We start from the raw sequence: 56982 nt of genomic DNA, 5'->3' as shown, positions 1-56982 counted from the left end.
GTCGGCGTTCGTCGCCTTGCTGTTCACCCCGTTCCTTTCCGTTTCCCTCGCAGACGAACCCACGCCGGTGCCCAGCTCGCCCCAGGCGCAATGGGCGCAGCAATTGTCCGAAGGCACCGGCGCGGCCACCAGCGGCGCCGAGGCGAAGGAATCGAAAAAGAACTGGGCGTCCAGGGACGGCGACGCGCCACAGGATCAGGCGGCGGCCCAGGGCCTGCTGCTGCAGGCGATGGGCCTGATCGGCGTGAAATACAAGTACGGCGGCGCGGACCCGGAATCGGGCCTCGATTGCAGCGGCTTCGTGCGCTACGTGTTCCAGAGCGCGATGAACGTGGCGCTGCCGCACAACGCGCTGGCGATGAGCCGCGTCGGCGCCACCATCGAGCGCGACGCGCTCAAGCCGGGCGACCTGGTGTTCTTCAACACCCTGGGGCGCGCGTTCTCGCACGTGGGCATCTACATGGGCGAAGACCGCTTCATCCACTCGCCGCGCGCCGGCCGCGCGGTGGAGATCGAGAACATCAATCTGCCCTACTGGAAGACCCGCTGGAACGGTGCGCGGCGCATCGACGGCACCAGCATGACCGGGGTGAACGTGGCGGCGCTGCTCGCCACCGCCGGCACCACGCCGGAACAGCAGGCGGTGCGCGAAGGCAAGACCTGCCGCAAGGTCACCAGCGGCAAGGGCAAGAAGAAGCGCGTGACCACGGTGTGCGAGCGCAAATCCTCGCAGGATGCCGGCAGCGGCAAGAAGAAGGCCAAGGCCAAGGCCGCCGACAAGCCGGCCAAGAAGAAGAAACGCTGAGCGGCGCGGCGGCGCCGCGAAAGGATCGTGAACGGGCTCTCAGGCGCCCGCGTGCTCCGGCACCACGATCAGGCCGGCGCGCTGGCCGATCTCCACCTCGGGGTTGGGAAAGACGATGCGCGCGTCGGCCTCGTCCACCCGGCATTCGCCGCCCTCGTCGGCCGCCAGCAGCATGCCCTGCGGCAGCGGTGTGAAGTTGTCGGTCCTGCCGTCGATCTTCAGCTCGAAGGCCGCGCTGCGCTTCATCACCTCGCGCGAGACGCGGTACACCGTCGGCGCCTCGCCCTTGCCGCCTGCGGGAAGGTGCCCCTCGATCAGCTGTTCCAGATAACGCTGCATCGCGCTCAGATCCACGCCCTGGTTCTGGCCGAACGGCCGCGCGCGCCCCAGCTCGATGGTAAACGACACCGCGTCGCAATGCTGGCTGGAGAAATACGAAAAGGTCGGCGCGCGCGCCGATTGCAGCAGCACCGCGCTGACCCCGGCGCGCGCCAGGCGGGCGATCTGCTCGCGGTCGAAGGCCTTGCCTTCCGGCGGCACCGGGTAGATGGCGAACTTCTCGATCAGGCTGCCGTGGATGGCGGTGTGCAGGTCGTAATGCAAGCGCGGCTTGCCGTCCTGCATGGCGCGGGCGAAGAAGCGCGCCAGCTGCATCTCCAGCATGGTGGCGCGCCGTGCCTCGGCGCCATCGTGACTGTCGGGCAGCCGGCAGAACAGGCGGTTCATGTCGCGCTCGACGAAGCGCACGCCGCGCCGCAACGCCTCGATGTTGCCGAACACGCACAACACCCGCGCCCGCACCTTGAGCCTGCCGGACAGCACCTCGCCGATCAGCCGGTCGAGCAGTTCCACCGGCGCGGTCTCGTTGCCGTGCACCCCCGCCGAGATCACCAGGTCCAGCTTGCGGTGGGCGCTGTCGCGCGGCTCGAAGCGGATTACGCCTTCGTCCATCACCTGGACGCGCGTGCCGTTGCGCAAGGTATAGGGCAAGGCGATGGCGGTCTTGCCGGCGAGGGTCTGGGCGAGGAAGGATTCGGGTTTCATGGCGGGCACTTCGATACGGATGGTTTCAAGCTTAGGGCCATCCACGCCGCAAGCGCGAGGACGGCAGCCAGGATGCCGCGCGCGGCGTCACAGGCCGGTGCCGCCGTACTGGAAGGGATAGATGCTCCCCAGCCCCAGCATGCGCGTCAATTCGTCCAGCGCGGTGCGCACCTCGACCAGCAGCTGCGGGTCGGCCAGATCGGCTTCGCTCAGGTGATCGCGGTAATGACGGCCGATCCAGGCATCCAGCTCGGCGTAGCGTTCCTCGCTCAGCCAGATGCGCGGGTTGACCGCGGCGCCCTCGCCCGCCGTCAGCGCCACCCGCAGTCGCAGGCAGGCGGGGCCGCCGCCGTTGCGCATGCTCTGCTTGAGATCGAGCACCAGCAGGTCGTCGATCGGCCCACCGCTCTCGATCAATTGCGTCAGGTATTGCCACACGGCGGGGTTGGCGCGGCATTCCTCGGGCACCACCAGCCGCATCCGGCCGCCGCCCCGGTCGAGCAACTGGCTGTTGAACAGATAGCTGCGCACCGCGTCCTCGACGCCGACCTGCTCGGCCGGCACTTCGACCACGCGCAGCCCGCCGCCCAGGCGCTGGTCCAGCGCGCGGTACAGCGCCTGCTGATCGACGAAGGCGTGGGCGTGGCAGAACAGCACATCCAGGTTGCCCACGGCGATCACGTCGTTGTGGAACACGCCGGCGTCGATCACTTCGGGGCGTTGCTGCGCGAACACCACGTCGGCCGGGTTCAGGCCGTGGCGCCGCGCCACCGCTTCGCTGGCTTCCAGCGTCTGGCGTGCCGGAAAACGGCTCGGCCCGGTGCCGCCGCCCCAATGGCGCCGACCATAGACGAAGCATTCCACGCCGGGCGCGTCGTAGGCCTTGCAGAAGCGGGTGTGGTTGGCCGCGCCTTCGTCGCCGAACGCCGGGTGCATCGGCAAGGCGTCGTGTACGGCGAAGCGCGCTTCGTCCTTGAAGATGGCGCGTAGCGTGCGCGCCGTCTGCTCGGCTTCCAGCGCGCGATGGAACTTGTTCTGGAGGTTGGCCACGCTGAAATGCACCCGGCCGTCGCGGGTGTCGGCGGACGGGCTGACGGTGGCGGCGTTGGCCGTCCACATGGCGGCGGCGGACGACACCGCCGCCAGTAGTTGCGGTTCGCGCGCGGCGGCGGCCAGCACTTCGGGGTCGCTGCCGCCGAAGCCGAGCTGGCGCAGTGTCCACACCGCCGGGCGCTCCTGCGGCGGCAGCACCGCCTGGCGGTAGCCCAGATCGGCCAGCGCCTTCATCTTGGCCAGCCCCTGGCGCGCGGCGGCGCGCGGATCGGCCACCTGCCCCGCGCTGCCGGTGGAGGCGACGTTGCCGAAGGAGTGGCCGCCGTAATGGTGGGTGGGGCCGACCAGGCCGTCGAAATTGGCTTCGAATGCGCTCATCGTTTGCTCTGCATCGGTCGCCGGCCGGGCCGGCGCGTGGATCGGAATCGGCTCAGCGCGCCGGGCCCAGGTGCATGCCCGGCGGCAATTGCGCCGGCAGCACCAGGCTCTCGGCCTCCAACGAGGCCACCGGGAAGGCGCAGTAGTCGGCGGCGTAGTAGGCGCTGGGCCGATGGTTGCCCGAGGCGCCCACCCCGCCGAACGGCGCGGCGCTGGAAGCACCGGTGAGCGGCTTGTTCCAGTTGACGATGCCGGCGCGCGTGGCACGCCAGAAACGGCGGTAATGTTCGGCGGAATCGGAGATCAGCCCGGCGGCCAGGCCGAAGCGGGTGGCATTGGCCAGCGCCAGGGCATGATCGAGATCACGGTAGCGCTGCACCTGCAACAGCGGGCCGAAGTATTCCTCGTCGGGCAGTTCGGCGACGCCGCTGACGTCGAGCAGGCCGGGCGACAGCAACGCGGTGTCGTCGCGCAGGCGCCGCATCGTCAGCAACGGCGTCGCGCCCAGTTCGAGCAGGCGTTGCTGCGCCGCGAGCAGCGCCTCGGCGGCGGCCAGCGAGATCACCGCGCCCATGAAGGGCTGCGGCTCGGCATCCCAGGCATCGACGGTCAGCGCGGCGGCGGCGGCGGTCAGGCGCGCCAGGAAGGCATCGCCCCACTCGCCCTCGGGAACCAGCAGCCGGCGCGAGCAGGTGCAGCGCTGGCCGGCGGAGATATAGCTCGATTGCAGCACGTGGTGCAGCGCGGCCGGGATGTCGGCCACCGGCTCGACGATCAGCGGGTTGTTGCCGCCCATCTCCAGCGCCAGGATCTTCTCCGGCTGGCCGGCGAACTGCGCGTGCAGGCGGTAGCCGGTGGCGGCGCTGCCGGTGAAGAACAGGCCGTCGATGCCGGGGTGCGCGGCCAGCGCCTGCCCGGTGTCGCGCGCGCCCTGCACCAGGTTGAGCACCCCCGGCGGCAGGCCGGCGGCGGCCCAGACTTCGGCAGTCTGCTGCGCCACCATCGGCGTCAGTTCGGACGGCTTGAACAGCACGGTATTGCCCGCCAGCAGCGCCGGAACGATATGGCCGTTGGGCAGGTGGCCGGGAAAGTTGTACGGGCCGAACACGGCGACCACGCCGTGCGGGCGGTGGCGCAGCACGGCATTGGCGTCGCCCTGCTGCGCTTCGCGGTGGCCGGTACGCTCCTCGAACGCGCGCACCGAGATGTCCACCTTGTTGATCATGGTGGTCACTTCGGTCAGCGCCTCCCAGCGCGGCTTGCCGGTCTCGCGACCGATGGTCGCGGCCAGGCTCGCCTGGTTCTCGCGCAGCAGGTCGGCGAAGCAGCGGCAGACGGCGATGCGCTCCGCCACATCCTGCTCCTGCCAGCCGGCGAAGGCGCGCCGCGCCGCCGTCACCGCGCCGTCGATGTCGGACGCATCCGCCGCGTGGCCCCGCCACACGGGTTCCTGCGTCACCGGGTTGACCGATTGAAACGCCACACCGCTTCCCTGGCGCCAGGCGCCGTCGATCCACAACATGGGGTTACTCCTTGATCGAACCGGACAGCGGCACCGCGCGCACGCTGTCGCCGTCTTGCAGATGCAGTTGCGCCAGGACCGCCGGGGTCAGCGGCAGGGTGTGTTCCAGCGGCCGGGTCACCGCCAGCGTGGCGCGGAAATCGTCCCGCCGGCGATTGCTGACCAGCCACGGTACGCCGCCCTTGGACTCGGTAGTGACAGGCAGGACTTCGTACAGCGCCGACTTGCGTACCGCGCGCACGTCCTCCAGCGAGCATTCCAGGCTGGGGCCGGCGTCGAAGATGTCGATGTAACCCTGGTAGCGGAACCCTTCGGCCTCCAGCAGCCGGCGCGCCGGCCGCGTGGCGGGGTGCACTTCGGCGATCGCCGCCTGCGCCTCGTCGGACAGCAGGCAGGTATAGATCGGGTACTTGGGCATCAATTCGGCGATGAACGACTTGCTGCCGACATAGGACAGAAAGTCGGCGCGGGCGAAATCCATCTTGAAGAAGTGACGGCCCAGGCTCTCCCAGAACGGCGAACGGCCGGTGTCGTCGGAGACGCCGCGCATCTCAGCGATCACGCGCGGCGAGAAGCGCTCGGGGAATTCCGCCATGAACAGGAAGCGCGCCTTCGACAGCAAGGCGCCGTTGCCGGCGCGGCGGGCGTCGGCTTGCAGGAACAACGAACACAGCTCCGACGAGCCGGTGAGATCCGAAGTGAGGAACAGCGTCGGCAGTTGCTTGTAGATGCCCAGCTCGCGCGAGGCATGTACCGACAGGCCGACGCGATAGTTGTACCAGGTGTCGTGCATGCCGACGGCGGCCTCGATCGCCGAGCTGCCGACGATGCGTCCGCTGGCCGGGTCCTCCAGCACGAACACGTAGCTGGCTTCGGCCAGCTCCACATTGCCTTCCACCGAGCCGACGCTGGCGGCGATGCGCGCGGCCAGCCGTTCGGCATTGGGCGACAGCGTGGTGACGCCCACGCCCGCTTCGCGGGCCAGCGCCAGCAGGGCGTGCAGATCGTGGTGGGCAATGGTTCTGAACAGCATCGGACGCTCCGCACGGGGAAAGTCACTCTAGCAGTCACCCCCCAATGCGCCCATGGGGAGATTCCCCATCGCCATCTCCTACCCAGGGGTCATGGTGTTTGCTTCGTTTGCCCCAATCAAACATGCGGTGCTGTCTTCTTTTTTGGGTGTCTATAAAGATGAGGCAGCCCACGGGGGCCCGAATCAGACCCTCCAGGCACTTCAGTGATTTTTGGAGACCTACAAATGTTCAAACGCACACTGCTGGCCAGCATGGTGACGCTGATCGCGGCACCGGCGTTCGCCGAAGTTTCCATCGGCGGCTCCGCCGAAATGGATTTCTTCTATCGCACCAACAACGGCAACAGCTTTGCCGACACCGATACCAGCGGCAAGCTGATGGAAGAGATCGACCTGATCGTCAACATCGACGGCAAGGACAAGCTGGACAACGGCAGTACGCTGAGCTGGCGCCTGGCGCAAAAGGTGGCGACCGATTACCGCTACGACAGCTGGGGGCAACGCGAGGCGTGGATCGGTTACGACACGCCGTACGGCACCTTCCGCTTCGGCAACCAGTTCTCCACGCTGTACCTGACCATGCTCGACTGGCCCTACGGCGCCAATGGCGTGACCAACCTGACCGGCGACTTCGGTGCCCACGAAGTGGATTACCCCCGTGCCATCACCTATCTGTCGCCCAAGATGAGCGGCTTCAGCTTCGGCGCCCAGTATGACCTCGGCTCGGGCGACGGCGATGCCTACGCCTATGAAGTGACCGCGGCCTACGCCGCCGATGCGTTCAACATCGACGCCGGCTTCTATCAGGGCAAGGACAGCGCGAGCATGGATTCGGAATCCGCCTCCTTCGGCGGCAGCGGCTGGGGTAGCGGCGGCAACTACAACGTCGACAACAAAGCCCGCGAATACTTCGTCGGCGGGCGCTTCCGCTTCGGCGGTGGCTTCGAGGTGGGCGGCGCCTACATGCGGCACGAATGGTACGGCGACGTGCCGAACGTGCACGCGGCCGGCTCGGACAAGACCACGGTCGACCAGTACCTGCTGCGCGGTGGCTACACCACCGGCAAGCACAACTTCATCCTGGCCTACTCGTTCATCGACGACAGCGAAACCGATGGCGTGACCCGCGACGACGGCATCCAGGCGATCAACTTCCAGTACACCTATACGCTCTCCAAACAGACCGTCGGCTTCATCCAGCTGCGTCACCACATGCTGGACACCGCCGGCCAGCCGAGCGTGATGCACGCAAGTTATCAACTGGACGGTATCGGCAACGAGGACAACGTGACTCGTTTCCTGGTGGGGACGTGGACCGGCTTCTGAAGCCCTCTTTCGCGACACTCAACCGGACGCCCGCCACAAGCGGGCGTTTTTCATGGTGCGGCACGCGGCGAAACGGGTGGATGAGCACCACCGGCATGCGCCAGCGAACCACTTCAAGGCGAATCGGCCTTCGACGGTGGGCCCGACAACGCAAAAACGCCGCCAGGATCTGGCGGCGTTTTTTCCTTTCGCATGCGGTGCCGGGTGCTATCGCCCGGCTGGGACCATTACAACACGACGTCTCGCGACACACCATAACGGCGCAGGATGCGGCGCAGTTGTTCCAGCGCCTCGATCTGGATCTGCCGCACCCGCTCGCGGGTGAGGTTCAGGCTGGCGGCAAGATCCTCCAGCGTGCAGATCTCATAGCCGTTGAGGCCATAGCGGCGCTCGATGACCATACGCTGCTTGTCGTTCAGCTGCTTCAGCCATTCCTTGACGTAACGCTCAACCTCGGCATTCTGCAGGATGGCCTCGGGGCCGTCGTGCTGATCGTCGGGGATCGATTCGCCGATGGTGAGCATGGGATCGATGTCGAGCGGAGCATCCAGCGACGCCACGCGTTCATTCAACCCCATCACCCGGCGCACGTCCTCGACATCCTTGCCCACCAGGTGGGCGATGTCCTCCAGGCCGGGCTCGTGTCCCAGGCTGGCTTCCAGGTGACGCTGGGCGCGCAGGTAGACGTTCAGTTCCTTGATCACGTGCACCGGCAGCCGGATGGTGCGGCTCTGGTTCATGATGGCCCGCTCGATCGACTGGCGGATCCACCAGGTGGCATAGGTGGAGAAACGGAATCCGCGCTCCGGATCGAACTTCTCCAGCGCATGCATCAGGCCGATGTTGCCCTCCTCGATCAGGTCGAGCAGGGTCATGCCGCGGTTGATGTAGTGCTTGGCGATGTTCACCACCAGCCGAAGATTGTGTTCGATCATCTTCTGCCGGGCTTCGAAGTCGCCCTGCACGACGCGCCTGGCCAGCGCCCGTTCCTGGTCGGGGGTCAAGAGTGGGCTGTGACCGATTTCGTTCAGGTAGATCTGCGTGACGTCGCCGGTGCTTTCATAGCTGTAGGTTTCGCGTTCCTCGCCCGCAGCTGTTTCCGCTTCCGATTCGGAGTCTTGCTGATCTTCGTTCAAGTCGAGGTCTTCCTCGCCCTCGACAACGTCTTCTTCTTCAAGAATATCGATTTGATCGTTCATGGCTTTTCCGTCTGGATGTATTTGGCCGGGTCGACCGGTTTGCCAAATCTGCGGATTTCGAAGTGAAGCTTGACCTGATCCGTATCGCTGTCGCCCATTTCCGCGATCTTCTCGCCGCGCTTGACGACATCCCCCTCCTTGACGATCAACTTACTGTTGTGTGCATAGGCCGTCAAATACTCCTTGTTGTGCTTAATGATGATCATCTTGCCGTATCCGCGCAATCCGGCTCCCGCGTAAACCACCTTGCCAGAACCTGACGCAACGATAGGCTGACCCATTTTGCCGAGGATATCAATACCTTTTGAATCAGAAGAGAAACCTTTTGTTACTTGACCAGCGGTCGGCATCAACCACTCGTCGACCATGTTGTCACCTTGCGTGTCCGTAACCTCTGGCTTTGCCTGGGGTTGCGGGGTGGCAGCCGGGGGCGGCACGGGTGTCGGGGCCGGTGTCGGCACGGCTGGCTTCTGTGGCACGGACGCAACCTTCGGCCCCTCTGCCGCCGCGGCCACCTTGGCTTCGGCGCCGCTGGCGTAGGGCAGCTTCACCGCCTTGGGATAACCGTACACGGGCGGGGTGTCAGGCGCCGCGGGGGCCGGCGTCGGGGTTGCCGGCTTGGCCGGCACGCTCGCGATCGGGCCATCCGTCTGTAAGGGTCGAACCTCCACACCACCGGTCTCCCCGCCAGCGCTCAGCCGCAGGGTCTGCCCCACCTTGATGTCGTTGACGTTGGCCAAGCCGTTCCATGCCGCCAGATCCTTGTAATCCAGCCCGTTGTCCAGCGCGATACGGTAAAGCGTGTCCCCCCGCTTGACCATATAACTTCCGGGTGGCACCTCGGTAGGGGCTGGCACTTCCGGGGCCGCGGTGGCGGCGGGGGCAGGAGTGGGTTGGGAGGGGGCGGGCGCGCGCGACATGCCATCGATGACGGGGGCCGGGGTGCGGGGCTCGCTGGCGCAACCGGCCAGCAGCACGACGGCGACGAGAACGATCAGTGGATGCCGACTCACGGGCAGACTCCTTGATGGGTGCAACGCCAAGGCTTGGCGGGAATAAACGGGGCTCAGGCCAGGCCCGGCAACAATGGCACGAAACGCACCTTTTCCAGCCGGGTTTCCTGGTGGCCATCTTCGAGGCGTTCGATCATGCGCAGCTCCTGGTCGGTGGTGCCGACCGGGAACACCAGGCGGCCGCCGATCACCAGCTGCTCGATCAGGAATTCCGGAACGATGGGCGCCGCGGCGGTGATCAGAATGGCGTCGAACGGCGCGGCGTCCGGCTGGCCCTTGCTGCCGTCGCCATGCCGCAAGCGCACATTATGCACCCCCAGTTGCGACAGGCGTTCCCGCGCGGTGCGCGCCAGCGCGCCGATGCGCTCCACCGAGTAGACGGTCTTGAAACACTGAGCCAGCACGGTGGTCTGGTAGCCGCAGCCGGTGCCGATCTCCAGTACCTTGCCACGCCCCGGCGATTCCAGCGCGAGTTCGGTCATGCGGGCGACGATATAGGGCTGGGAGATGGTCTGGCTGTGCCCGATCGGCAGCGAGACATCGTCGTAGGCGCGGTGCGCCAGCGCCTCGTCGACGAAGGCATGGCGCGGCACCTCGCCGATCACGCCGAGTACCTCCTCGCTGCGGATGCCCGATGCGCGCAATCGCTCCACCAGCCGGGCGCGGGTGCGGGCCGAAGTCATGCCACTGTTACCGGGGATATTGAAGTTCATTCGGGCAGCCATGTCGAAATGAAGTCCAGTTGAGCGAAAGCGGTCAGATCGATGGAAAGCGGCGTGACCGAAACATAGCCCTCGGCCACGGCATGGAAATCGGTGCCCTCGCCCGCGTCGGCCACCTCGCCGACGGCGCCCACCCACCAGATGGTCTCGCCGCGCGGGTTGGCACCCTTGATCACCGGGGCGGATTTGTGACGATGCCCCAGGCGGGTGGTCTTGAAGCCCTTGATCTCTTCGTAGGGCAGGTCGGGCACGTTCACGTTGAGCAGCACGGCGCCGCGAAACGGCTGGCGCTGGCAATGCGCCACCAGGTCGCGCGCCACGCGCGCGGCCGCATCGTAATGACGGGGGCTACGCGACGCCAGCGAGATCGCCAGCGCGGGCACGCCCAGCAGATAGCCCTCGGTGGCGGCGGCCACGGTGCCGGAATAGATGGTGTCCTCGCCCAGGTTGGCGCCGTGGTTGATGCCGGAAACCACCAGCTCGGGCGGCTCGGGCAGGAAGCCGGTGACCGCCACGTGCACGCAGTCGGTCGGCGTGCCGTTGGCGTAGAAGAAGCCGGACGGGGCGCGGCGGATGCTCAGCGGGCGATCCAGGGTGAGCGAGTTGCTGGCGGCGCTGCGGTCGCGCTCGGGCGCGCAGACGGTGACCTCGTGTTCGGCCGACAAGGCGGCTGCCAGGGCTTCGATGCCGGGAGAGAAATAGCCGTCGTCGTTGGAAACCAGAATGCGCATCGAGGTCGGATCGCTGATCAAGAAAAGGACGGCGCCAGCGCCGCCCGGCCGGGTTGCATGCCGCGAAAGCGCCCCGTCGCGCCGTGCGGCGATCGCGTCAGCCGGGGCTAGGGCGTGTCATCAATGGTGTCGCGACAGCGTTCGGCGCAGTTCGGGATGCCGCGCCAGGAGTGGGTCGCGCCGCGGTATGGATACCGCAAGCGGCCAGCGACACCGCGTGGCGCCCGAAATGCGCCGAACCCGAAGGGCTGGGCCGAAAAAACACCATCCACTGCGTTGCCCTCCTTGCCAATAACCGGTTATTGGCTGCGTCGCGCGCCTTGTGGCTGGCGCTGCCGCGAAACCATTGATGACACGCCCTAGCGTATCACACGTGCCCGAAGACGCCTTCGCGCACGTGGCGCGGCGTTGCGCCGGATTCAACGCCGGCTCGACGCCGCCGTGGAAAGTATGCCGCAGCCCACGATCAACAACATGCCCGCATAGCTGGAAACCGGCAGCACGTCGCGCCAGATCAACATGCCGAACAGCGTGGAGAACACCACCGTCAGGTAGGCCATGCTGGCGACGATCAGCGATTTGCCCTTGCAATAGGCGCGCGTCATCGACAATTGCGCGCAGGTGGCGGCAACGCCCATTCCCAGCAGGATCCACAGATTGCCGAACGACAGTGGCGTCAGCGCCTGCGGCTGGCACAACATCACCAGCCCGGCGCCCAGCGACGACACCAGCGAGAAGTAATACACCGTGCGCCATTCCGGCTCGCCCAGGCGGCCCAGCTCGTGCACGTTCATGTAGGCGATGCTGGCCAGCAGGCCCGAACTCAGGCCGACCACCCCGGCCAGCCACTGGGTGGCGTCCAGCGTCGGCCGCAGCAGCAGCGCCACCCCGGCGAAGCCGACCACGATGGCGAGCCACTGCCCCGCCTGCGGCGGCTGCTTAAGCCACAGCGCGGTCAGCAGCATCAGGAACAGCGGCGAGGTGTAGTTGAGCGTGACCGCGGTCGGCAACGGCAGGTGGCCGATGGCATAGAAGTACAGCATCAGCGAAACGAAGCCGGAAACGCTGCGCGTGAGGTGGACCCGCATCGCCGGCCACGGCACCCACAGCGGCCGACGCGCCGGCAGCGCCACCGCCAGGATGGCGATCACCCCGGCCAGACAGCGGTAGAACACCAGTTCGGCGGTGGAAAAGCTGCTGCTGCCCAGCTTGACGAACACGCCCATCACGCCGAAGCAAAAGCCGGCCACGATCATCCAGAACGGGCCGGATTCGGCAAGACGACGCCAGAGCGATGAAGACATGGTTGTGCGAGGGCCGAAAAGAAAGGAAGGCAGCCCGGGCTGCCTTCGGTGGATTATCCCCTGGATGCGCCACAGCGGCGATCAGGGCTGGCCCGCATGGTCAGGGCCGGATCGCGTCGCCCAGCTCGCGCCGCAGGAACTGGTGGAAGTGCCGCATGCCGTCCTCCATCGGGCTCTGGTAAGGCCCGACTTCGTTGCGGCCCGCCTTGTACAGCGCCAGCCGGCCGGCTTCCATGCGGTCGATGATCTCCTGGTCCTCCACCGCGGTTTCGGCGTAGGCCGCCTGCTCGGCCGCGAGAAAGTCGGGCTCGAAGTAGGCGATGTCCTCGGGATAGTAGAACTCCACCACGTTCTTGTAGCTGCGCGGCCCGGTGGGCACGATGGTCGAGATCACCAGCGTGTGCGGATACCACTCGATCATCACGTTCGGGTAGTAGGTCAGCCAGATCGCGCCGTAGGGTGGCAGCTTGTCGCCGTAGTAGCGGCGCACCTGCTGGTGCCATTCGGCGTAGACCCGCGATCCGGGCCGGGCCAGCGCGTTCTGCACACCCACCGTCTGCACCGAATACCAATCGCCGAACTGCCACTTCAGGTCGTCGCAACTGACGAACTGACCGAGCCCCGGATGGAAGGGCTCGACGTGGTAGTCCTCCAGATAGACCTCGATGAAGGTCTTCCAGTTACCGACGTACTCGTCCACCTGCACGCGGTGGAACACATAGCTGGAGAAATCCAGGTCGCGGGCGACGCCCAGATCCTTGAGGTGCGCCTCGATATCATGGCCGTTGCGCTCGAACAGCAGGCCGTTCCATTGCACCAGTTCGGTTTCCGGCAGGTGCAGGCAGGGGTTGCCGGGAAAGTGCGGCGCGCCCAGCAGTTGGCCGTGCTGGTCGTAGGTCCAGCGATGCAGCGGGCAGATGGTATGCGTGGCATTGCCGCGTCCGACCAGCATGCTGGCCTGGCGGTGGCGGCAGATATTGGAGAACAGCTTGATGCCGCTATCGGTGCGCTTCAGGTAATGCGCGCCGTCGGTCATTTCCAGGACGTGGTAGTCGCCGGCGTTGGGCACCATCAGCTCGTGGCCGATGTACTTGGGGCCGCGTTCGAACAGGCGTTCGAGCTCCAGCTGGTGGAGTTTCTCGTCGAAGTAGGACGACACCGGCAGTTGGGTCGTCATATCCAGCTGCAAGGCGGCAGCCGTAGCCAGATTGGTCATAATCCCACACCCCCTGGGCTAGAAGGTCTAAGACGTCTTGCCACTTTGCGTTGCGAACGCGGGATGGGTGGGCAAGCCATCGTTGCGAAAACGCCGGATGAGAACTGGAGCGACCTGAAACGCGAAACGTCCTGAAGGACTTCTTTCGGCCGCCCCGAGTGCGTGTAGTACGGCAAGTGAGGCTCGGCACTCGCGCGACTCCGCCAGGAAGGTTTTGTTAGCCGTTCTCAATCCGACCCGTAGAGCCGGGGGATTGTGCCCCAACCCCCTACCCCGGGCAAGGCTGGCGTCACCGGAACTTCATGAAAAATTAGAAGTTTTGTCGCGTTGGCCGCCGCCATCGCCTCCGACGGCGGCCTGTGCGCCTAACCCGCCGACAACATGCCCAGCGCTTCGTCCAGCTGCCGTCGACAGTCCCCCCCGGCGGGCAGCATCGGCAGGCGCAGTTCGTCGGCCAGCCAGCCGGCGTGCGACAACGCGGCCTTCAGCGGCGCGGGGTTCGGCTCGGAGAACAGCGCCGCGATCAATGGTTGCAGCCGGCGTGCCTGTTCGCGCGCCTCGGCCAGCCGCCCTGCCCGCACATCCGCCAGCAATTGCACATAACGCTGCGGGTGCAGGTGCGCGGCGGCGGCGATCGCGCCCTGCGCGCCCAGGCAGAACGCGGGGAACAGCTGCGCGTCCTCGCCGCACAACACCGTCAAGGGCGTATGCGCCAGCAACGCGGCCAGTTGCGCCAGGCTGCCGCCGCCCGATTCCTTGATCGCCACAAACTGCGGATTGCGCGCCAGCGCCCGCACCGTGTCCACCTCGATGTTCACGCCGGTGCGGTAAGGGATGTTGTAGAGCACGATGGGCAGCCGGGTCGCGCCGGCCACCGCTTCGAAATGTGCGCGCACGCCAGCCTGGGAGGGGCGCACGTAGTACGGCGCCGCCACCAGCAGGCCCGCCGCGCCCGCCTCGTCCCAGCTCGCGGCCTGTTCCACCACCGCCGCGGTGGCACTGCCCGACACCCCGACGATCAACGGCAGATCGACCGCCTGGCGCACCGCGTCGAACAAGGCGCGCCGCTCGGTCGCCGACAAGGCCGACGCCTCGCCGGTGGTGCCGCACAACACCAGCCCGGCGATGCCGCTGCCGGCCAGGTGCGACGCCAGCCGCGCCGCGGCCGGCAGATCGAGCGCACCGTCGCGCAACGGCGTCACCATGGGAACCCAGATACCTTCGAACATGAAAACCTCCTGTGGATTGGACAAGTGTCGATCCATCGAGGTCAGGCAGCGGGGAGCAGGAAACAAGCGGAGAGGTGGAGCGCATCCCGTCGGCCGAACACCCGACGGGAACAGACGGCCCGTCAGATGAGCGTCTGTTTTTTCGATTTCGCATCCGCGACACGCGCGCCGGCCACGCCCGCAACGGGCGGCATGGCAACGAGGCATCGGCAGTGGCGCATGGATGGAATACCGGAAAGGGGAAGCGGCTCGACTATAGCATGCCGGCCTCAACAAAAAGACGGCCCGCCGCCGGCGGGCCGTCATGTCACATCAGTCGAAACGATCGGTGCGCCAGGCGCGTTGCAACGCCTGCCGCTGCGCCTGGCGCTTGGCCTTGCCGCTCTTGTCGTGCGCGCCGGCCACCCGTTGCCGCGCGGCGACGGCGAACGGGTTGCGCGGCTTGCCGCTGGGGGGAAGCTTGATCTTCATGCCGCCACCTTTTCCAGTTGCAGCGCATACAGCGGCGCGTTGCGGGCGATCTTCGAGCGCTTGCCGGCCAGGAAGCGCGGCACTTCGCTGCTGGGGCGGAAGCAGAACTGGCGCGGCAGGTCGGTGTAGAGCGAGCGCGGCGGCGCGCGGTCGGGCGAGATGCCCTTGAGCCGCACGTTGGACGCGGGGCTGTGGTAGAACAGCCGCCGCAACCCCAGCTCCTCACGCACGAACCACACCGTGGCGGCCAGCATCGCCTCGGCCCAAACCGCGCGGTAACGCGCCAGCAGCCACGACAGATACGTGCGCACCTGCTCGGTGCCGCCCGCGATGCCATACATCGCCTCGGGGCGGCGCTCGAAGTACGCGGCCTCACGCAGCCAGTCGTTCTGGATCTCCTCGATCAGCACTTCGCCGGCGTCCAGATCGACATCCAGCCGCGCCCACGCCAGCGTATTGCGCCCCGATTCGTTCACCGGATGGCAGCCGTAGACGAAAGGACTGTCGTCGTCGCGGGTCGGCTGGAGCAGTTCCCGGTAACGGCGGTCGTGCCCACGGTCGAAGTTGAGCTGCAACACCAGGTTGGTCGCGCCGCGCGTGGTCTGCTGGCCGTCCCAATGGCCCAGGCTCAGCGTGAAGCACAACGGTTGCGGATCGCCATCGGCGGCCACCACGTCGGCCACGCCGATGCGCTTGCCGCCCAGTTGCGCCAGCCACGCCTTGACGCGCGGCTTTTGCAGCAAGGCGGCGAACGGGCTCTGCTTGAGCGCCGCGACGCTGGCGCCCTCGCCCACCACGTGCCGCAGCAACAGCCAGGCGTAGCGCTCGGGATAATAGTTAAAGCAAGTGCGGCCTTGCGGCAGCATGCCGACGATCTCGTCGGCCAACTGCTTGTCCATATGAAAACTCCATGGCCCGCCTGGGCGGGCGTTCGTATTGGTCAGGATCGGTGTGGAACGAGGCATCGTGGTCGATCATCTCGTTGCTCCTTGAATGGGCCCGGTCGCCCGGGCGTTAACGGAAATAGTCATGGCGCTGGCTGCCGTCGAAAGCGGCCGCTGGCCATGCAACAGTGCTTGAAAGGAACGGGTCGAGCCGCAGGGACACGGATCGTTGCGCCCCAGCTTTTCCAGCAGTTCCTTCTCGCCGCCGCGGATGAAGCGCAGACCGCGCTTCACCCCCGTTTCAGACGGGAACCCCTTGCGGCGCTTGGCGATGGTTTCGAAAGCAGTGGTTGGTTTGCGTTTTCATGGTTTTCTCCTTGCAATCAACGGGCTGGCGAACGCTCAGCCCTTCACGCACAGCACCTGTTTCAGCGTGTGCACCACCTCCACCAGGTCAGACTGTTGCGCCATCACCTGGTCGATATCCTTGTAGGCGCCGGGGATCTCGTCGAGCACCCCGCCGTCCTTGCGACATTCCACGCCTTCGGTCTGCGCCGCCAGGTCGAAGCGGTTGAAACGCCGCTTGGCCTCGCTGCGGCTCATGCGCCGACCGGCGCCATGCGAGCAGGAGCAGAACGACTGCTCGTTGCCCAGCCCGCGCACGATGTAGCTCTTGGCGCCCATCGAGCCGGGGATGATCCCCAGCTGCCCGGCATGCGCCGCGATGGCGCCCTTGCGGGTGATGAACAACCGCTCGCCGCCGTGGGTTTCGCGCGCCACGTAGTTGTGGTGGCAGTTGATCGCCTCGTCGGTCAGCGTGAATGGCGGCAGGTGCGGGCGCAGCGCCTCGACGATCAGCCGCATCATTTCGCGGCGGTTCACCAGCGCGTAGTCCTGCGCCCACTCCAACGCCTCGACGTAGTCGTCGAACAGCGTCGAGCCCTCGCTGAAATACGCCAGGTCGTGGTCGGGCAGGTTCACCTGGTGCCGGCGCATGTCCTTCTTCGCCGCGTCGATGAAATAGCGCCCGATCACGTTGCCGGTGCCGCGGCTGCCCGAGTGCAGCATCAGCCACACCCGGCCGGCTTCGTCCAGGCACAGCTCGATGAAGTGGTTGCCGCCGCCCAGGGTGCCGATCTGGCAGACCCAGGTCCGGGCGAACTGGCGCTGCATCTTCATCAGCCCCGGATGGCGGCCGACGATGCGGTCCAGCCGGTCGTCCAGCGGGCGCGCCGCGCGCTGGTGCGCCGAACCGCGCACCTTGTCCCAGGCATGCTGGGAGAACCCCACCGGCACGGCGGCCTCGATCGCCGAGCGCAGGCGCGCCAGGCTGTCGGGCAGGTCGGCGGCGTTCAGCGAAGTGCGCACCGCGTTCATGCCGCAGCCGATATCCACGCCGACCGCCGCCGGGATGATCGCACCCAGGGTGGGGATCACCGAGCCGACGGTGGCGCCGATGCCCAGGTGCACGTCGGGCATGGCGGCGACGTGGCCGTGGACGATGGGCAGCGCGGCGACGTTCTTGAGTTGTCGAATCGCTTCCGGCTCGACCTGGTCGGTCCAGGCATGGACCGACACCTTGTCGCCGGAAAAAGTCTTGAGAATGGGCATGGCCATTGATTCCAGTGCGTGCCCGCATCGCCGTCGGACTGCGCCGGGGCCGGAAATGCGAGGCACGAAAAAGCCCCGGTCTGGGCCGGGGCTTTTCGGGCGACCGGCGTAGGGGCGAACACCCCCACGCCGATGGCGGAATCGGGGGTCAGGACGCGTGCAGCGGAGAATATTTCTGAAGCATGGCGGTTCTCCTTCTCAAGTGTGCGGTTGACGAAAGTGCGCATTGAACGGCCGCGTGCCCGTCAGCGTCAAGCCCCCTTTGTCGGCGTTGTGGCGTTTTTGCACAGGTTTGCGCGCCATGCGCCATAATCGCGGCTTTGCCGTCCGGCGCGAGGATGAACCGCGAATGATGAACAACGATGTACTGCGCAGCGTGCGCTACATGCTGGACCTGGGCGAACCGCGCGTGGTGGAGATCATCGCGCTCGCCGGGCTCGACGTGCCCAAGGCCGACGTCCACGCCTTCCTGCTCAAGGAGGACGAACCCGGCTACCGCGAATGCGACGGCCGGACGCTGGCGCACTTCCTCGACGGCCTGATCGTATTCCGCCGCGGGCGCGACGAAAGCCGCCCGGCGCCGGAAGTGGTGTGGCCGGTGTCGAACAACACCGTGCTGAAGAAGCTGCGGGTGGCCTTCGAGCTGAAGGAGGAAGACCTGCACGCCATCATGGGCAGCGTCGGCATCGAGGTCTCCAAGCCCGAGCTGTCGGCGTTGTTCCGCAAGGAAGGCCAGAAGAACTACCGACCGTGCGGCGATCAGTTCCTGCGCAATTTCCTCAAGGGGCTGACGCAGCGCGTGCGCAAGTAGCCATTCGGCCAGCCCAACAAAAAGCCCACCTCGCGGTGGGCTTTTTGTTGGGCACAGCCGGCGCCGGGCGCCGGACCGTTGCGTCAGACCGCGGCCTTCTCGGCTTCGGCCTGATAGCTGTCGATCTGGTTGAAGTTGAGGTAGCGATAGACTTCGGCGCCCTTCTCGTTGATCACGCCCATGTCGGTCAGGTACTCGGCCACCGTCGGCAGGCGACCCAGGCGCGAGGCGATGGCGGCCAGCTCGGCGGAGGACAGGAACACGTTGGTGTTCTTGCCCAGGCGGTTCGGGAAGTTGCGGGTCGAGGTCGAGACCACGGTCGCGCCTTCGCGCACCTGCGCCTGGTTGCCCATGCACAGCGAGCAGCCCGGCATCTCGGTGCGCGCACCGGCGGCGCCGAAGGTGCCGTAGTAGCCTTCCTCGGTCAGTTGCTGCGCGTCCATCTTGGTCGGCGGGGCGATCCACAGCTTGACCGGGATGTCGCGCTTGCCTTCCAGCAGCTTGCCGGCGGCGCGGAAGTGCCCGATGTTGGTCATGCACGAGCCGATGAAGGCTTCATCGATCGGCGTGCCGGCCACTTCGGACAGCACCTTGGCGTCGTCCGGGTCGTTCGGGCAGCACAGGATCGGCTCCTTGATGTCGGTCAGATCGATCTCGATCACCGCGGCGTACTCGGCGTCGGCGTCCGGCTCCAGCAGCTGCGGGTTGGCCAGCCACGCTTCCATGCCCTTGATGCGGCGGGCCAGCGTCTTGGCGTCGCCGTAGCCGTTGGCGATCATCGACTTGAGCAGCACGATGTTCGAGTTCAGGTACTCGACGATCGGCGCCTGGTTCAGGCGCACGGTGCAGCCGGCGGCCGAGCGTTCGGCCGAGGCGTCGGACAATTCGAACGCCTGTTCCACCTTCAGGTCGGGCAGACCTTCGATTTCCAGGATGCGGCCGGAGAAGATGTTCTTCTTGCCCTTCTTCTCGACGGTGAGCAGGCCCGCCTTGATCGCGTACAGCGGAATCGCGTGCACCAGATCGCGCAGCGTGATGCCGGGCTGCATCTGGCCCTTGAAGCGCACCAGCACCGATTCGGGCATGTCCAGCGGCATCACGCCGGTGGCGGCGGCGAACGCCACCAGGCCCGAGCCCGCCGGGAACGAGATGCCGATCGGGAAGCGGGTGTGGCTGTCGCCGCCGGTGCCCACGGTATCGGGCAGCAGCATGCGGTTGAGCCAGCTATGGATCACGCCGTCGCCCGGCTTGAGCGACACGCCGCCACGGTTGCGGATGAACTCCGGCAGCTCGTGGTGCATCTTGACGTCCACCGGCTTGGGATAGGCGGCGGTGTGGCAGAACGACTGCATCACCAGATCGGCCGAGAAACCCAGGCACGCCAGATCCTTCAGTTCGTCGCGGGTCATCGGGCCGGTGGTGTCCTGGCTGCCGACCGAGGTCATGCGCGGTTCGCAGTAGGTGCCCGGACGCACGCCCTGGCCTTCCGGCAGACCGCAGGCGCGGCCGACCATCTTCTGTGCCAGCGAGAAGCCCTTGGTGGACGCGGCCGGCGATTGCGGCAGGCGGAATTCGGTGGAGGCGGCCAGGCCCAGCGCTTCGCGCGCCTTGGCGGTCAGGCTGCGGCCGATGATCAGGTTGATGCGGCCGCCGGCGCGCACTTCGTCGAACAGCACGTCGGAGCGCACCGCGAATTCGGCGACCACGGCGCCGGCCTTCTCGATCTTGCCGGCATACGGGTAGATGTCGATCACGTCGCCCATCTCCAGCCTGGAGACGTCGACTTCCAGCGGCAGCGCGCCGGAGTCTTCCTGGGTGTTGAAGAAGATCGGGGCGATCTTGCCGCCCAGGCACACGCCGCCGAACTTCTTGTTCGGCACGAACGGGATGTCCTCGCCGGTCCACCACAGCACCGAGTTGGTGGCGGACTTGCGCGACGAGCCGGTGCCGACCACGTCGCCGACGTAGGCGACCGGATGGCCCTTGGCGGCCAGATCCTGCAGGAACTGGATCGGGCCGCGCTTGCCGTCTTCCTCGGGCTTGAACGCCGCGTCGGGGCGGGTGTTCTTCAGCATCGCCAGCGCGTGCAGCGGGATGTCCGGGCGACTCCAGGCGTCGGGGGCCGGCGACAGGTCGTCGGTGTTGGTCTCGCCCGGCACCTTGAACACGGTGACGGTGATCTTTTCCGGCACGGCCGGACGCGACAGGAACCACTCGGCCTCGGCCCAGCTCTTGATCACGGCCCGGGCATTGGCGTTGCCCTGGTCGGCCAGTTCCTTCACGTCGTGGAAGTAATCGAACATCAGCAGGGTCTTCTTCAGACCCTCGGCGGCGACCGAGCCGACTTCAGCGTCGTTCAGCAGCTCGATCAGCGGCTTGATGTTGAAACCGCCCAGCATGGTGCCGAGCAGCTCGGTGGCCTTGGCGCGGCTGATCAGCGAACAGGCATCCTTGCTCTGCGCCACGGCGGCCAGGAAGGCGGCCTTCACCTTGGCGGCATCGTCCACGCCGGGCGGCACGCGATGGGTGATCAGGTCGACCAGGAAGGCTTCCTCGCCGGCGGGCGGGTTCTTCAGCAGTTGCACCAGATCGGCGGTCTGCTGGGCAGTCAGGGGAAGCGGCGGAATGCCGAGGGCGGCGCGTTCGGCCACGTGCTGGCGATAGGCTTCGAGCATGGGTCAACCTTTGCGATGAAGTTGTGCGCGGGCGCTGGCCCGCGCGGGCATTCGGACGCGCGGGCCGCTTTGCAGAATCTGCACGGCCGCGCTTGGATGCGAAGGTTACGCGCAAGCGCAAGGCGACACAAACGAGTAATCGCCACAGTAAGTGTGAGATATACTCACAGCCGAAACGCTTTGCCGATTTCCAGATGGGACGCCGCCTGTACGGGCATCGCAGCGCTCGCCGCACGTGTCGCGCACGGCCGATACGCCGCCAGCAGGTTCCGTCCAGTCACAACCTCGCCCACCGCCATGTCGCAGACCCTGCCACCCCTCAACGCACTGCGCGCCTTCGAGGCCGCCGCCCGTCTGGAAAGCTTCTCCGCCGCCGCCGCCGAGCTGTTCGTCACCCACGGCGCGATCAGCAAGCAGATCCGCCAGCTGGAGGATTGGCTGGGGGTGAAGCTGTTCGAGCGCAAGGGTGGCCGGGTGCGGCTGACCGACACCGGCTGGCGCTATCTGGTGCAGGTGCAGGACGGCCTGGACCTGATCGCCAACGCCACCGCCCAGTTGCGCCAGCCGTCGCGCCAACGCCGACTGACCATCAATTCCACCCCCACCCTGGCGATGCACTGGCTGCTGCCCCGACTGGCGCAGTTCCAGGCCGCGCATGCCGACGTGGAACTGCGGCTGATGACCTCCGACCGCGACATCGGCCGGCTGGACGCGCCGTTCGACGTGGCGATCCGCCGCGGCCCCGGCGACTGGCCCGGCCACGTCAGCAAGCCGTTCCTCGACGAATGGGAACTGCCGCTGTGCAGCCCGCGCCTGCTGGAGCGGCTGCCGCTGCGCGACGCGGCGGACCTGGCCGCGCACACCCTGCTCCAGGCCGACACCCGCCCTTCAGCGTGGCAACGCTGGCTGACGCTGGCCGGCGTGCCCGAGTTGAAGCCCGCCGCCACGCAGCAGTTCGACCATTTCTACCTGGCGTTGCAGGCCGCGATGGACGGCCTGGGCGTCACCCTGGGGCCGCTGCCGATGATGCAGGCCGAGATCGAGGCCGGACGGCTGGTGGCGCCGCTGCCGGCACCGGTGGCGCCGGTGCGCGGCTACTGCTGGATCGCCGCGCGCGGTGCGATGAACGACCCGGTGGTGGCCGCGTTCTGCCAGTGGCTGGAGGACAGCGCCAGCGCGATGGGTGCGGCCGGCAACGCCTGACATCGCGCCGCCCTGCCACGGGGTGGCAGCCGTCGGGGCGGCAATCCGTCGCTTGCTTTGTGGCGGTTCTCGGCAAAGATGAGGAGGTCTGCGAACGGCCGGCGCCTGGCGCGGTCGCATCGCTACGGCGCTCGCCGCCGTCCATCCCTCCGCCCCGTCGGGGCGCATCCAGAATAGGAGCCGCCGACAAAACCCAGCACAGCGGTCCTGGCAGGAAGCGCGAATCGCAGACAGTACGTGTCGTACGGCAAGCGAGGCTCGGCGCCCCCGCGCGACGCCGCCAGGAGGGTTTTGTCAGTGGCGCCAAGGAGTCCGCCATGCCGCACGATCTGCACCACACCCTCAAGACCCTGGCCCTGCCCTCCGGCAGCACGTTGTCCTACTACAGCCTGCCGGCGCTGGAGGCGGCCGGCATCGGCCCGGTGAGCCGGCTGCCGGTATCGATCCGGCTGGTGCTCGAAGCGGTGCTGCGCCACTGCGACGGCAAGAAGGTGACGGCCGAGCACGTGCGGCAACTGGCCAACTGGCAGGCCGTCGCCGAGCGGGTGGAGGAAATCCCCTTCGTGGTCGCCCGCGTGGTGTTGCAGGATTTCACCGGCGTGCCGCTGCTGGCCGATCTGGCGGCGATGCGCAGCGCCGCCGACGCCCAGGGCAAGGACCCGCGCGTGATCGAGCCGCTGGTGCCGGTGGACCTGGTGGTCGACCACTCGGTGCAGGTGGACGTGTACGGCCGGCCCGACGCGCTGCGCCAGAACATGCTGCTGGAGTTCGCGCGCAACCGCGAGCGCTACCAGTTCATGAAATGGGGCATGCAGGCGTTCGACACCTTCAAGGTGGTGCCGCCCGGCGTCGGCATCGTGCACCAGGTGAACCTGGAATACCTGTTCCGTGGCGTGCAAATCAAGGACGGCATCGCTTACCCGGACACCCTGGTCGGCACCGACAGCCACACCACCATGATCAACGGCGTGGGCGTGGTGGGCTGGGGCGTGGGCGGCATCGAGGCCGAGGCGGCGATGCTCGGCCAGCCGGTGTATTTCCTCACCCCGGACGTGGTCGGCGTGGAACTCAAGGGCGCGCTGCGCGAAGGCGTGACCGCCACCGACCTGGTGCTGAGCGTGACCGAGCTGCTGCGCCGCGAGAAGGTGGTTGGCAAGTTCGTCGAATTCTTCGGCGAGGGCACCGCCAGCCTGGGCGTGACCGACCGCGCCACCATCGCCAACATGGCGCCCGAATACGGCGCCACCATGGGGTTCTTCCCGGTGGACGACAAGACCGTCGCCTACCTGCGCGGCACCGGGCGGCTGGACAGCGAGATCGAGGCGTTCGAAGCCTACTTCAAGGCGCAGAGCCTGTTCGGCGTGCCGCGCACCGGCGAGATCGACTACAGCAAGACGCTCAGCCTGGACCTCGACGGCATCGTCCCCAGCCTGGCCGGCCCCAAGCGCCCGCAGGACCGCATCCCGCTGCCGGAGATGAAAAAGACCTTCGCCGCGCTGTTCTCGGCCGCACCGGCCAGCAACGGTTTCGGCAAGGACGCCGCCTCGCTCGGCCAGCGGGTGGCGGTGGAATTCGCCCCCGAACAGCCCGGCCGCGATCCCGCGCAGGAGGCCCCGGCCGGCGCGCCGCGCCACGAGCGCGAGATGGTGGACAACCGCCCCACTCCGGATCGCATCGACACCGGCCACGATGTCGGCATCGACCTGGGCCACGGCGACGTGCTGATCGCCGCCATCACCAGTTGCACCAATACCTCCAACCCCGGCGTGCTGCTGGCGGCCGGCCTGCTGGCCCGCAAGGCGGTGGAACGCGGGCTGACGGTCAAGCCGCACATCAAGACCAGCCTGGCGCCCGGCTCGCGCGTGGTGACCGAATACCTGGAAAAGACCGGCCTGCTGGCGCCGCTGGCGCAGTTGGGCTTCGCCCTGGCCGGCTACGGTTGTACCACCTGTATCGGCAACGCCGGCGACCTGACGCCCGAGCTGAACCAGGCGATCACCCGGCACGACGTGATCGCCGCCGCTGTGCTCTCTGGCAACCGCAACTTCGAGGCGCGCATCCACCCCAACATCCGCGCCAACTACCTGGCCAGCCCGCCACTGGTGGTGGCCTTCGCCATCGCCGGCACCGTGCACATCGACCTGGCGAGCGAACCGCTCGGCACCGGCAGCGACGGCACGCCGGTCTACCTGCGCGACCTGTGGCCCGGCAGCGACGAAATCAACGCGCTGCTGCCCTACGCGCTGGACCCGGAAGTGTTCCGCCGGCTGTACCAGGACTTCACCAAGGACCTGGACCTGTGGAACGCCATCCCGGCGCCGGCCGGGCAGGTGTACTCGTGGCCCGCATCCACCTATATCGCGCGGCCGCCGTTCTTCGACGGCTTCTCGATGCAGCCCGGCGACATCGGCGACGTGAAAGGCGCCCGCGCGCTGCTGATCCTGGGCGATTCGGTCACCACCGACCACATCAGCCCGGCCGGCTCGTTCGGCGAGGCCACGCCCGCCGGGCAGTACCTGCGCGCGCACGGCGTCGAGCGGGCCGACTTCAACAGCTACGGCAGCCGGCGCGGCAACCACGACATCATGATCCGCGGCACCTTCGCCAACGTGCGGGTGAAGAACCTGATGCTGCCCGCGCGCGACGACGGCAGCCGCGTCGAGGGCGGCTTCACCCTGCTGGACGGCCGGCAGACCAGCGTGTTCGACGCCGCCAGCGCCTACCAGCAGCGCGGCATCCCCACCGTGGTGATCGCGGGCGAGGAATACGGCACCGGCTCCAGCCGCGACTGGGCGGCCAAGGGCACGCAATTATTGGGGGTGAAGGCGGTGGTGGCGCGCAGCTTCGAGCGCATCCACCGCAGCAACCTGGTCGGCATGGGCGTGCTGCCGTTGCAGTTCAAGGGCGACGACAGCGCCGCCAGCCTTGGGCTGCGCGGCGACGAGACCTTCGACGTGCTTGGCGTGGACGATCAACTCAAGCCGCAGCAGGACCTGACGCTGGTAATCCACCACGCCGACGGCACCACCCGGCACGTGCCGGTGCGCTGCCGCATCGACACCCCGATCGAGGTCGATTACTACCGGCACGGCGGCATCCTGCCCTTCGTATTGCGCGACCTGCTGCGGGGCGCGGCATGAGGCGTGCACTGGGCCTGCTGGCCGCGCTGGTCCTGGCACCGCTGTCCATGGCGGGCCTGCCGCCGACCGAATCGGCCGCCTACACCGTCGAAACCATCGCCAGCGGCCTGGAACACCCGTGGTCGCTGGCCTTCCTGCCGGACGGGCGCATGCTGGTGACCGAACGCCCCGGTCGGTTGCGCGTGATCGGGCGCGACGGCAAGCCCGGCGCCCCCGTGACGGGGGTGCCCGAGGTCTACGCCAGCGGCCAGGGCGGGCTGCTCGACGTGGCGCTCGACCCCGGCTTCGCCGGCAACCGCCTGATCTACCTGAGCTACGCCGAAGCCGGCGACAACGGCCTGGCGGGCACGGCCGTGGTACGCGCCAGACTGGTCGAACGCGACGGGAAGGCCAGCCTGCAACAACTGAAGGTGATCTTCCGCCAACAGCCCAAGACCCCCGGCGGCAACCATTTCGGCAGCCGGCTGGCCTTCGCGCCGGACGGCAAGCTGTTCGTCACCCTGGGCGAGCGCCAGCAGCGCGACCACGCGCAGAAGCTGGAGATGACGCTGGGCAAGGTGATCCGCATCGCGCCGGACGGCAGCGTGCCCGCCGACAACCCGTTCCGCACCCGCCAGGGCGCGCTGCCGCAGATCTGGAGCTACGGCCATCGCAACCCGCAGGCCGCGGCGATCAATCCGGCCAGCGGCAAGCTGTGGATCGTGGAGCACGGCGCGCGTGGCGGCGACGAGGTGAACGTGCCGCTGGCCGGCAGGAACTACGGCTGGCCGGTGATCACCTACGGCCGCGACTACACCGGCTTCAAGATCGGCGAAGGCACCGCCAAGCCGGGCATGGAACAGCCGATCTACTACTGGGATCCTTCCATCGCGCCCTCGGGCATGGCGTTCTACACCGGCAACCGCTATCCCGGCTGGCGCGGCAGCCTGCTAGTGGGTGCGCTCAAGGACCAGATGCTAGTGCGGCTGAGCCTGGACGGCGAACGCATCGTCGCCGAGGAGCGCCTGCTTACCGACCTGAAGCAACGCATCCGCGACGTCCGCCAGGGGCCGGATGGCTGGGTCTACCTGCTGACCGACGAAGACGACGGCAAGGTGCTGCGGGTGCGCGGACGCTGAGGTCGTCCGGCTACCCCCGCAGACCCGGAAAGGCCAAGGCAAAATCTGTGGACACGGAGGGCGGGGAGAACACGGAGAGCACAGAGAAAAACACAAGAGAGTTCATGCACACAGCCGGGCGGAGACATGAGCGCGTCAGATCATTTGTCCAATGCCTGACGCCTTTTCCTGGCCTTTCTCCGTGCCCTCTGTGTTCTCCGTGTCCTCTGTGTTTCAAGATTTGGGGTTGCCCGCATTCCCATCCGCCATCCATCAGCCTTCCCCGCAGCCCGTCTGCCTGACGGCGTTGCGCGGGGTTGAATAACTAAGCTGGTAGCCCCCCAATCCGACTGGAGTTTCGTCATGAGCGTCAAAGCCATCCCGGAAGGCTACGAAGGCGTGGTGCCTTATCTGTTCGTCGACGACGGCGTCGCGGCGCTGGAGTTCTACAAGCAAGCGTTCGGCGGCGAGGAGCTGTTCCGCATGATGCACGACGGCAAGCTGGGCCACGGCGAGATCAGGATCGGCGGTCGGGTGGTGATGCTGGCCGCCGAGTATCCCGACATGGACGCGCTCGGCCCGAAGCGTCGTGGCGGCAGCACGGTGGGGCTGATGCTGTACGTGGATGACTGCGATGCGGTCTGTCAGCGCGCCGCCGCCGCCGGCGCCACCGTGCGCACCCCGCCGGAAAACAAGTTCTACGGCGACCGCAGCGCCACGCTGATCGATCCGTTCGGCCATGTGTGGTACGTATCGACCCACGTCGAGGATGTGCCGCAGGATGAGCTGGATCGGCGCATGAAGGCCGAGTGCGGCTGAGCGCCCAGAGCGAATCGCCCTGGCCGCACCAGGCAAAACGCCCGCGATCCGCGGGCGTTCTGTTTTCGGCCGAGCAAGGCGCCGCCGGGCGCCCTGCCTTTAGAGCAGCTAACAAAACCCTCCTGGCGGCGCCCCGCTCACTTGCCGTACGCCTTGTACTGTCTGCGTTTCGCGCTCCTTGCCAGGACCGCTTCGCTGGGTTTTGTCAGCCGCTCTTACTGACAGTTCTTCTTGATCGCCTCTTCGGTCTCGGCCAGCTCGCGCTTGCGCTTCTCCGCATCGACGAACTCGACGTCGCCCTTCTCGTTGATCGCCTTGTAGAGCTTGTTCTCGTTCAGGAAGCTGTTGCGCTTGCGTGCGGCCTCGCAGGCTGCCGCGTCCTTGGGTGCCGCTGCGGTGGCGGGCTTGGCCTCGGCGCCGGGCGCGGGCGTCGGGCCCGGCGTCGGCGCGGCGCCGTCGGTGCGTGCTTCGCCGCGATTGGCCGGCAACGAGCTGACCGGCAGATCCTTGGTGTTGATGACCTGCGCCTTGCTCTTCTGCCCGGTGGGCGGCGTATCCGAGTAATGCACCCGGCCGTCGGCATCCTTCCACTTGTAGATTTCCGCGCTGGCCATGGCGGCCACGCCGCACAGCAATACCAGCATCATGATCTTTTTCATCCGTTGTCCCCTTTTGAGGCGATGGGCCCCGACCCGCGCGCGTTCATCCATACTGCAATCGCTCTAGCGCCGTTCCGCCGGCATTGCAAGCCCATGTAGCACCTACAGACCCTGGGCGCATCGCAGCTTACATTATCCGTACCCGCTTTGCCCGCGCCCGACCGGCGATCCGGCCAAAATGGCCATCCATACGTCCGGGGCGTCCCGTCCGAATAACCGGCGAAAGCCAGGATGCGCGCCAAGGCACGACGCGGCCATCGTCGCCGGCGGATCGACCCGCGCTCGCGTGCATCTCACTGCCGACCCGCCGCCCAGCAACCTTCGAGGACTTCCGATGAACCCGAACTTCCGCCAACGCGAATTCCTGCTCGACCACATCCGCCACACCATGGCGTTCTACGACCCGCGCGCGGTCGATCCGGCCGGCGGCTTCTTCCAGCACTTCCGCGACGACGGCAGCATTTATGACCGCGACACCCGCCACCTGGTGTCGTCCACGCGCTTCGTCTTCAACTACGCCATGGCCTACCGCCAGTTCGGCAATCCCGAATACCAGCAACGGGTACGCCACGGCCTGGCTTTCCTGCGCGAGGCGCACCGCGATCCGGCCAGCGGCGGCTATGCCTGGGTATTGCGTGGCCGCGAGGTGGTCGATGCCACCCGCCACTGCTACGGCATGGCGTTCGTGATGCTGGCCTACGCCTGCGGCATCAAGGCCGGCGTCGAGGAGGCGCGCCCCTGGCTGGCCGAAGCCTTCGATTTGATGGAGCGCCATTTCTGGCTGCCCGAGCACGGTGTCTACGCCAGCGAGGCCACGCCCGACTTCCGGCTTACCGATTACCGCGGCCAGAACGACAACATGCACGCCTGCGAGGCGATGCTGGCGGCCTACGAGGCCACCGGCGAGGCCCGCTATCTGGCGCGCGCGCAACTGCTGGCCGAGAACTTCACCCGCCGCCAGGCCGCGCTCACCGGCGGCCAGATCTGGGAACACTTCAAGCCCGACTGGACGCCCGACCTGGAATACGCCAAGGGCGACAAGACCAACATCTTCCGCCCGTGGGGCTTCCAGACCGGGCACCAGACCGAATGGGCCAAGCTGCTGCTGATCCTGGAGCGCCACGCGCCGGCCGACTGGCTGCTGTCGCGCGCCCGCGAGCTGTTCGACGCGGCGGTGCGCGACGGTTGGGACACCGCCCACGGCGGGCTGATCTACGGTTACGACCTGGAAGGCAGGCCCTACGACGAGGACAAGTATTTCTGGGTGCAGGCCGAATCGCTGGCCGCCGCGGCATTGCTGGCGGCACGGACCGGCGACGAACACTACTGGACGTGGTACGACCGGATCTGGGCCTATGCCTGGACGCATTTCGTCGATCACCAGTACGGCGCGTGGTTCCGCATCCTGACCCCCGACAACCGCAAGGTGGACGACCTGAAATCGCCGGCGGGCAAGACCGACTACCACACCATGGGCGCCTGCTACGAGGTGCTGAACGTGGTTTGAAAGCGTTTGTCACCGCAGCAGGGAAAAACACCGATCAGGGGATGCCCTATCGGTGTTTTTTCTTATGGGAGAAAGACATATTCGCATGCAAAATAAGGACTTGCATACGAATCGCTTTGATGCGAGCCGGCTGCAAGCTTCATCTCTCTCCTCTGATTGGCGCACGCACGGCGTGCGTTTTTTTTGCCATGTGCATCGACATGGACGCTTCATTAATGAAGTTTAACGATGCAGGGGCGGTGAAATCCTTTATAAACCGCCCAGTGGGCTTACTGCCCTTCCCCCCTGCCTATCTCCGCAATGCGCCTTCTGGTCGCCCGCTCGGCGGCCATGTAAGACACGTGATAACCGGCGGTAGAAAAAGTTAGACCGTAAAGGAGCTACCACATGTCCGCACCGCAGCCCATCAGCCTGAAGAGCAACGGCAACGAACCGGCGCAAAGCGCCATCCACCTGCTGCAACGCGACCTGGATTCGGGTCTGTTCAAGGCGCTGTCCGAGCCGACCCGCCAACGCATCGTCTCGGTGCTGCTGCAACACGGCCGCCTGAGCATCATGCAGATCAAGGCGTACTTCCCGCAGGATCGCTCCGTGGTGTCGCGCCATCTCAAGTTCCTGCGCGAATGCGGCCTGGTGGTCTGCACCCAGGAAGGCCGCTACTCCTATTACGAACTGAGCGGCTCGGAGATCATGCGCAAGCTGCAAAGCATCCTGGGCCACATGCAGGTGTTGATGCGCAACTACTACCCCGAGCAGTGGGCATCGTTCGAGAAGCAGCAAAGCGAACAGATCGCCGCCTGAAAAAAAAAACGGGATGGCCCAAGGCCATCCCGGTGAGAAAAGCATGGCGCGAGCCATGCCGGGGGGTGCGCAGCGCCCTGCTACGCCGTGAAATCCGCGTCGTCCTTTCGCCTGGCGATAACGAACGGGCAACGCCAAAGAAAGCATTTGCTTAAACGCAGTGGTCATCTGCATTTCGCATGGTTGACAATGTAGTAGCTTGATTGCTGCATAGCAACATGACGACCGATAGACGCAAGCTTTCGCCAACCGTCCGGTTCGCCGCCCTCCCCACCAGCCCGCCCGGCCCCGCCGCGCGGGCTGTTTCGTTGCCGCGCCACGCCCATGAAAAACGCCGCCCCTTGGGGCGGCGTGGCAGGCGATGCGCGCTGCGCGCTATTCGACGATCGCCTGCGGCTCGGCCAGCGATACGGCCGGCTCGGTCGGCAACTGCGGTACCGCGTCGCCCTCCAGCTTCACCTGCTCGATCTCGGTGAAGCGCCTGGAGATCTTCTCGCTGGTGATGCTGACCTGCTGCACATCGTCGTTGGCCTGGCGGATATGCTGCGCCAGCCGCTTCATGCGGTCGTCGAAGCGGTTGAATTCCTGGCTCAGCCGCCCCAGCGCGTCCTTGATGATGTGCACCTGCTTGCGGGTCTCCACATCCTTGATCACCGCCCGCGCGGTGTTGAGCACCGCCATCAGCGTGGTCGGCGACACGATCCAGATGCGCTTGGCCATGGCGTACTGCACCAGCTCGGGGTGATGGGCGTGGATCTCGGCGAACACCGCTTCGGCCGGGATGAACATCACCGCGCCGTCGGCGGTTTCGCTGGGGATGATGTACTTGGACGCGATGTCGTCCACATGCTTCTTCACGTCGGCCACGAACAGGCGCGCGATCAGGGTGCGGTTGGCGCCGGGCTGGTACATGCGGTGGTAGTTCTCCAGCGGGAACTTGGCATCCACCGCCACCGTGCCGGTCGGCTCGGGCAGGTGCAGGATGCAGTCGGCGCGGGTGCCGTTGGACAGCGTGGCCTGCAACTCGTACACCTGGGCCGGCAGCACATTGCGCACCAGGTGCTCCAGCTGCACTTCGCCGAAGGCGCCGCGGCTGCGCTTGTCGCCCAGCAGTTCCTGCAGGCTGACCACGTTGGTGGTCAGGCCGTCGATCTTCTTCTGCGCCTCGTCGATGGTCGCCAGCCGCGCCATCACGCTGGCGAAGGTTTCGTTGGTCTTCTTGAAGCCTTCGTCCAGCCGCTCGGTCACCTTGCCGGAGATCTCGGCCAGACGCCCGTCGGCGGTCTTGGTCAGTTCGGCCACGGTCTGGGTCAGGCGCTCGGTGTTCTGCGCCAACACCGTCTCGATCTGCGCCATCTCGCGCGCGGACTGCTCGGCCAACATGGTGGAGAGCTTGAGCAGCACGTCCTCGCGCAAGGTGTCCTGCTTGGTCTGGACTTCGGCCGAAATCTCGGCCAGCTGCTTTTGCGACTGCTCGCGCGCTTCGGCCAGGCTGGTGGTGAGCGACAGCCGCATGGTGGCCAGCGAATCGGTCAGTGCGCTCTGCAAGCGACTCTGGGCTTCGCGCGTTTCCTTCATCTCCGCGCCCACCGCGCCACGCAACCGCTCGAAGCTTTCGCCCATGCTGTCGCGCAGGCGGTCGCCCGAGCGGCTCACCACCTCCTGCAACAAGGTGCCGTGCTGGGTCAGGCCGCCCTGGATCAGTTCGGTCTGGCGCGTCAGCCCGGCGTGCAGGTCGGTCAGCATGGCGCGGTGCCGCGCTTCCATGTCCTCCTGCAAGGTGCTCAGCACTTCCTGCTGGGTTCGCGCCAAGTACTGCATCCGCACCACCACCAGGGCGCCGGCCAGCAGCACCATCAGCGTGGTCAATCCAAATAGCATTTCCAGCATGTTCGACTTCCTCGTGCGCCGGCCAATGGCACCGGCGGGGTAAAAGCTTGTTGCATGGCGCCCCCGTGCGCGCATGTTCCCAGGCTGGGCGCGCTGTGGAACGGGCTGACGGCCGGGCGGTGGGTACCGGCTTCCGGACGCACTCGCCGCGAGGGCCGGAGTACGGCCTCATGCCATCGGAATGCGTACGCGGCGCCGGTCCGGCCACGCGCGTCGTGGGGCTGCCGAATTGTAGGCCCTGCGGCGGCGTCGTGTATCATCCCCGCCATGTCTGACGCCGTCGCGCGCTCGTTGCGCCTGATCACTTTCTGCCTGGCCAGTCACCTGGCCCTCGCCGCGCCGCAGGACCTCGCCGCGGTCCAGGATGCCGTCGCCAACTGGCTGGACGCGCAACTGGCACCCACCGCCGGCGCCAGCTACCGCCTGGGCGAGATCGACAACCGCCTGCGGCTGGACGGCTGCCAGCGCATGGACCTGCAACTGCCGCAGGGCTACCGGCTGGTCGGCAAGACCATGATCCGCGTGCGCTGCGTCGAAGGCGCGCGCTGGGCGATCAACTATCCGGTCACCATCTCCATCATGGCCACCTACTACGTGGCCTCCCGCCCGCTCGCCAGCGGGCGCACCCTGCTCGCCACCGACCTGGCGCCGCAGCAAGGCGATCTGGCGCAGTTGCCCGGCAGCGTGGTGCTCGACCCGGCCACCGCCGTCGGCCGGGTGCTCAACTCCGCCGTCAGCCAGGGCGGCCCATTGCGGCTGGAGATGCTGCGCGCCGCCACTTCGGTGCGGCAGAACCAGCGGGTGCGGGTGTTGTTCCAGCTCGACGGGCTGGAGGTCAGCAATGAGGGCGTGGCGCTGAACAACGCCGCCGTGGGCGAGGTGGTGCGGGTGCGGGTGGGCAACAATCAGATCGTATCCGGCATCGCGCTGGACAACGGCATGGTGCAGGCCACGCAGTAAGAGCACGCCTTCCGGCGTCGCCGCGTGCGGCGCCGAGCCTCACTTGCCGTGCGCCTTGCACTGTCTGCGTTTCACGCGCCCTGCCACAACCGTTGTGCCGGGTCTTGTCGGCCGCGTTCAGCCCGCCAGCACGTCGGTGGCCCAGCACAACCGGTCGCGCCCGGCATGCTTGGCGGCATACAGCGCCTGGTCGGCGAATTCGATGAAGACCTCCGGCGGCAGGGCGCCGTCCGGACACCAGGCCAGCCCCACCGACACGGTGATCCGCCCGAGCGGGCTGTCCTGCCAGCTGACCTTCAGCGCCCTCACTTCCTCCATCAGGCGCTCGGCCCAGGCCAGCGCGCCGTCGCGGCTGACGTTGGGCAGCAGGGCGGTGAATTCCTCGCCGCCGAAGCGGCAGACGATGTCCTCGGCGCGCCCCAGCTGCCGCAGGCAACGCGCCAGCGCCACCAGCACGGCGTCGCCGGCCTCGTGACCGTAGCGGTCGTTGTATTGCTTGAAGTGGTCGATATCGATCATCGCCAGCCCCAGCGGATAGCCGCCGCGCCGCGCCCGCGCCAGCTCGCGCTGCATGCATTCGTCGAGATAGCGTCGGTTGTAGAGCCCGGTCAGTGGATCGGAGACCGATTGCAACCGCAGCGTCTCGCGCAGTTGCAGATTGGCCAGCGCCAGCGAGATCTGCTCCACCGCCGACTGCGCCAGCTGCCGCTCCGGCTCCGTCAGCCACTGGCCGCGGTCCGGCTGCGGCGCCCACACGGTCAGCAGCCCCAGGGTGCGGCCCTGGGCGGTCATCGGGACGCACAGCGTTTCGTGGTGGGCGCGCATCGCGTGGTGGCGGCAACGCGCCGGATGGTTGTCGGTGCCGCGCCAGTGCGGCTGGCCCAGCCGCAGCGCCCAGCAGTCGTCGCTCTCGATGTCCTCGCCCTGACCGGCATCGTCGCCCCACCATGCCTCCAGCCCCAGCGTGCCGCCGTTGGCGCGGTTGACGTACAACTGGCCGGCGCCGCCGGGGAACAGTTCGGGCATGTGGTTGGCGATCACGTCCTTGGCTTCGTCGAACGAGCGACAGCAGTCGAGCATGCGTCCCAGGTCGCGCAGCAGCGTCACCTCCACATTGCGCCGCCGCATCGCCTGCATGCCGATCTGCAACGCCGCATTGGCCTGGCGCAGCGCGTCGCTCACCGCTTCGCGCTCCTCGATCTCGCGGGTCAGCCGCTTGCGCTGCTCGCCCAGCACCTGGGCGCCGCGCTGCAAGCGCCACACCGCGCCCAGCACGCCCACGCACAGCAGCACCACCACGGTGAAAAAGGCGCTGCCCAGCCCCAGCAGGATCGCGCCCTCGCGCCGACGCTCCTCCAGGCTGGCGGTCAGCATGGAAAGCTGTCGATCGACCGGCGCCACCACCGGCCCGGCGCGGACCTGCGCGTACAGTTGCTCGACGAGCTGCGCTTCGCGCTCGACGCCGGACATGCTCACCTGGTAGATGGCGTGCAGCAACACGCAACTGCCGCCGACCATGGCCAGCACCAGCACTCCGCCCAGCAACAGCACGTGCCAGCGCCGCAACACCACCATGTGCTCGGCGTCGGCCTTGGGCACGATCACCGAGAACAACGGCGCCAGCAGCGTCAGCCCCAGCAGCAGGAAGGCCAGCAGGCCGGTGGAGATCGCCAGCAGCGTTTCGTCGTCCAGGAAGGAATGAGCGGTACAGATGGCGTCGGGCTGGAAGTGCGCCGCGGCCATCGAGGTGTAGTGCATGCCGCTGATCGCCAGCGCCATCATCGCGGCGCCGCTCAGGCGCCACCACAGGCGGTGCGCGGCGCGCGAGCGCGTCAGCCGCACCCCCAGGCGGATCGCGGCCATCGACGCCAGCGCCGCGACCAGCGTCGACAGGATGACCCACCAGATGTCGTATTCGATGGGCGGCGACATCTTCATCGCCGCCATGCCCACGTAATGCATGGCGCTGATGCCGAGCCCGGACAGCAATCCGCCCAGCGCCGCCTCGCGCCAGCTCACCCGCTGGCGCGCCGCCAGCAGGGCCACCGGCAGCGCCGCGAGCAGGGCGAAGCCCATCGACAGCGCGGTGATCGACAGGTCGTAGGCCACGCGGATCGGCAGGTGGAAGGCGATCATGCCGATGAAGTGCATCGCCCACACGCCGCAGCCCAGCGCCAGCACGCCGCCGGCCACGCACACCACGCGCCGCCAGCCGTCCGCGGGCGAGGCCCGCCCGATCAGGTCGAGCGCGGTATAGGCGGCCAGCAACGCCACAGCGTAGGAAAGCACCACCAGCCACAGATCGTATTGGCCTTCCACGGGGTCCTCCCGGCTTTGCGCACGTTCCAATATTAGGAAGCACCGATGTACGCCACCATGCCGCGACACCGTCCGGGCAAGGCGAACTGACAAGAGGCTGCTTCACCGCTAAAATGCTCGGTTTTGCAAAGGATTACGCGCGAGCGCCATGCGTCTTCTCCGCGGCGCGGCCCAGGCCGCCCTTCCCCCCTGTGCCCTGACCATCGGCAACTTCGATGGCCTGCACCTCGGTCATCGCGCCATGCTCGCCGAACTGCGCGGCGCGGCCGCGTTGCGCGGCCTTCAGACCGCCCTGCTGACGTTCGAGCCGCATCCGCGCGAGCTGTTCACGCCACGCAGCGCCCCCACCCGCCTGACCAGCCTGCGCGAAAAGATCGAGCTGCTGTCCGGCGAAGGCATCGACCACCTGATCATCCAGCGCTTCGACGCCCACTTCGCCGGCATCGAGGCGCTGCATTTCCGCGACCGGGTGCTGGCGCACGATCTCAACGTGCGCTACCTGCTGGTCGGCGACGATTTCCGCTTCGGCGCCAAGCGCGCCGGCGACTTCGCCCTGCTCAAGGCCTCCGCCGCCTTCGAGACCCACAGCCTGGCCACCGTCGCGCTCGACGGCGAACGCATCTCGTCGACCACGGTGCGCGACGCGCTGGCCGACGGCGATCTCGCCCACGCGGCCGACCTGCTGGGGCGGCCGTATTCGATCTCCGGCCGGGTGGTCGGCGGCGACAGGCTGGGCCGCGAGCTGGGCTTTCCCACCGCCAACATCCAGCTGCGCCACAACCGCCCGCCGATGCTGGGCATCTTCGTGGTCAGCGTCGAAGGGCTGGAGCGCGTCTACCAGGGCGTCGCCAGCCTGGGCGTGCGCCCCACGGTGAAGGGCGCCGACGCCGCGCCGGTGCTGGAGGTCTACCTGTTCGACTTCGACCGCCAGATCTACGGCGAGCACCTGCGGGTGAACTTCCTGGCCAAGCTGCGCGACGAAGTGAAGTTTTCCGGCCTGGACGCGCTGACCGCGCAGATCCGCAAGGATTGCGACGACGCCCGCGCCTGGTTCGCGACGAGGGGCCGATGAGCCGGACCCGCCTTCCCTCCGGGATCGGCCGGCATACTGGATAAGCCGCCCACCCGCCCCCACCTCTTACCGATCTTTCGAGTCCACACAACCCATGGCCGACAACAAATACCCCGTCAATCTGCTCGACACGCCGTTCCCGATGCGCGGCGACCTCGCCAAGCGCGAGCCGGGCTTCCTGAAGCAATGGCAGGACATGCAGCTCTACCGCAAGCTGCGCGAGCAGGCCAAGGCGCAGAACCGCCCGCTGTTCATCCTGCATGACGGCCCCCCCTACGCCAACGGCGAAATCCACCTCGGCCACGCGGTGAACAAGATCCTCAAGGACATCATCGTCAAGTCCAAGAGCCTGGCCGGCTTCGACGCGCCGTACGTGCCCGGCTGGGACTGCCACGGCCTGCCGATCGAGCACCAGATCGAGAAGATCTGCAAGGGCGACGCCAAGGCGGTGAAGGCCAACCCGGAAACGCATGCCCGCATCGTCGCCTACCGCAAGGAACACGGGCTGGACGCCAAGTCGCTGGAACTGCCGCCGTCGTTCATCCGCGAGCTGTGTCGCGACTATGCCGCGCGCCAGGTGGATATCCAGCGCCGCGACTTCGTACGCCTGGGCATCGTCGGCGACTGGGACAACCCCTACCGCACCATGGACTTCAAGACCGAAGCCGACATCGTGCGCACGCTGGGCCGCATCCACGCCAACGGCTATGTGACGCGCGGCCAGAAGCCGGTGCACTGGTGCGTCGATTGCGGCTCGGCGCTGGCCGAGGCCGAGGTCGAGTACGAGGACAAGGTCTCCCCGGCCATCGACGTGGCGTTCCGCATCGTCGATGCCGCGGCGCTGTCGCGCGCCTTCGGCGGCGCCAAGGTCGACGGCGACGCCTACGCCGTGATCTGGACCACCACGCCGTGGACGCTGCCGGCCAACCAGGCTGTCACCGTTCATCCCGAGCTGACCTACGACCTGATCGCCACCGCCAAGGGCCTGCTGCTGCTGGCCAGCGATCTGGCCGAGGCCGCGCTCAAGCGCTACGAGCTGGAAGGCACCACCGTCGCCCAGGCCAAGGGCGCCGCGCTGGAGCGGCTGGTGCTGCAACACCCGTTCTACGAGCGCCAGGTGCCGGTCATCCTGGGCGAACACGTCACCACCGAGGCCGGCACCGGCCTGGTGCACACCGCGCCCGCGCACGGCCTGGACGACTACATCGTCGGCCTGAAGTACCAACTGGCTACCGACAACCCGGTGGGCGACGACGGTCGCTTCATCTCCACCACGCCGCTGTTCGCCGGCAGGACCGTGTGGGAAGCCAACCCTCTGGTGCTGGAAACGCTGCAAGCCGGCGGCGCGCTGCTGGCCAACAAGAAGCTGGAGCACAGCTACCCGCATTGCTGGCGTCACAAGACGCCCATCATCTTCCGCGCCACCGCGCAGTGGTTCATCGCCATGGACAAGGAAGTCGCCGGCGACACGTTGCGCAACGTGGCCAACCGCGCGGTGGACGCCACCGAGTTCTTCCCCGCCTGGGGCCGCGCGCGGCTGGAAGCCATGATCGGCAACCGCCCGGACTGGTGCATCAGCCGCCAGCGCAACTGGGGCGTGCCGATGACCTTCTTCGCGCACAAGGAGACGGGTGAGCTGCACCCGCGCTCGGGCGAGCTGCTGGAGCAGGTGGCGCAGCGCATCGAGCGGGAAGGCATCGAAGCCTGGTTCAAGCTGGACGCCGCCGAACTGCTGGGCGACGACGCCGCGCACTACGCCAAGCTGAAGGACACGCTCGACGTGTGGTTCGACTCCGGCTCCACCCACTACGCCGTGCTGCGCCAGCGCGGCGAGCTGCGCTGGCCGGCCGACCTGTACCTGGAAGGCAGCGACCAGCATCGCGGCTGGTTCCAGAGTTCGCTGCTGATCGGCTGCGCCACCGAGGGCCGCGCACCGTACGACCAGTTGCTGACCCACGGCTTCACCGTGGACGAGCACGGCCGCAAGATGTCCAAGTCGCTGGGCAACGGCATCGAGCCGCAGGAGATCTTCAACACCCTGGGCGCCGACATCCTGCGGCTGTGGATCGCCAGCGCCGACTATTCCGGCGAGATGTCGCTGTCGCAGGAGATCCTCAAGCGCACCACCGACGCCTACCGCCGCGTGCGCAACACGTTGCGCTTCCTGCTGGCCAACCTGTCGGACTTCGACCCGGCGCACGCGCTGCCGGTGCACGAGCTGCTGACGCTGGACCGCTACGCGCTGGTCGAGCTGGCGGCGTTCCAGCAACGCGTCACCGCGCTGTATGGCCGCTACGAATTCCACTCGGCGGTGCAGGAACTGCACGCCTACTGCTCCGAGGAACTGGGCTCGTTCTACCTGGACGTGATCAAGGACCGCCTCTACACCATGGGTGCGGACGCCGAAGGCCGTCGCTCGGCGCAGACCGCGCTGTGGCACGTCACCCAGGCGCTGGTGCGCCTGCTGGCGCCGATCCTGTCGTTCACCGCGCACGAGGCGTGGGAAACGCTGCGCGGCCTGGATGGCGGCCTGGAAGAGAACGTCCAGCTGGCCACCTGGCACGCGGTGCCGGCGGTGACCGACGCCGACGCGCTGGCCGAGTCGTTCGCCCTGGTGCGCACGGTGCGCGCCGAAGTGCAGAAGGAAATCGAAGTGCAACGCGCCGCCGGCAAGCTGGGCTCCAGCCTGCAGGCCGAAGTGGCCCTGCACGCCAGCGGCGATACGCTGCATGCACTGCGCGCGCTGGGCGACGAACTGAAGTTCGTGCTGATCACCTCGCGCGCCACCGTGGCCGAAGGCGAGCCGCGGATCGCGGTGACCCCGTCGGATGCGGCCAAGTGCGAACGCTGCTGGCACTACACCCCCAGCGTCGGCAGCCACGGCGATCACCCCGGGCTGTGCGCGCGCTGCCACGGCAACCTGTTCGGCAACCCCGAGGTGCGCTCGCATGCGTAAGCGCTGCCTGCTTCCCGCGTCCCGTCCCCGCCGTGGCGGGGGCGCCTCGTTCCGCCCGCAAGGCTGAGAATCCATGTCCGCCGATCAAACCTCTTCCTCCCTGCCGGGCACCTTCTGGCGCTGGATCGCCGTGGCCATCGCGGTGATCCTGTTCGACCAGATCACCAAGCACGCGATCGAGGCCAGCTTCGCCTACGGCGAGCAATTGCCGGTCATCCCCGGCTTCTTCAACCTGACCCTGGCCTACAACCCTGGCGCTGCGTTCTCGTTCCTGGCCGACGCCGGCGGCTGGCAACGGCATTTCTTCACCGTGCTGGCGCTGGCGGTGTCGGCGTGGATCGTGTTCATGCTGCGGCGCCACCATGGCGAAGCGCGGCTGTCGCTGGCGCTGTCGCTGATCATGGGCGGCGCGCTGGGCAACGTGATCGACCGCATCCTGCTCGGCCACGTGATCGACTTCATCCACGTCTACTATCGCGACTGGAACTACCCGGCCTTCAACCTCGCCGACTCGGCCATCTGCGTCGGCGCGGCCCTGATGGTGTGGGACAGCTTCCGCAGCAAGTCCGCCACGGAGAAACAGGCATGAACAAGCCCATGCAGATCATCCTCGCCCAGCCGCGCGGCTTCTGCGCCGGCGTGGATCGCGCCATCGCCATCGTCGAGACGGCGCTGACCAGATTCGGCGCGCCGATCTATGTGCGCCACGAGGTGGTGCACAACAAGTTCGTGATCGAGGACCTGAAACAGAAAGGCGCGATCTTCGTCGAGGAGCTGGCCGACGTGCCCGCCGGCAACACGGTGATCTTCTCGGCGCACGGCGTGTCGCAGGCGGTGCGCCGCGAAGCCGAGGCGCGCGGGCTGGCGGTGTACGACGCCACCTGCCCGCTGGTGACCAAGGTGCACCTGGAGGTGAAGCGGCTGCGCGACCAGGGGTTCGAGATCATCATGATCGGCCACAAGGGCCACCCCGAAGTGGAAGGCACCATGGGCCAGTCCGAGGGCGGCATGCTGCTGGTGGAGGATGTCGAGGACGTCGCCGCGTTGCAGGTGAGCAACCCGGAAAAGCTGGCCTACGTCACCCAGACCACGCTGTCGGTGGACGACACCCAGGTGGTGATCGACGCGCTGCGCGAGCGCTTCCCCCAGATCGTCGGCCCCAAGAAGGACGATATCTGCTACGCCACGCAGAACCGCCAGGACGCGGTGAAGCAGCTGGCGGCGGAAGTGGACACGGTGATCGTGGTCGGCTCGCCCAACAGCTCCAATTCCAACCGCCTGCGCGAAGTGGCCGCCAGCCTGGGCATCAAGGCCTACATGGTCGACAACGAAACCGAGCTGAAGCCGGAATGGTTCGGCGAGGGCGAGCGGGTCGGCATCACCGCCGGGGCGTCCGCGCCGGACATCCTGGTGCAGCGCGTGATCGACCGCATCCGCGGCCTGGGCGCCGACTCGGTGACGCCGATGCCGGGCATCGAGGAAAACGTGGTGTTCTCGCTGCCCAAGGGCCTGGCCTGAGCGCCGCCGCAACGCCCTTTCGATAAAAAGCCCCGCCGATGCGGGGCTTTTTCGTGCCGGGCTGTCTCAGCCGTCGTGCAGCAACTGCACCAGCGGCTGGAACTGCGCCGCCACCGCCTCGGACTGCAACGACGCCCGCCACGCCAGATCGCGCGCCAGCTCGCGCAGCCGCCAGCGGATCTCGCGCAGCACCAGGCTCAGCTCGAACTGCAACCAGCCGCTGGCGTCGCCGAGCAGCGCGTCGAAGTGCGGCTTGTCGGTCACCGCGTCCAGGCCGGTGCTGGAAAACGCGCGCTGGATCAGCACGAAGCGCGCTTCCACCCGCGCCAGCAACTGCGCGCACGCTTCGCCGTGGTGCGCCACCCTGGCGCGGCACTGCCCCAGCAACTCGGCCCCGAGCGCGATCTTGCGCAGCAGGCTGTGCATGTCCTGCGCATAGGCGTCGCCCTGCGGCATCTGCGCCTGCTGGTACTGCTCCACCCGCGCCTCGCCCAAGGCCTGGGACACCACCGACACCAGTTGCGGGTCGTATTCCACCGGCACGATGCGCAACGCCACCTCGGCGCGCTCCAGCGGATAGGCACCATGCTCGGTCAGCGAGGCGATCATCTCGGCCGCCGCCAGCACCCGCCCCGCACGCGACAGCGCCGGTGCGGCCACGCCGCGCGGATAGCCGCCGCCGTCGCCACGCTCGTGATGTTCCAGGATGGCGTTGGCCACTTCTTCCGGCATGCCGCACACATCCCGGGCCAACGTGGCGCCGACCACCGGGTGCACCGAGACATGGCGCCAGGCTTCGGGCGTCAGCACGTGCGCGCGATCCAGGTGGCGCTGGTCGATGTAAAGCTCGCCGATGTCGTGCAGCAGGGCCGCGGACGCCAGCACGCCCAGTTCGGTTTCGGTCAGCTTCAGGCGCCGGCCCAACCCCAGCGACAGCAGCGCGACCAGCACGTAGTGGCGCAGGCTGTTGGGGTCGTGCGCCTGGGCCACGGTCAGCATGTTGACCACGGCCGCGTTGAGCGGAATCTCGCGCAGACGCGGCAGCAGGCCAAAGTCGCTGAACAACGGCGCGAGGCCGGCATTGTCGGCGATCACCGCCTTGCCGATGTCCACCAGCCGGTCGGCGTCGACACCCTGGCTGACCTGCAGGCAGCTTTCCAGCGGCTTCTTCAGTTTGTGGACGATCAGCCGCTGCTGCACCGCCGGCGAAATCCGCGCGCCCTTGGCCAACAGCTTGATCCCGTGCTCGGTGTAGATGTCCTCGCTGGTTTCGATCTCGTGGTGCTCTGCCGCGTTCACCACGCGATCCAGGTAGTGGTGGTTGACCACGCCCAGACTGTCGCTTTCCATCCTCGGTCCCTCCCGGACTCTTGGTATCTGCCCGCCTCGCGGGCTATTTCATGATTCGCTCATATATCACGGTCATGTTCCGACTCTGTGGCGATTGCGGCAAGCGCAGATAACCGCCGTTTATCGGTGACAACCTGCAATATCCATCGCGACCTCGCTGGCGCCGCCTCCGCCGCCGCCCGCCGGGAGGCGACCCGGCAGCGTACAATGCCGGGCCATGAACACCGCAACGCCCGCCCCCGCCGCCTGTTTCCACTGCGGCGAGCCGGTGCCCGCCGGGCCCCGTCTTTCCATCCGATATCGCGAACAGGAACAAGCGGTCTGCTGTGCCGGCTGCCAGGCCGTTGCGCAGAGCATCCTGGACGCCGGGCTGGGCGACTACTACACACAGCGCGACCGCCCCGCCGACCGCGCCGCGCCGCTGGCCGACGAACTGCTGGAGCAGCTGCGCCTCTACGACGATCCGGCCTTGCAGGCGGGGTTCGTCCATGCCGAGGGCGGCGATACCCGCGAGGCATCGCTGATGATCGAAGGCATCGTCTGCGCGGCCTGCGTCTGGCTCAACGAGCGGCAACTGGCGCGCGTGCCCGGCGTGCAGGCGGTGTCGATCAACTACAGCACCCATCGCGCCCGGGTGCGCTGGGACAACGCCCGGGTGCAGTTGTCGCAGATCCTGCGCGCCGTGGCGGACATCGGTTACCGGGCGCAACCCTACGACGCGGCGCGCCAGGAGGCCGCCCAGGAACAGGAACGCAAGCGCGCGCTGTTCCGCCTGTGGGTCGCCGGGCTGTCGATGATGCAGGTGATGATGTTCGCCGTGCCGATCTACCTGGCGCGCGAAGGCGAGATCGACGCGGTCTGGCTCAACCTGATGAACTGGGCGAGCGGCCTGCTGACGCTGCCGGTGGTGCTGTATTCGAGCTGGCCGTTCTACACCTCCAGCTGGCGCGACCTGCGACGCGGCCGCGCCGGGATGGACCTGCCGGTGAGCGTCGGCGTGCTGTCGGCCTTCGGCGCCAGCCTGATCGCACTGCTGGCCGGCCACGGCGAGGTGTATTTCGATTCGGTGTCGATGTTCGTCTTCCTGCTGCTGGCCGGCCGCTACCTGGAAACCCGCGCGCGGCAGAAGGCCGGTGCGGCGCTGGAAGGGCTGGTCAAGCTGATCCCGGCCTTCGCGCACCGCCTGGCCGGCTGGCCGGGCGACACCCGGCCGCACGAGACGCCGGTCGGCGCGCTCAAGCCCGGCGACGTGCTGCTGGTGCGCCCCGGCGAAACCATTCCCAGCGACGGCACGGTACTCGACGGGCGTTGCGAGGTGGACGAAGCGCTGCTCACCGGCGAAAGCCGCCCCATCGCCAAGCAGCCCGACGACGCGCTCACCGGCGGCACGGTCAATCGCGGCTCGCCGCTGGTGATGCGGGTGGATCAGGTGGGCGAAGGCACGCGGCTGGCCGGCATCGTGCGCCTGCTCGACCGCGCGCTAGCCGAGAAGCCGCGGGTGGCGCTGGTGGCCGATCGCGTCGCCGGCTGGTTCGTCGCCATCCTGCTGCTGGTGGCCGCCGCCACCTGGCTGTACTGGCATCTGAACGACCCGACGCACGCGCTGCCGATCACTGTCGCGGTGCTGGTGATCTCCTGCCCGTGCGCGCTGTCGCTGGCCACGCCGGCCGCGCTGACCGCCGCCACCGGCGCGCTGGCGCGACAGGGCGTGCTGGTCACACGCGGCCATGCGCTCGAAGCGCTGTCGAGGGTGAGCGACGTGGTGTTCGACAAGACCGGCACCCTCACCCAGGGCACGCCGCAGGTGGTCGGCGTGACGCTGTACCGCAGCACCGAAGCCGAAGCACGCCAGTTGGCCGCCGCACTGGAAGCCCACTCGGAACATCCGCTGGCGCGCGCGCTGCACGGCGACACACCGTTCGCCGCCCACGAGGTGGTCAACCATCCCGGCGGCGGCCTCACCGGACGCATCGGCGGCGTTCGCTTCGCCATCGGCGGCGCCGGCTTCGTCGCCCACCATACCGGCCAGGCCATCCCGCCGGACGATTCCGGGCATACAAGGGTGGCGCTGGCCAACGACACGGGCTGGATCGCCGACTTCCATCTGGCCGACACGCTGCGCGACGACGCGGCCGACGCCGTGGCCCGCCTGCGGCAGGCCGGGCTGGTGGTCCACCTGCTCAGCGGCGACCATCCCGCCGCGGCACAGCAGGTGGCAGCGCAATTGGGCATCGGGCGCGTCACCGCGTCGGCCACGCCGGAGCACAAGCTGGCCTACCTGAAGACGCTGCAACACAACGGGGCACGGGTGCTGATGGTGGGCGACGGGGTCAACGACGCGCCGGTGCTGGCGGCGGCCGACGTGTCGATGGCGATGGGCGCCGCCACCGACGTGGCGCAAGCGGCCGGCGACGCGGTGCTGTACGACAACCGCCTGGCCGGGGTGCCGCTGGCGCTGCGCACCGCCCGCGCCACCCGCCGCATCATTCGCCAGAACCTGGGCTGGGCGCTGGGCTACAACTTGGTAGCGCTGCCGCTCGCGGTGGCCGGTCTGGTCACTCCCTGGCTGGCCAGCCTGGGCATGGCGCTCAGTTCGCTGATCGTGGTCGGCAACGCGCTGCGGCTGGCGCCGACGCCGGGCAGGCACCGCAATGCGGCAACGGCACCGCATCTGGAGAAATAACGTTGGAAAGTCTTTACCTGCTGATTCCGCTGTCCGTGGTGCTCGCTTTCGGGATCGGCGCCCTGTTCTGGTGGGCGGTGAAAAGCGGTCAATTCGACGATATGGAAGGCCCCGGACATCGCATTTTGCATGACGACGACATGCCCGCGGAAGCCAATGAAAATAAGGCCGGAGACGAAAAAAACAACTGACCGAAAGACCCCTGTCGCGGTAAAATGCACCGTGATAACCGGGCCGTTTGATGCACATCAACTATTTTTTTGATGTGCATCAACCATGCTGCGAATGCCGCATGAAATAGTCCTCGGCCAACCTTGCAAGGTGTCTGGAGTTCATCCCCTTTTTTCGCATCCACCGATTCGCATCGGTCCGGTGCGCACCGTATCCGCAGCAATGAATTAGCAATTTCTGTTTTTGGAGATCCTCTCGGAGCGTTTCATGGAAAACCAAGCCACATACAATTACAAAGTGGTACGGCAGTTCGCCATCATGACGGTGGTGTGGGGCATAGTCGGCATGCTGGTCGGGGTGGTGATCGCCGCCCAGATGGTGTGGCCGCAGCTCAATGTCGGCCCGTACTTCCATTTCGGGCGCCTGCGCCCGCTGCACACCAACGCCGTCATCTTCGCCTTCGGCGGCTGCGGCCTGATGGCCACCTCGCTCTACGTGGTGCAGCGTACCTGTAACGTCCGTCTGATCTCCGACAAGCTGGCCGCCTTCGTGTTCTGGGGCTGGCAGGCCGTGATCGTGCTCGCCGCCATCACGCTGCCGCTGGGCATCACCAGCGGCAAGGAATATGCCGAGCTGGAATGGCCAATCGACCTGCTGATCACCGTGGTCTGGGTGGCTTACGCCGTGGTGTTCTTCGGCACCATCGCCATCCGCAAGGTGAAGCACATCTACGTGGCCAACTGGTTCTACGGCGCCTTCATCCTGGCCGTGGCGCTGCTGCACATCGTCAACAGCATGGAAATGCCGGTGTCGATGTGGAAGTCGTACTCCGCCTACGCCGGCGCCGTCGACGCGATGGTGCAATGGTGGTACGGCCACAACGCGGTGGGCTTCTTCCTGACCGCGGGCTTCCTGGGGATGATGTACTACTTCGTGCCCAAGCAGGCCGGCCGCCCGGTCTACTCGTATCGCCTGTCGGTGGTGCACTTCTGGGCGCTGATCTTCACCTACATGTGGGCCGGCCCCCACCACCTGCACTACACCGCCCTGCCGGACTGGACCCAGTCGCTGGGCATGGTGTTCTCGCTGATCCTGCTGGCGCCGTCCTGGGGCGGCATGATCAACGGCATCATGACCCTGTCGGGCGCCTGGCATAAGCTGCGCACCGACCCGATCCTGAAGTTCCTGGTGACCGCGCTGTCGTTCTACGGCATGTCCACCTTCGAAGGCCCGATGATGTCGATCAAGACGGTGAACGCGCTGTCGCACTTCACCGACTGGACCATCGGCCACGTGCACTCCGGCGCGCTGGGCTGGGTGGCGATGATCACCATCGGCTCGGTCTACTACCTGGTGCCGCGCCTGTTCAATCGCGAAGAAATGTATTCGATGAAGCTGGTGGAAACCCACTTCTGGATCGCGACGCTGGGCACCGTGCTCTATATCGCCTCCATGTGGATCGCCGGCGTGACCCAGGGCCTGATGTGGCGCGCGGTCAACCCGGACGGCACCCTGACCTACGCCTTCATCGACGCGGTCAAGGCCAGCCACCCGTACTTCTTCATCCGTTTCCTCGGCGGCTTCATGTTCCTTTCGGGCATGGTGCTGATGCTCTACAACGTGATCCGCACCGCCGTCGCCGGCCGTCCGGTGAACGCCGAGATCCCGGCCGTGGTCGCCCACGCCTGATGCCCAGGAACCATTAGAAGACACAAAAAATGAATCGAGCTCAGAAACTGATCGAAGAAAAAGTGGGCTGGCTGATCGTGCTCACGATGCTGGTCATCAGCGTGGCGATGCTGGTCGAGATCCTGCCGCTGATGTTCATGAAGAGCACCACCCAGCCCATCGCCGGGGTGAAGCCCTACACCGCCCTGCAACTGGCCGGGCGCGACATCTACATCCGGGAAGGCTGTTACAACTGCCACTCGCAGATGATCCGTCCGTTCCGCGCGGAAACCGAGCGCTATGGTCACTTCTCGGTGGCCGGCGAATCGGTGTACGACCATCCGTTCCAGTGGGGTTCCAAGCGTACCGGTCCCGACCTCGCCCGCGTGGGAGGCCGCTACTCGGACGAATGGCATCGCGCCCACTTGATCCGCCCGCAGGACGTGGTGCCCGAATCCATCATGCCTCCGTTCCCCTGGCTGGCCTCCAGCAAGGTCGACGCCGAATCGCTGCCCGCCAAGATGACCGCGCTGCGTCGCCTGGGCGTGCCGTATACCGACGCCGAGATCGCCGATTCGGTGAAGGCGGTGGAAGGCAAGACCGAGATGGACGCGATCATCGCCTACCTGCAAGGCCTTGGTCTGGCGCTGAAAAACAAAAGGTAAACGGACATGGACGCACAAACCCTGGTCCGGGTGATCGTCACCGTACTGGCCTTCGTCTGCTTCGTCGGCATCTGCCTGTGGGCCTACAGCGGCCGCGCACGCAAGGGCATGGACGAAGCGGCACAACTGCCGTTCCTCGACGACGACAAGCCCGGCCCGGGCGACAAGCAGTCCTGATCCTGCGGAGCTGAGTACAAATGAAGGATTTCAATAGCGATTTCTGGGGCATCTACATCGCCGTCATCGTGATCGTGTCGATGATCTGGCTGGGCTACCTGGTGGTCAGCCAGAGCAAGGTGAAGCTCAAGAAGGGCGAGAAGGCGGAAGTCACCGGCCACAAGTGGGACGGCGACCTCGAGGAATACAGCAACCCCCTGCCCGGCTGGTGGGTGGTGCTGTTCTACGCCACCATCGTGTTCGCCGTCGGCTACCTGGTCGCCTATCCCGGCCTGGTGGCGTTCGGCAACGTGTGGAACTGGTCGTCCACCGGCCAGCACGCGCAGGAAGTGAAGAAGGCCGACGAGAAGTACGGCCCGATGTTCGCCAAGTTCCAGGCCATGCCCATCGAGCAGGTGGCGCAGAACCCCGAAGCGCGCGACATCGGCAAGCGCCTGTTCTACACCTACTGCATCCAGTGCCACGGGTCGGATGCCCGCGGCGCCAAGGGCTTCCCCAACCTGACCGACAACGACTGGCTGTACGGCGGCGACCCCGCCAAGGTGGTCGAGACCATCAACAACGGTCGTCACGGCCAGATGCCCGCCTTCGGCGCGGCGTTCGGCGAGGAAAAGGTGCGCGACGTCGCCAACTACGTGCTGAAGATCGCCGGCAAGCCCAACAACGAAATGCGTGCCGAGCGCGGCGCCGAAACCTTCAAGCAGGTGTGCGCGGCCTGTCACACGGCCGAGGGCAAGGGCAACCAGAGCCTGGGCGCGCCCAACCTCACCGACAACATCTGGCTGTACGGCGGCTCGGAAGCCACCATCGTCGAGACCATCACCAACGGTCGCGACAACGTGATGCCGGCCTGGCAGGCGTTCCTCGGCGATGCCAAGGTGCATCTGCTGGCGGCCTACGTCTACGGCCTGTCGCACGACAAGTAACCAGCGGTCGCCCGGGCGACGCAACGGGCGGGTCATCCCCGCCCGTTGTCGCTTGGGCCGCCAGAAATGTTTTCAGCGGCGGCGCGGCCATCCCGGCCCGCCCTCCGGTCGCGGCGCATGTCGCGACGCCGAGAAACTTGGTGCAAGCGCGTCGCTACCCCGGCACGTTTGCATCAACCTTCTGCGAGCCACGCCATGAGCAAGAAACTGCAGGACATCCCGGTCAGCGTCATCCAGGAAAAGGACGACGGCGAATACGAAGAGATCCACCTCTACGCCAAGCACAAGAAGATCTATCCGCGCTGGATCAACGGCTTCTGGAACAAGTGGCGCATCTTCTTCGTCTTTGCCACCCAGCTCTTCTTCTACGGCATGCCGTGGCTGACCATCAACGACCGGCAGGCGTTGCTGTTCGACCTCGCCACCCGCAAGTTCTACATCCTCGGCCTGGTGTTCCTGCCGCAGGATTTCATCTACCTCACCGCCCTGCTCATCACCTGTGCCTTCGGCCTGTTCGCCTGGACCACCATCGGCGGGCGGCTGTGGTGCGGCTACGCCTGTCCGCAGACGGTCTACACGGAGATCTTCCTGTGGATCGAAAAGTGGGTCGAGGGCGACCGCATGCAGCGCATCAAGCTCGACAGCGGTCCGACCGACGCCCGCAAGATCCGCCTCAAGGCGACCAAGCACCTGATCTGGATCGTGTTCGCGCTGTGGACCGGCTTCACCTTCGTCGGTTACTTCACGCCGATCCGTGAGCTGGGCAGCGCGGTGCTCAGCCTGGGCGTCGGCCCGTGGGAAACCTTCTGGATCCTGTTCTACGGCTTTGCCACCTATGGCAACGCCGGCTGGATGCGCGAGCAGGTCTGCAAGTACATGTGCCCGTATGCCCGCTTCCAGAGCGTGATGTTCGACGCCGACACCCTGATCGTCAGCTACGACACCGAGCGCGGCGAAGCGCGCGGCCATCGCAAGAAGGGCTCGGACTACCGCGCCGCCGGCCTGGGCGACTGCATCGACTGCAAGATGTGCGTCCAGGTGTGCCCGGTGGGCATCGATATCCGCGACGGCCTGCAATACGAGTGCATCGGCTGTACCGCCTGTATCGACGCCTGTGACGAGGTCATGGACAAGATGCAGTACCCGCGCGGCCTGATCCGCTACACCACGCAGAACGCGCTGGAGCACAAGTATCCCGAATCGGCGTTCTGGTCGCGCCTGAAGCGCCCGCGCGTGCTGGTCTACGCCGTGCTGTTGACCATCGTGATCAGCGTCACCGCCGTCTCGCTGGCGCTGCGCCAGCCGGTGAAGGTGAACATCTCGCGCGACCGCGTGGCGCTGGTGCGCGAGACCGACGACGGCTGGCTGGAGAACAGCTACATCGTGCAGATCGAAAATGCCGATGAAAACAGCCACGTCTACACCATCGAGCCCAAGGGCCTGACCGGCATCCGTGCCGTGGTGCAGGGCGGCAACCGCATCGAGGTCGCCTCCACCGGCATCGCCGAAGTCGGCGTGCGCCTGCAAGTGCCGAGCAGCGACGCGCCCAAGGGCACGCACGAGGTGAAGCTCGTCGTCCAGGCCACCGACAAGCCGGGCATCCGCAGCGAAGAGGTGGTCACCTTTATCAACCGCTGATCACAGCGCGGCGCCGCGCCGGAACTACCGGCCGCGGCGCCGTTCCATCACTGGATTCGAAGGCCGCGCCGACGGCCATTACACGGATACATCATGTCAGCCACCCTGCATTCGCCCCAACCCTGGTACAAATCCCCCTGGCCCTGGTTCCTGATGAGCATCCCCGCGCTGGCCGTCGTCGGCGGCATCGCCATGGTGGTGCTCGCGATCACCAGCAACGACGGCCTCGTCACCGACGACTACTACAAGGAAGGCCAGGCCATCAACGAGGAACTCGGCCGCGACCAGGCCGCCGCCGCGCTCGGCCTGAACGCCCAGGCGATGCTGGCCGACGACCGCCGCAGCATCCGCATCCTGTTCGACAAGCCGGTCACGGGCCCGCTCACCCTGAAGATCCTGCACCCCACCCGCGAAGGGCTGGACCAGAGCGTCACCTTGCAGCAGCAAGGGCCACAGTTGTTCGCCGCCGTGCTATCCCAGCCGCTGTCGCAGCCACGCTGGAACGTCGAATTGGCCGACGCCGGCCACGCCTGGCGCCTGACCGGCATCTGGAAGCTGGATTCGCCCAGCCCGCTGCAACTGACGCCGGAACGCTGAGCGCGGCCACGCTGCATCGGATCGCGACGATCACAAAAAAGGCCGGTTTTCGAACCGGCCTTTTTTCGTCAAACCACCCGCTCCGCCTCGTCGGCCGCCCGCGGCGCCGGCAACTGGCCGAACACCAACCGCTCCACCTCGCGCGGGTCGGTCACCGTGCGGATGCGCTGGAACAGCTCGTCCGCCTGCGGATGGATGCGCCGCAGATACGCCAGCCATTGCTTGAGCCGGCCCGGCTGGTACTTGGGCAACGTGGCCAGCTGCACCTTGTCCCAGAACGGCCGCAGCAACGGTTCGATCTCCGCCCAGCCGGCGCGCTCGCCGCGCTTGACCGACCGGGCCAGCCCCGGATCGGCCACCATGCCCCGCCCCAGCATCACGTCGTCGCAGCCGGAAACCGCGCGGCAACGCGCGAAATCGTCCGGCGTCCACACCTCGCCGTTGGCGATCACCGGAATCGCCAGCGCCTCGCGGATCGCCGGCAGTTCCTCCCAGAACGCGGGCGGGCGATAGCCCTCGGTCTTGGTGCGCGCATGCACCACCAGCTCCTGCGCGCCGCCCGCGGCAATGGCGTGCGCGCATTCCAGCTTGCGGGATTTATCCTCGTAGCCCAGGCGCATCTTGGCGGTGACCAGCATCGACGACGGCACCGCGCGGCGTACCGCGGCGACGATCTCGTGCAGCAGCTCCGGCTCGGTCAGCAGCACCGCGCCGCCGCGATGGCGGTTCACCGTCTTGGCCGGGCAGCCGAAGTTGAGGTCGATGCCCGCCGGGTTCATCGCCGCCAGCTTGGCGGCGTTCTCGGCCATGCAGACGGGATCGGAGCCCAGCAGTTGCACCCGCACCGGCACCCCCGCCGGCGTCCTGCTGCCGCTGAGCAGCTCCGGCGCGATGCGCTGGAAGAAGCGGTTGGGCAGCAGCGTGCCGGACACCCGCACGAACTCGGTGACGCAGATATCCACCCCGCCCAGACGGGTGAGCATGTCGCGCAGGATATGGTCGAGCAGCCCCTCCATCGGGGCGAGGTAGATCCGCAATCTGTTCAATCCAAAAGCAAAACGCGGATTCTACGCCATCCGCGCCGGCCCCGCGTTGACAGCAGAACATTCGTTCGATTAACCTCGCCGCAAAGCAGAACGTTTGTTCGACTGGCCATCGCCCCTGCCGCTGCGAGCACCCCATCCAGACGGGCAGGTGCGATCCCCACACCGGAGCGACACATGGGCAATCCGAACCGAGACCACGAGTACCTGGGCAAGCTCCAGGACTACTACGCCGACTATCGCAGCCTGCCTTCCTACGCCGTGATCGGCGAGATGCTGGGCATGGCGTCCAAGTCGGCGGTATCGGCGCTGGTCAAGCGCCTGACCCTGGCCGGCTACGTGGAGACCACGCCCGACCGGCGCCTGGCCCCGACCAAGCGCTTCTTCGAGCGCGACCTGGCCGACTTCAACGTGCCGGCCGGCCTGCCCGCCGCCGCCAACGACGCCATGAGCGAAGCGCTTACCGTCGACGAATACCTGATCCCGCGCCCCAGCAGCAGCATGCTGATCAAGGTGCGCGGCGATTCGATGATGGATGCCGGCATCTACGACGGCGACCTGGCGGTGGTGGAAAAACGCCACGGCGCCAATGTGGGCGACATCGTCGTCGCCATCGTCGACGGCGAATACACGCTGAAGGAACTGGCACGCGACAAGCAGGGCTACCTGCTGCTGCCGCACAACCCCGCGTTCGAACCAATCCGCCCGCAGGAAGGGCTGGAGATTTTCGGCGTGATGGTCGGGCTGGTGCGCAAGTACTGAGCGTATCCCCACATGGCCGTTGGCGCGACGCTTCCGGCCCTGCGCCAACAGCTTGAGCGGGCGGGCCTCCGCCGCCCGATCGACGGCGGCGCGCTACGGCGGTTTCGATGCCACGGCACGCCACAACCGCCACTTGCCGCACGCTAAACTCACATCTCTTCGACGATCTGCAAAGGAACTCCATGAGCGACGCCCAGCATTCGCCGCTAGGCAAGGCCGTCAGCTACCAGACGCACTACGACCCGACGCTGCTGTTCCCCATTCCGCGCCAGGGCAAGCGCGACGAAATCGGCGTCACCGGCGCGTTGCCGTTCATGGGCGTGGATATCTGGAACGGCTACGAGCTGTCGTGGCTGAACGCGCGCGGCAAACCGCAGGTGGCCACCGCCGTGTTCCACATCCCCGCGGACAGCCCCAACATCGTCGAATCCAAGTCGTTCAAGCTTTACCTCAACAGCTTCAACCAGACCCGGCTGGACAGCCCCGAAGTGCTGACCGCGCGGCTGCGCGACGACCTGTCGCAAGCGGCCGGCGCGCCGGTGCAGGTGGAGCTGACGCTGCCGGAACAGTTCGCCGGGCTGCGCTTCGCCGAGCTGGACGGCTACTGCATCGACAACCTCGATATCGAGATCGACCAGTACAGCCCGCTGCCGGGCCTGCTCCATTGCGACGAGGCCCCGTCGCCGGTGGATGAAACGCTGGTGTCCAACCTGCTCAAGTCCAATTGCCTGGTCACCGGCCAGCCCGACTGGGCCAGCGTGCAGATCCGCTACGTCGGCGCGCCGATCAACCGCGAGGCGCTGCTGCGCTACCTGATCTCGTTCCGCGAGCACAACGAATTCCACGAGCAATGCGTGGAGCGCATCTTCATGGACATCCTGCGCGCCTGCAAACCGATGAAGCTCGCCGTCTACGCCCGTTACACCCGGCGCGGCGGGCTCGACATCAACCCCTACCGCAGCAACTTCAGCGGCCCGCCACCCGCCAATCGCCGCACCGCGCGGCAGTAGGCACCATCGGCCGCCTTTTCCCACGTCTCCAGCGAGGTCCCCCATGCTCTACCACGGAAGCTGTCATTGCGGTCGCATCGCCTACGAAGTGGAAAGCGAGCCGGTCACCCGGGTGATCGAGTGCAATTGCTCGATCTGCCAGCGGCGCGGCCACCTGCTGTTCTTCGTGCCGCGCGCCAACCTGCGCCTGTCCACACCCGAGCAGGACATCACCACCTACACCTTCAACGCCGAGCGCATCCGCCACCAGTTCTGCCCGGTATGCGGCTGCGGCACCTTCGGCATCGGCACCGATCCGCACGGCAACGAGATCGCCGCCATCAACGCCCGCTGCCTGGAGGATATCGATCTCGCGGCACTGGAGCGCCAGCCGTACGACGGCCGCAGTATCTGAGAACCCACCCGACACGCGCCCGATCCCGCCGAGGCAGCATGACCCAGACCGACTCCACCCTGAAACGCCCGCTTCAACCGATGCCCGACGCCATCCGCCAGGCATTGATCGAGCGGGGCCTGCTCGCCGCGTATGAGGCACGGCCGGCCTACCAGCGCAACGACTACCTGGCCTGGATCGGCCGTGCCAAACAGGACGTCACCCGGGACAAGCGGGTGCGGCAGATGCTGGACGAACTGGTGCAAGGCGATGTCTACATGAAGATGGACTGGCCGCCAGGGCGCAAATCGTGAACGACACCGCGGCCCCCCTGCCGGATCGGGCCGAGATCGGTGCGCTCGGTGTCTGCCAGCTCAAGCGGTTGTGGGCGCGCCTGAGCGCGTTGCATCGCGGCAAGGTGTGGCCGGTCGACGCCGAGGAAGGCCAGCTGGATCGCTTGGCGCTGCATGGCGTCGGGATCGGGCTGGAGCAGGCGCTCGGCCACCTCGGGCGGCAGACGCCCGATTTCGCCGCGTTCGAGCGCTGGATCGCCGACACCGCCGGCCCACTCGATCCCGCCCGGGTGGCGCGGTTGAACGCCGCCCTGCTCGGCCAGCCAGCCCCGCGTGAGGACTGGCTGACGCGGATCGACGAGGCCGCGCCGGTGCTGGACGCCGCCGCGCTGGCGCACTGGGCGGAGCACGGCTACGTCGTGCTGCGCGACGCCATTCCGCCCGAACTGGCCGCCACCGCGGCCGCGGCGGTATTCGCCCACCTGCAGGCCGATCCGGCGCAGCCCGATTCGTGGTACGGCGGCGGCGGTGCGCGTCAGGGCATCATGGTGCAGTTGTTCCAGCACCCGGCGCTGGCGGCCATCCGCCGCTCGCCGCGCATTCACAAGGCATTCGCCCAATTGTGGGGCAGCGCCGACCTCTGGCCCAGCACCGACCGGGTCGGCTTCAATCCGCCGCAACGGCCGGCCCATCCGTTCCAGGGGCCGCATTTGCATTGGGATGTCAGCCTGACCCAGCCGATCCCGTTCGCCACCCAGGGCCTGATCTACCTGACCGACACCCTGCCGGAACAAGGCGCGCTGACGCTGGTGCCGGGATTCCAGCACAGGGTTGCGGACTGGCTGGCCGGCCTGCCGCCCGATGCCGATCCGCGCACGCAGGATCTCGACGCGCTCGGCGCGATCCCCATCGGCGGCAAGGCGGGCGACATGGTGATCTGGCAGCAGGCGTTGCCGCACGGTAGCCGCCCCAACCTGGCGACGCAGCCGCGCGTGGTGCATTACCTCAATTGGTATCCCGCGCGTATTGCGCAGCACGAAACCTGGCGCTGAGCGCTCCGGCTCAGCGCGGCTCGACCCGGCGCAGCTGGCGCGGCCCGGCCACGGCGATCAGCGCCACGCTGGCCGCCACCAGCGCCAGCCCGACGCGCAGGTTGGTGGCATGCGTCAGCGCGCCGATCAGCACCGGCCCCAGCAGCATGCCGACATAGGCCAGCCGCGCCACGCTGGCGATGCCCTCGGCCGGTGTCACGCCTTCCAGACGCGAGGCGCCGACGAAGAAGATCGGCACCAGATTGGCCGCGCCCAAACCCATCAGGGCGAAGCCCAGCAGCGCCGGCCCGGTGTCCGGCCACAGCAACGCCAGCAGGATGCCGAAGCAGCCGGTCCAGCCCGACCATCCCAGCAGCCGGACCGCGCCCAGGCGCGCGCGCAGCCAGTCGCCGCCGAAACGCCCGCCCGCCATGCCGGCCGAGAACGCCGCGTAGCCCCAGCCCACCCAGTACGGTGTCGCGCCGACCACTTCCTTCATGTAGACCGCGCTCCAGTCGTACATCGCGCCCTCGCCCACCAGGCCGAAGAACGCCAGCACGCCCAGGATCAACAACAGTCGGTTGGCCTGGCGATGCTGGCCGGCGCCGGCCGGCGTCGGCGGGTGGTCGGCCAGCAGCACGCGCGACGAGCCCAGCGCCACCAGTGCCGTGATCATGGCCATGCCGATGCAATGCGCCAGCGGCGGCACGCCGGCCGCGATCAGCGCGCCGCCCACCGCGGCGCCGATCATCCCGCCCAGGCTGAACATGCCGTGCAGCCCGCTCATGATCGGCTTGCCGTAATGCGCTTCCACCGTCGCCGCCTGGGCATTCATCGCGACGTCGTAGGCGGCGTTGGCCGCGCCGAACAAGGCCAGCAGCGGCAGCAGGGTCCAGAAATCGGGCATCGCCATCAGCAGCGCGGTGGTCAGCGCGAACGCCAGCGCGCCCAATACCGAAGCGCGCCCGCTGCCGGTACGCGCCACCCAGGCGCCCAGCGATTTCATCGCCAGGATGGCGCCGCCAGCCACGGCGAACATCGCCAGCGACAACTCGGCGTCGGACAACGCGAAGCGCGCCTTGATGGTGGGAATGTGCACGCCCCAGGTGGCATAGCTGGCGCCGCTGGCGAAGAACAGCAGCATGGTGGCGACACGGGCACGCGGCAGGTGGGAAGTGGTCATGCGGGGAAGTCTGGGCAAAGACGCAGGATGACGATTCGACGACCGGCGCGCCAGTCGCGGCGCCGGGCAGCGCAAGGCCGGCAAAGCCCCCGCCCGTCGCCGCGCAAGGCGATGCGCGCCGCGCTCAGGCGTTCAGCCCGGGGCGCCACAACACATCCGGCACGCCGGCGTGGCCGTTGGCCACCCGCGCCAGGATGAACAGCAGGTCGGACAAGCGATTGAGATAACGCGCGCCGGTAAGCGGCAACGCTTCGACCCGGCCGAGCGCCACCAGACTGCGTTCGGCGCGGCGGCAGACGCAACGCGCCAAGTGCAGTTGCGCGGCGGCACGGCTGCCGCCGGGCAGGATGAATTCCTTGAGCGGCGGCAGCGCGGCGTTGAACGCGGCCACCTCGGTCTCCAGTCGCGCCAGCTGAGCCTCGGTCAGCGCTTCGCGGCCAGGGA

The 56982-nt window shown here is 67.2% G+C and carries 50 protein-coding genes (2 of these 50 running past the window's edge); 27 read left to right on the top strand and 23 right to left on the bottom strand.

The window, feature by feature from the left end; all coding sequences use genetic code 11:
• Positions 1 to 805: the 3' portion of a C40 family peptidase gene (locus C556_RS21685; protein ID WP_085951157.1), read on the top strand. It extends 23 nt beyond the left edge of the window; 805 of the gene's 828 nt are visible here — the last part of the coding sequence; the start codon falls outside the window, past its left edge; the stop codon is at positions 803 to 805.
• Between the two features lie 39 nt (positions 806 to 844).
• Here C556_RS21685 and astE read toward each other — a convergent pair whose 3' ends face one another.
• The 4 genes from astE to astA form a co-directional block, all read right to left on the bottom strand.
• Entirely contained in the window at positions 845 to 1849 is a 1005-nt protein-coding gene (astE, locus tag C556_RS20120; RefSeq protein WP_018748292.1) for a succinylglutamate desuccinylase, read from the bottom strand.
• An 87-nt stretch (positions 1850 to 1936) separates the two neighbouring features.
• On the bottom strand, positions 1937 to 3280 hold the full coding sequence (astB, locus tag C556_RS0110905) for an N-succinylarginine dihydrolase (RefSeq protein ID WP_018748291.1): 1344 nt from the start codon (positions 3278 to 3280) through the stop codon (positions 1937 to 1939).
• A gap of 52 nt (positions 3281 to 3332) precedes the next feature.
• The gene (gene astD, locus C556_RS0110900; protein WP_018748290.1) at positions 3333 to 4802 is read right to left on the bottom strand and encodes a succinylglutamate-semialdehyde dehydrogenase; all 1470 of its coding nucleotides are present in this window, start codon (positions 4800 to 4802) and stop codon (positions 3333 to 3335) included.
• A gap of 4 nt (positions 4803 to 4806) precedes the next feature.
• A complete protein-coding gene (astA, locus tag C556_RS0110895; RefSeq protein ID WP_018748289.1) occupies positions 4807 to 5835 on the bottom strand; it encodes an arginine N-succinyltransferase in 1029 nt (342 codons plus the stop codon).
• A 225-nt stretch (positions 5836 to 6060) separates the two neighbouring features.
• Here astA and C556_RS0110890 point away from each other — a divergent pair, with 225 nt between their 5' ends.
• A complete protein-coding gene (locus C556_RS0110890) occupies positions 6061 to 7161 on the top strand; it encodes a porin (RefSeq protein WP_018748288.1) in 1101 nt (366 codons plus the stop codon).
• Positions 7162 to 7388: 227 nt separating this feature from the next.
• Here C556_RS0110890 and rpoS read toward each other — a convergent pair whose 3' ends face one another.
• The 11 genes from rpoS to C556_RS0110840 all read right to left on the bottom strand — a co-directional run bounded on the left by rpoS (position 7389) and on the right by C556_RS0110840 (position 17541).
• A complete protein-coding gene (gene rpoS, locus C556_RS0110885; RefSeq protein ID WP_018748287.1) occupies positions 7389 to 8360 on the bottom strand; it encodes an RNA polymerase sigma factor RpoS in 972 nt (323 codons plus the stop codon).
• A complete protein-coding gene (locus C556_RS0110880) occupies positions 8357 to 9373 on the bottom strand; it encodes a peptidoglycan DD-metalloendopeptidase family protein (protein ID WP_026263003.1) in 1017 nt (338 codons plus the stop codon). The genes rpoS and C556_RS0110880 overlap by 4 nt, the downstream gene beginning before the upstream one ends.
• Before the next feature lie 53 nt (positions 9374 to 9426).
• Entirely contained in the window at positions 9427 to 10086 is a 660-nt protein-coding gene (locus C556_RS0110875) for a protein-L-isoaspartate(D-aspartate) O-methyltransferase (RefSeq protein ID WP_026263002.1), read from the bottom strand.
• Entirely contained in the window at positions 10083 to 10826 is a 744-nt protein-coding gene (surE, locus tag C556_RS0110870; protein WP_026263001.1) for a 5'/3'-nucleotidase SurE, read from the bottom strand. The genes C556_RS0110875 and surE overlap by 4 nt, the downstream gene beginning before the upstream one ends.
• 419 nt (positions 10827 to 11245) lie before the next feature.
• Positions 11246 to 12130, bottom strand: coding sequence for a DMT family transporter (locus C556_RS0110865; protein WP_211214712.1), 885 nt, complete (start codon positions 12128 to 12130; stop codon positions 11246 to 11248).
• A 100-nt stretch (positions 12131 to 12230) separates the two neighbouring features.
• Positions 12231 to 13307, bottom strand: a complete 1077-nt coding sequence (locus C556_RS0110860) for an aromatic ring-hydroxylating oxygenase subunit alpha (RefSeq protein WP_018748282.1) — start codon at positions 13305 to 13307, stop codon at positions 12231 to 12233.
• Positions 13308 to 13711: 404 nt separating this feature from the next.
• Positions 13712 to 14575, bottom strand: a complete 864-nt coding sequence (gene dapA, locus C556_RS0110855; RefSeq protein ID WP_018748281.1) for a 4-hydroxy-tetrahydrodipicolinate synthase — start codon at positions 14573 to 14575, stop codon at positions 13712 to 13714.
• 312 nt (positions 14576 to 14887) lie between these two features.
• Positions 14888 to 15046, bottom strand: a complete 159-nt coding sequence (locus C556_RS23425; RefSeq protein ID WP_018748280.1) for a hypothetical protein — start codon at positions 15044 to 15046, stop codon at positions 14888 to 14890.
• Positions 15043 to 15945, bottom strand: a complete 903-nt coding sequence (locus tag C556_RS20115) for a hypothetical protein (RefSeq protein ID WP_018748279.1) — start codon at positions 15943 to 15945, stop codon at positions 15043 to 15045. Before C556_RS20115 ends, C556_RS23425 begins: the two co-directional genes overlap by 4 nt.
• Before the next feature lie 75 nt (positions 15946 to 16020).
• Positions 16021 to 16224, bottom strand: a complete 204-nt coding sequence (locus tag C556_RS24265; RefSeq protein ID WP_083930546.1) for a DUF2752 domain-containing protein — start codon at positions 16222 to 16224, stop codon at positions 16021 to 16023.
• Between the two features lie 108 nt (positions 16225 to 16332).
• Positions 16333 to 17541: an RtcB family protein gene (locus C556_RS0110840; protein ID WP_018748278.1), complete on the bottom strand. Its 1209-nt coding sequence runs from the start codon at positions 17539 to 17541 to the stop codon at positions 16333 to 16335.
• Between the two features lie 349 nt (positions 17542 to 17890).
• Between C556_RS0110840 and C556_RS0110835 the strand changes: the two genes are divergently transcribed.
• The gene (locus tag C556_RS0110835; RefSeq protein WP_018748277.1) at positions 17891 to 18352 is read left to right on the top strand and encodes a YehS family protein; all 462 of its coding nucleotides are present in this window, start codon (positions 17891 to 17893) and stop codon (positions 18350 to 18352) included.
• An 83-nt stretch (positions 18353 to 18435) separates the two neighbouring features.
• On the opposite strand, the gene acnB is transcribed toward C556_RS0110835, so the two are convergent.
• On the bottom strand, positions 18436 to 21027 hold the full coding sequence (acnB, locus tag C556_RS0110830; protein ID WP_018748276.1) for a bifunctional aconitate hydratase 2/2-methylisocitrate dehydratase: 2592 nt from the start codon (positions 21025 to 21027) through the stop codon (positions 18436 to 18438).
• 297 nt (positions 21028 to 21324) lie between these two features.
• Here acnB and C556_RS0110825 point away from each other — a divergent pair, with 297 nt between their 5' ends.
• The 4 genes from C556_RS0110825 to C556_RS0110810 all read left to right on the top strand — a co-directional run bounded on the left by C556_RS0110825 (position 21325) and on the right by C556_RS0110810 (position 27286).
• The gene (locus C556_RS0110825; protein WP_018748275.1) at positions 21325 to 22230 is read left to right on the top strand and encodes a transcriptional regulator GcvA; all 906 of its coding nucleotides are present in this window, start codon (positions 21325 to 21327) and stop codon (positions 22228 to 22230) included.
• A 317-nt stretch (positions 22231 to 22547) separates the two neighbouring features.
• A complete protein-coding gene (locus C556_RS0110820; protein WP_018748274.1) occupies positions 22548 to 25370 on the top strand; it encodes an aconitate hydratase in 2823 nt (940 codons plus the stop codon).
• Positions 25367 to 26488: a PQQ-dependent sugar dehydrogenase gene (locus C556_RS0110815; protein ID WP_018748273.1), complete on the top strand. Its 1122-nt coding sequence runs from the start codon at positions 25367 to 25369 to the stop codon at positions 26486 to 26488. Before C556_RS0110820 ends, C556_RS0110815 begins: the two co-directional genes overlap by 4 nt.
• A gap of 342 nt (positions 26489 to 26830) precedes the next feature.
• Complete coding sequence (locus C556_RS0110810; RefSeq protein WP_018748272.1) at positions 26831 to 27286, top strand: VOC family protein; 456 nt, start codon at positions 26831 to 26833, stop codon at positions 27284 to 27286.
• 215 nt (positions 27287 to 27501) lie between these two features.
• Here C556_RS0110810 and C556_RS0110805 read toward each other — a convergent pair whose 3' ends face one another.
• Positions 27502 to 27945 (bottom strand): DUF4124 domain-containing protein, encoded by a 444-nt coding sequence (locus C556_RS0110805; RefSeq protein ID WP_018748271.1) that lies wholly within the window; start codon positions 27943 to 27945, stop codon positions 27502 to 27504.
• 334 nt (positions 27946 to 28279) lie between these two features.
• Here C556_RS0110805 and C556_RS0110800 point away from each other — a divergent pair, with 334 nt between their 5' ends.
• Positions 28280 to 29452, top strand: a complete 1173-nt coding sequence (locus tag C556_RS0110800; protein ID WP_018748270.1) for an AGE family epimerase/isomerase — start codon at positions 28280 to 28282, stop codon at positions 29450 to 29452.
• Between the two features lie 387 nt (positions 29453 to 29839).
• Positions 29840 to 30253, top strand: a complete 414-nt coding sequence (locus C556_RS20110; RefSeq protein ID WP_018748269.1) for an ArsR/SmtB family transcription factor — start codon at positions 29840 to 29842, stop codon at positions 30251 to 30253.
• 375 nt (positions 30254 to 30628) lie between these two features.
• On the opposite strand, the gene C556_RS0110790 is transcribed toward C556_RS20110, so the two are convergent.
• Complete coding sequence (locus C556_RS0110790; RefSeq protein ID WP_018748268.1) at positions 30629 to 32143, bottom strand: DNA recombination protein RmuC; 1515 nt, start codon at positions 32141 to 32143, stop codon at positions 30629 to 30631.
• 267 nt (positions 32144 to 32410) lie between these two features.
• Between C556_RS0110790 and flgA the strand changes: the two genes are divergently transcribed.
• A complete protein-coding gene (flgA, locus tag C556_RS20105; protein ID WP_018748267.1) occupies positions 32411 to 33103 on the top strand; it encodes a flagellar basal body P-ring formation chaperone FlgA in 693 nt (230 codons plus the stop codon).
• Positions 33104 to 33220: 117 nt separating this feature from the next.
• Here flgA and C556_RS21680 read toward each other — a convergent pair whose 3' ends face one another.
• A complete protein-coding gene (locus tag C556_RS21680; RefSeq protein ID WP_018748266.1) occupies positions 33221 to 35422 on the bottom strand; it encodes a diguanylate cyclase in 2202 nt (733 codons plus the stop codon).
• Between the two features lie 148 nt (positions 35423 to 35570).
• Here C556_RS21680 and C556_RS0110775 point away from each other — a divergent pair, with 148 nt between their 5' ends.
• The 4 genes from C556_RS0110775 to ispH all read left to right on the top strand — a co-directional run bounded on the left by C556_RS0110775 (position 35571) and on the right by ispH (position 40968).
• Positions 35571 to 36494, top strand: a complete 924-nt coding sequence (locus C556_RS0110775; protein ID WP_018748265.1) for a bifunctional riboflavin kinase/FAD synthetase — start codon at positions 35571 to 35573, stop codon at positions 36492 to 36494.
• 94 nt (positions 36495 to 36588) lie between these two features.
• Complete coding sequence (ileS, locus tag C556_RS0110770; protein WP_018748264.1) at positions 36589 to 39450, top strand: isoleucine--tRNA ligase; 2862 nt, start codon at positions 36589 to 36591, stop codon at positions 39448 to 39450.
• A gap of 73 nt (positions 39451 to 39523) precedes the next feature.
• The gene (lspA, locus tag C556_RS0110765) at positions 39524 to 40039 is read left to right on the top strand and encodes a signal peptidase II (protein WP_018748263.1); all 516 of its coding nucleotides are present in this window, start codon (positions 39524 to 39526) and stop codon (positions 40037 to 40039) included.
• Positions 40036 to 40968 (top strand): 4-hydroxy-3-methylbut-2-enyl diphosphate reductase, encoded by a 933-nt coding sequence (gene ispH, locus C556_RS0110760; protein ID WP_018748262.1) that lies wholly within the window; start codon positions 40036 to 40038, stop codon positions 40966 to 40968. The genes lspA and ispH overlap by 4 nt, the downstream gene beginning before the upstream one ends.
• Positions 40969 to 41034: 66 nt before the next feature.
• On the opposite strand, the gene C556_RS0110755 is transcribed toward ispH, so the two are convergent.
• Positions 41035 to 42318: an HD-GYP domain-containing protein gene (locus C556_RS0110755; RefSeq protein ID WP_018748261.1), complete on the bottom strand. Its 1284-nt coding sequence runs from the start codon at positions 42316 to 42318 to the stop codon at positions 41035 to 41037.
• Between the two features lie 217 nt (positions 42319 to 42535).
• On the opposite strand from C556_RS0110755, the gene C556_RS0110750 reads away from it, so the two are divergent.
• The 8 genes from C556_RS0110750 to C556_RS0110715 all read left to right on the top strand — a co-directional run bounded on the left by C556_RS0110750 (position 42536) and on the right by C556_RS0110715 (position 50843).
• Positions 42536 to 45001, top strand: coding sequence for a heavy metal translocating P-type ATPase (locus C556_RS0110750; RefSeq protein WP_018748260.1), 2466 nt, complete (start codon positions 42536 to 42538; stop codon positions 44999 to 45001).
• Positions 45002 to 45003: 2 nt separating this feature from the next.
• Positions 45004 to 45192: a cbb3-type cytochrome oxidase assembly protein CcoS gene (ccoS, locus tag C556_RS0110745; RefSeq protein WP_018748259.1), complete on the top strand. Its 189-nt coding sequence runs from the start codon at positions 45004 to 45006 to the stop codon at positions 45190 to 45192.
• Between the two features lie 247 nt (positions 45193 to 45439).
• Positions 45440 to 46861 (top strand): cytochrome-c oxidase, cbb3-type subunit I, encoded by a 1422-nt coding sequence (gene ccoN / locus C556_RS0110740; RefSeq protein WP_018748258.1) that lies wholly within the window; start codon positions 45440 to 45442, stop codon positions 46859 to 46861.
• Positions 46862 to 46890: 29 nt separating this feature from the next.
• A complete protein-coding gene (gene ccoO / locus C556_RS0110735) occupies positions 46891 to 47505 on the top strand; it encodes a cytochrome-c oxidase, cbb3-type subunit II (protein WP_018748257.1) in 615 nt (204 codons plus the stop codon).
• Between the two features lie 6 nt (positions 47506 to 47511).
• Positions 47512 to 47682, top strand: coding sequence for a CcoQ/FixQ family Cbb3-type cytochrome c oxidase assembly chaperone (locus C556_RS0110730; RefSeq protein WP_018748256.1), 171 nt, complete (start codon positions 47512 to 47514; stop codon positions 47680 to 47682).
• Between the two features lie 20 nt (positions 47683 to 47702).
• A complete protein-coding gene (gene ccoP / locus C556_RS0110725) occupies positions 47703 to 48608 on the top strand; it encodes a cytochrome-c oxidase, cbb3-type subunit III (RefSeq protein WP_018748255.1) in 906 nt (301 codons plus the stop codon).
• 195 nt (positions 48609 to 48803) lie between these two features.
• Positions 48804 to 50246, top strand: coding sequence for a cytochrome c oxidase accessory protein CcoG (ccoG, locus tag C556_RS0110720; protein ID WP_018748254.1), 1443 nt, complete (start codon positions 48804 to 48806; stop codon positions 50244 to 50246).
• Positions 50247 to 50339: 93 nt separating this feature from the next.
• On the top strand, positions 50340 to 50843 hold the full coding sequence (locus C556_RS0110715; protein ID WP_018748253.1) for a FixH family protein: 504 nt from the start codon (positions 50340 to 50342) through the stop codon (positions 50841 to 50843).
• Between the two features lie 68 nt (positions 50844 to 50911).
• Here the strand turns inward: C556_RS0110715 and C556_RS20095 are convergent, their stop codons facing one another.
• A complete protein-coding gene (locus C556_RS20095; protein WP_018748252.1) occupies positions 50912 to 51859 on the bottom strand; it encodes a tRNA dihydrouridine synthase in 948 nt (315 codons plus the stop codon).
• A gap of 204 nt (positions 51860 to 52063) precedes the next feature.
• On the opposite strand from C556_RS20095, the gene C556_RS0110705 reads away from it, so the two are divergent.
• The 5 genes from C556_RS0110705 to C556_RS0110685 all read left to right on the top strand — a co-directional run bounded on the left by C556_RS0110705 (position 52064) and on the right by C556_RS0110685 (position 55376).
• Positions 52064 to 52648 carry a LexA family protein gene (locus tag C556_RS0110705; protein WP_018748251.1) on the top strand — a complete coding sequence of 195 codons (585 nt, stop codon included), beginning with the start codon at positions 52064 to 52066 and terminating at the stop codon, positions 52646 to 52648.
• Between the two features lie 182 nt (positions 52649 to 52830).
• On the top strand, positions 52831 to 53658 hold the full coding sequence (queF, locus tag C556_RS0110700) for an NADPH-dependent 7-cyano-7-deazaguanine reductase QueF (RefSeq protein WP_018748250.1): 828 nt from the start codon (positions 52831 to 52833) through the stop codon (positions 53656 to 53658).
• A gap of 43 nt (positions 53659 to 53701) precedes the next feature.
• A complete protein-coding gene (locus C556_RS0110695) occupies positions 53702 to 54052 on the top strand; it encodes a GFA family protein (protein WP_018748249.1) in 351 nt (116 codons plus the stop codon).
• Between the two features lie 38 nt (positions 54053 to 54090).
• A complete protein-coding gene (locus tag C556_RS0110690) occupies positions 54091 to 54345 on the top strand; it encodes a YdeI/OmpD-associated family protein (RefSeq protein WP_018748248.1) in 255 nt (84 codons plus the stop codon).
• Positions 54342 to 55376: a phytanoyl-CoA dioxygenase family protein gene (locus tag C556_RS0110685; protein WP_018748247.1), complete on the top strand. Its 1035-nt coding sequence runs from the start codon at positions 54342 to 54344 to the stop codon at positions 55374 to 55376. Before C556_RS0110690 ends, C556_RS0110685 begins: the two co-directional genes overlap by 4 nt.
• A 10-nt stretch (positions 55377 to 55386) precedes the next feature.
• On the opposite strand, the gene C556_RS0110680 is transcribed toward C556_RS0110685, so the two are convergent.
• Both C556_RS0110680 and C556_RS0110675 read right to left on the bottom strand, forming a co-directional pair.
• Positions 55387 to 56538, bottom strand: a complete 1152-nt coding sequence (locus tag C556_RS0110680) for an MFS transporter (RefSeq protein ID WP_018748246.1) — start codon at positions 56536 to 56538, stop codon at positions 55387 to 55389.
• Positions 56539 to 56662: 124 nt separating this feature from the next.
• Positions 56663 to 56982, bottom strand: the 3' portion of a protein-coding gene (locus tag C556_RS0110675) for a cob(I)yrinic acid a,c-diamide adenosyltransferase (RefSeq protein WP_018748245.1). The gene runs 232 nt beyond the window's last position; only the last 320 of its 552 coding nucleotides appear in the window; its start codon lies beyond the right edge, outside the window — the gene reads right to left on this strand; its stop codon occupies positions 56663 to 56665.

Origin of the sequence: Chitiniphilus shinanonensis DSM 23277 (assembly GCF_000374805.1) — a bacterium.
Lineage (GTDB): Bacteria > Pseudomonadota > Gammaproteobacteria > Burkholderiales > Chitinibacteraceae > Chitiniphilus > Chitiniphilus shinanonensis.
Note: the sequence above shows the minus strand (reverse complement) of the source record. Positions and strands in the feature narration are given on the sequence as shown.

Excerpts from the sequence above, each read along its gene's own strand:
- astE (WP_018748292.1), bottom strand. The coding sequence starts at position 1,849 with ATGAAACCCGAATCCTTCCTCGCCCAGACCCTCGCCGGCAAGACCGCC.
- astB (WP_018748291.1), bottom strand. The coding sequence starts at position 3,280 with ATGAGCGCATTCGAAGCCAATTTCGACGGCCTGGTCGGCCCCACCCAC.
- astD (WP_018748290.1), bottom strand. The coding sequence starts at position 4,802 with ATGTTGTGGATCGACGGCGCCTGGCGCCAGGGAAGCGGTGTGGCGTTT.
- astA (WP_018748289.1), bottom strand. The coding sequence starts at position 5,835 with ATGCTGTTCAGAACCATTGCCCACCACGATCTGCACGCCCTGCTGGCG.
- C556_RS0110890 (WP_018748288.1), top strand. The coding sequence starts at position 6,061 with ATGTTCAAACGCACACTGCTGGCCAGCATGGTGACGCTGATCGCGGCA.
- rpoS (WP_018748287.1), bottom strand. The coding sequence starts at position 8,360 with ATGAACGATCAAATCGATATTCTTGAAGAAGAAGACGTTGTCGAGGGC.
- C556_RS0110875 (WP_026263002.1), bottom strand. The coding sequence starts at position 10,086 with ATGAACTTCAATATCCCCGGTAACAGTGGCATGACTTCGGCCCGCACC.
- surE (WP_026263001.1), bottom strand. The coding sequence starts at position 10,826 with ATGCGCATTCTGGTTTCCAACGACGACGGCTATTTCTCTCCCGGCATC.
- C556_RS0110865 (WP_211214712.1), bottom strand. The coding sequence starts at position 12,130 with ATGTCTTCATCGCTCTGGCGTCGTCTTGCCGAATCCGGCCCGTTCTGG.
- C556_RS0110860 (WP_018748282.1), bottom strand. The coding sequence starts at position 13,307 with ATGACGACCCAACTGCCGGTGTCGTCCTACTTCGACGAGAAACTCCAC.
- dapA (WP_018748281.1), bottom strand. The coding sequence starts at position 14,575 with ATGTTCGAAGGTATCTGGGTTCCCATGGTGACGCCGTTGCGCGACGGT.
- C556_RS23425 (WP_018748280.1), bottom strand. The coding sequence starts at position 15,046 with ATGAAGATCAAGCTTCCCCCCAGCGGCAAGCCGCGCAACCCGTTCGCC.
- C556_RS20115 (WP_018748279.1), bottom strand. The coding sequence starts at position 15,945 with ATGGACAAGCAGTTGGCCGACGAGATCGTCGGCATGCTGCCGCAAGGC.
- C556_RS0110840 (WP_018748278.1), bottom strand. The coding sequence starts at position 17,541 with ATGCCCATTCTCAAGACTTTTTCCGGCGACAAGGTGTCGGTCCATGCC.
- C556_RS0110835 (WP_018748277.1), top strand. The coding sequence starts at position 17,891 with ATGATGAACAACGATGTACTGCGCAGCGTGCGCTACATGCTGGACCTG.
- acnB (WP_018748276.1), bottom strand. The coding sequence starts at position 21,027 with ATGCTCGAAGCCTATCGCCAGCACGTGGCCGAACGCGCCGCCCTCGGC.
- C556_RS0110825 (WP_018748275.1), top strand. The coding sequence starts at position 21,325 with ATGTCGCAGACCCTGCCACCCCTCAACGCACTGCGCGCCTTCGAGGCC.
- C556_RS0110820 (WP_018748274.1), top strand. The coding sequence starts at position 22,548 with ATGCCGCACGATCTGCACCACACCCTCAAGACCCTGGCCCTGCCCTCC.
- C556_RS0110815 (WP_018748273.1), top strand. The coding sequence starts at position 25,367 with ATGAGGCGTGCACTGGGCCTGCTGGCCGCGCTGGTCCTGGCACCGCTG.
- C556_RS0110810 (WP_018748272.1), top strand. The coding sequence starts at position 26,831 with ATGAGCGTCAAAGCCATCCCGGAAGGCTACGAAGGCGTGGTGCCTTAT.
- C556_RS0110805 (WP_018748271.1), bottom strand. The coding sequence starts at position 27,945 with ATGAAAAAGATCATGATGCTGGTATTGCTGTGCGGCGTGGCCGCCATG.
- C556_RS0110800 (WP_018748270.1), top strand. The coding sequence starts at position 28,280 with ATGAACCCGAACTTCCGCCAACGCGAATTCCTGCTCGACCACATCCGC.
- C556_RS20110 (WP_018748269.1), top strand. The coding sequence starts at position 29,840 with ATGTCCGCACCGCAGCCCATCAGCCTGAAGAGCAACGGCAACGAACCG.
- C556_RS0110790 (WP_018748268.1), bottom strand. The coding sequence starts at position 32,143 with ATGCTGGAAATGCTATTTGGATTGACCACGCTGATGGTGCTGCTGGCC.
- flgA (WP_018748267.1), top strand. The coding sequence starts at position 32,411 with ATGTCTGACGCCGTCGCGCGCTCGTTGCGCCTGATCACTTTCTGCCTG.
- C556_RS0110775 (WP_018748265.1), top strand. The coding sequence starts at position 35,571 with ATGCGTCTTCTCCGCGGCGCGGCCCAGGCCGCCCTTCCCCCCTGTGCC.
- ileS (WP_018748264.1), top strand. The coding sequence starts at position 36,589 with ATGGCCGACAACAAATACCCCGTCAATCTGCTCGACACGCCGTTCCCG.
- lspA (WP_018748263.1), top strand. The coding sequence starts at position 39,524 with ATGTCCGCCGATCAAACCTCTTCCTCCCTGCCGGGCACCTTCTGGCGC.
- ispH (WP_018748262.1), top strand. The coding sequence starts at position 40,036 with ATGAACAAGCCCATGCAGATCATCCTCGCCCAGCCGCGCGGCTTCTGC.
- C556_RS0110755 (WP_018748261.1), bottom strand. The coding sequence starts at position 42,318 with ATGGAAAGCGACAGTCTGGGCGTGGTCAACCACCACTACCTGGATCGC.
- C556_RS0110750 (WP_018748260.1), top strand. The coding sequence starts at position 42,536 with ATGAACACCGCAACGCCCGCCCCCGCCGCCTGTTTCCACTGCGGCGAG.
- ccoN (WP_018748258.1), top strand. The coding sequence starts at position 45,440 with ATGGAAAACCAAGCCACATACAATTACAAAGTGGTACGGCAGTTCGCC.
- ccoO (WP_018748257.1), top strand. The coding sequence starts at position 46,891 with ATGAATCGAGCTCAGAAACTGATCGAAGAAAAAGTGGGCTGGCTGATC.
- C556_RS0110730 (WP_018748256.1), top strand. The coding sequence starts at position 47,512 with ATGGACGCACAAACCCTGGTCCGGGTGATCGTCACCGTACTGGCCTTC.
- ccoP (WP_018748255.1), top strand. The coding sequence starts at position 47,703 with ATGAAGGATTTCAATAGCGATTTCTGGGGCATCTACATCGCCGTCATC.
- ccoG (WP_018748254.1), top strand. The coding sequence starts at position 48,804 with ATGAGCAAGAAACTGCAGGACATCCCGGTCAGCGTCATCCAGGAAAAG.
- C556_RS0110715 (WP_018748253.1), top strand. The coding sequence starts at position 50,340 with ATGTCAGCCACCCTGCATTCGCCCCAACCCTGGTACAAATCCCCCTGG.
- C556_RS20095 (WP_018748252.1), bottom strand. The coding sequence starts at position 51,859 with ATGGAGGGGCTGCTCGACCATATCCTGCGCGACATGCTCACCCGTCTG.
- C556_RS0110705 (WP_018748251.1), top strand. The coding sequence starts at position 52,064 with ATGGGCAATCCGAACCGAGACCACGAGTACCTGGGCAAGCTCCAGGAC.
- queF (WP_018748250.1), top strand. The coding sequence starts at position 52,831 with ATGAGCGACGCCCAGCATTCGCCGCTAGGCAAGGCCGTCAGCTACCAG.
- C556_RS0110695 (WP_018748249.1), top strand. The coding sequence starts at position 53,702 with ATGCTCTACCACGGAAGCTGTCATTGCGGTCGCATCGCCTACGAAGTG.
- C556_RS0110690 (WP_018748248.1), top strand. The coding sequence starts at position 54,091 with ATGACCCAGACCGACTCCACCCTGAAACGCCCGCTTCAACCGATGCCC.
- C556_RS0110680 (WP_018748246.1), bottom strand. The coding sequence starts at position 56,538 with ATGACCACTTCCCACCTGCCGCGTGCCCGTGTCGCCACCATGCTGCTG.